Raw genomic sequence first — 57,671 nt, 5'->3', positions numbered from 1 at the left:
GAGCCGACTGCCAGGCAACAAAGACCCCTCGCGGATTTCTGTTAGCAAACGCAGATATGCAGAATCGCCCTGTGGGCCGGGTTGTTTCGTATCGTCCCGAGGTTTCATCGCTCTCAATCTTGCATATTGATCACAGATGTATACAACTGGATACATTATTTAGTCAACGAAATCGGACACCAATCTTGACCGCTTCCAGCCCTCCTTTGTCCCTTCTGATGCAAAGGTCAGTTACACTGTTACTGGCTTTCGCGGGGACCGGAGTTTTCTGGGCATTGAACCTTCCCCTGCCGTTTTTGTTCGGTCCAATGTCGGCCTGTCTGATTGCTGCACTGGCGCACGCGCCCATACGAGATTTCGGACAGATCTCGGTCGCATCCAGAACCATTCTTGGCGTCGCGGTCGGCGCTTCGATCACACCCGGCCTGTTCGCCGAATTGCCAAAGATGGCGACATCCCTTTTGCTGATCCCGGTTTTTATCCTGCTGATTGCTTTGGTTGGTGTGCCGTTCTTTCGGAAAATCTGGGGGTTTGACGACAAAACCGCGTTTTTTGCGGCCATGCCCGGCGGGTTTCAGGACATGGTTATTTTCGGAGCCGAGGCCGGTGCCAACCCGCGGACCCTTTCCCTGATCCACGGCACACGCGTATTGATAATCGTCACTCTGGCCCCCGTGTTACTGACAGTGTTTTTCGATGCCAAACTGACCAGCCCATTGGGTGAACCCGCCACGGCTCTGCCCTTGCATGAACTCATGCTTATGGCGATCGCAGCAATAGTTGGCTGGAAAGGCGGAGAGAAAATCGGGCTCTTTGGTGCCTCGATACTTGGACCATTGATACTGACGGCAGCCCTATCCCTTGGGGACTTCATCCATACCCGCCCCCCACGTGAGGCGATCTTGTTTGCCCAGTTCTTCATCGGCTGTGGGATCGGCGTCAAATTCGTCGGCGTCACGTGGTCGGAACTCAGGCGCGTCGTGGCGGCAGGCTTCACATATGTCATCCTGCTCGCCGTTCTGGCCGCAGCTTTCACGGCTGTGGTTACGACGCTTGGTCTGGGCCAGCCGGTGGAAGCCTTCCTTGCCTTTGCACCCGGCGGTCAGGCCGAAATGACAGTGCTGGCCATCGTTTCGGGTGCGGATCTGGGATTTGTGGTCACGCACCATCTGGCGCGCATTGTGGTCGTGATCATCGGCGCGCCAATCGCCGCCAATCTTCTTCTACGCTGGTCGAATTCCAGGGAATGAGGGAGTCGCCCTTCAAACGAAATCGGAGGAATACCGCTGGGGGATAGTGGCGGAGAGACAGGGATTCGAACCCTGGAGACGGTTTCCCGCCTACACACTTTCCAGGCGTGCGCCTTCGACCACTCGGCCACCTCTCCGTGCCGGCGATATTTGGACTATCGCCGGGGGATTTGCAAGGCCCGATTGAGGTGAAATTTCACCTGAAATCGAACGCCACTTAAAGGGGGTTAAACCTCATCCCCATCACCGTCGGCTAAGTCAGCCTCGGTCATCTCGACAGGTGCTGAGGACGGCTTTGCCGGCGGTGTTGCGTCAGCTTTCTTGCCGGTTTGACTTTCACCGCCCTGCAACGCCTCGGGGTTACGCAGCCAGACATCGCGCTGTGCGAATGGGATCTCGATCCCTTCTTCGACAAAGCGCCGATTAATCTCGTGGTTCATGTCGGATTTGACTGACAACACCCAGTTCACATCTCGCAGGATGGCACGGATTTCAAAATCCAGCGAATCCGCTCCAAACCCCTGGAACACTACGCTTGGTGCAGGATTCGCCAGAACCATTGGATGTGAGTTTGCGATTTCGCCCAAGATGTTTTCCACCACCCGGGTATCCGTTCCATAGGCGACCCCAACCGGAACAATCACCCGCCCAATCGTATTGCCGCGTGTATAGTTCGTGACAACGCCGCTGATCAGGTCCGAGTTCGGGACAATCACATCCGTGCGGTCAAACGTCTCAATCCGCGTGGAGCGAACCGAGATATCACGGACGTAGCCCATCATCCCATTCACGTCGATCCAGTCCCCTTTCGAGATTGGACGCTCGACCAACAGAATAATGCCAGACACAAAATTCGACACGATGGTCTGCAGGCCAAAGCCGATCCCGACCGACAAAGCACCAGCAACAATGGCCAGCGACGATAGGTTGAACCCTGCGATCGTGATCGCAATCAGCGCCGCCAGGAAAATACCAACATACCCGGTCCCAGACACAATCGCGTTTTGCCCGCCGGGATCAATGCTGGTCTTTGGCAGCAGCGAGTTGCGCAAACCGCTTTGCAGCATCCGTGTAAGGCCATAGCCGATGGCAAAAATAACGAGGAACGTGAAGAAGTTGCTGGGCGAGATTGTTACCCCGCCAATGTCAAACCCCTGCAGCAGGCGCGACCAGCCCTCTTGCAGATCGGTTTCACGCGCACCCCAATACAGTGCGAGCACCGGCATTGCCAGAATGGCCATTGCAAATCCGATGAGCACCGAAAACAGCGAGTCCTTGGCCTTGTCGCCCTGCCCACTTAGCCATCCGTAAACAGAAGTGAGGAACCGTTGGACAATGACCAGAGCTCCGATAAGAACCAGCGAACGCACGGCTGGGAAAACGATTGCTTCGGCTGCATTCGTATACCCCAAAACCGCAAGTACCGGGCTGGCGATGCCAAGGAAAAACAAAGCACGGCGAATGAATTCGACCAGTTGGCTGAATCCTGCAGCGCGTGCTGTTGCAGACGGCTCTTCTGCATCCACCGGGATATCGACCGTGCGGACACGTCGGACGCGCAACAGAACCAAAGCGGTAGCAACGATAACCGGAAACGCGACAACGGCGCGCGTCGCGTCCGAGATATTTTCGATCTGATCGAACAGGTTCACCAGTTCGTGCAGGATCATGAGACCCGCAAGGATATCAAGATAGACGCGCAGTTCAGTGACTTTTTGCCGGGATAGTTTTTTGAATCCCTGCGCCGCTTGCAGCACGTAAACCTGCCGGCCAATCCAGTCATAATACAGGATGATCGCAGCCCAATACGGCACATTCTCTATCAACAGCGTCCCGCGCAACCCCAGAACGCCGGTCATCACAACCGCCTGAACCAGAAGCCAGACACCAAACCAAGGCAGGATAATACGAAACAACGAGGTCAGGAACGTCCACACGCCACTTCCCTGCCCGCCCAAGGCTCGCATACGCTCTCCGGCGGCTTCGGACCAGCGCTTGCCATAAAGCAACAAAACACCAGCCACGAAAACCAAGGCCAGAATGCCCAGACCGCGGGACCGCAAGCGTTCATGGACCACGTCAGTTTTCAGGTTCCGGCGCGCTTCGTTAAACAACGCTTGCGCAGCTTCGTTCACATCAACCCAAGCCGGTCGCCAGTGGGTGGGGTTCAGGGGCGAAGGACCGCGCTCCAAAAGCTCTTTCGTCTGACGGTCCCGCAATAGTTTATCTATCTCGGATATCAGACCATTGGCACGGCTGAACGCCTCTTCCGAGATGATCTGCGGGACGCGCAGACTGTTCAACTGCTCGTTCAGATGCTTGCGTAGAGTGGCAATATCTTCGGGTTCGGTTGCATCGCCTTCGGGTGCGGCACCAAGAGCTTTGAGCTGATTTTCAAGTGTCTGGATACGTTCGGTATTTGCACCGCGCGCCCGATTGAAATCGTCTCGGTAATCATTGATCTCGGCGCGCAGATTTTCGAGCGAAGCGTTCGATGCGCGATTGTCCTCAATCACCGTCTCGGCCCGGTCCGCCGTTTTGACCCAGCCCTGATAATACTCGCTTTGACGATCGGTCAGCTGCGCAGCGACAGGGCCGCACAGCATCGCAATGCATACGGCGGCAAGGCTCAGGAACAGGCGAACCTGCCGCAGCATCATACGTCCTCGAAAACGCCGGGGATGCTGCGCGGTGCTTCGGTCATCCAGTCAGGAACCGGCAGTTCCTTGTCACGCAGGAACTCAGGGTTGAACAGCTTGGACTGATAGCGCGTGCCGTAATCGCACAGGATGGTCACGATGGTGTGGCCCGGTCCCAGATCTTTGGCCAGACGCACGGCCCCCGCCATGTTGATGGCAGTTGAACCGCCCATGACCAGGCCTTCCTCGCGCAGCAGATCAAAGATGTAAGGCAGTGCTTCGTTGTCCGTCATTTGATAGGCGAAATCTGGATTGAACCCTTCAAGGTTCTTGGTGATGCGCACCTGACCGATACCCTCGGCAATCGAGCCGCCTTCCATCGCGATCTCGCCAGTGGTGTAATATGAAAACAGCCCCGCGCCCATCGGATCGACCAAACCAATCTTGACACCTTTGGGCTGCAACGCTTCGGCCACACCCGCCAATGTACCGCCAGAGCCCACAGCGCAGACAAAACCGTCAACATTGCCGTCGGTCTGCTCCCAGATTTCGGGACCGGTGGTTTCCACATGCGCCTGACGGTTGGCGACATTGTCGAACTGGTTGGCCCAAATCGCACCGTTGGGTTCCGTCTGCGCCAGTTCTTCGGCCAACCGGCGCGAATAATGTACGAAATTGTTTGGGTTGCGATATGGCGCGGCCGGAACCTGAACCAACTGAGCGCCTGCAAGTCGCAGCATATCCTTTTTCTCTTCGGACTGCGTTTCCGGTATGACGATCACAGTTTTGAAACCCATCGACGCGCCAACAAGCGCCAGACCGATCCCGGTATTACCGGCGGTGCCTTCGACAATTGTTCCGCCCGGTTTCAGGTCGCCGCGCGCGATGGCATCACGGATGATGTACAGCGCCGCACGATCTTTGACTGACTGACCCGGGTTCATGAATTCGGCTTTGCCGAGAATTTCGCACCCGGTTTCTTCACTAATGCGCTTTAACCGGATCAACGGTGTTTTCCCGACTGCGTCGGCAAGGTCTCGTGCAATGCGCATGGCGCCCTCATTTCATTTCGGATCAACGCAGATTTACCCGTGGTGCGCGATGACCACAAGCGGCGAAAATCATCCGCGCAAACGCTCTCGGTGACGTGCAAGCCAATGGGCCACCGCCAAAAGCGGCAAATCTTTGAACCCGTGACAGTCAACCCTGTCCATGAAATCCTGGTATGGCAGAATCTGGGTTCGGATATCCTCGCCTTCTGATGCAAGCCCGCCGCTTTCAATAGTCTTGGTCAGATCGGCCAGCCCGACATAGAGATATAGGTATTCGGTCGAAGAACCGCTGGAAGAATAAGCGCCGCCAGCAAATTCCAGGCGGTCCAGAAAAATCTGAGCTTCTTCCTCGGCTTCGCGTCGCGCAGCTTGTTCCGGCGTTTCGCCAGGATCGATCATTCCAGCGACAGGCTCCCACATCCAGGGTTCAGGATCCTCAGCCAGAAAGATCGGTGCCCTGAATTGCTCGACCAACAGCACCGTATCCCGCACGGGATCATATGGCAGGACGATCACAGCGCTTCCCTGCATCAGGCTACTGCGGTTCAGCACATTGCCCATCGAGCCATCGTACTGGCGATGCTGCAACGCGACTTCTTCCATCCCGAAGTAGTTTACATAGGCGCGTCTGTGGTCGTGCAAGATGACATCTTTGGCGGTTTCTCTTGCATCACCTGTCATGCGTTGATGCGCAGCCAGCTTTGCCCATGCGCGCATTCGGATCGCCGGAAAGCTGCGTGCGATCTGTTCCGCATCGATCTTGCCGTAATACCCCATAACGTCTTGCGCAGCGAGCAATGTCATCGCGCCCCACTCATCCACCCAGTCTTGCAGTGACCAAAGTTGCGCGCGGGTCCAAAGACCGGGCTCGGGGTAGAACACGAGCGCTTGCACTTTCGATCCATCGCTCAGATCAACTGTCTGGGCCTTCAGATCGTAGTCAAAGCCACCTTCGTAGAAGGTCAATCGACCGTGATCCTCTTCGGTCAATCCCCGGACCAACAGCCCTTTGGCAATGCTGGCATTCTCATGCACAATCATAGGAAACGCCTGATCCTTCACGCTATAGACCGCGTGGTCGTTCAGCGTTGCCTGGGCAAATTCAAGTTTGGACGCAGGACGTCCCAAGACAAGCTCCAGCAATGGCATGTGCCGTAGCGTGCCATAAAAGAACAGATCGGACACTGTTTGGTTCTTTCGTGCTTGCTATTGTTAGATCAGCGCCAGCGACGTGCGGCTTCTTCGGTCGCAAGCCCCGCGACCAAAGCCCCAATGGCCAAAGTCCATAAGATTTCGGGTACGACGAGTTGGTGACCATATTCCACGCCGATTTTGAATATGGAAATCAGTGCCTCGAACGGACCGTCGTAGCGATGGCGCATGGCCAGACGGAGCATTTCGTTAACACCCTGAACAAACAGCCCCCAGAACACCAGCGCCACCATCCCGGTCAACCCATTGTTGATTGCGGCCGTCCAACCCCGCCCGGCACGCTTACCCATAATCCACCAACCGCAGATTACGCCCAAGGCCATGTTCACATAGGTAAAACTTCCGTAGCTTTTGCCTTCTTCACCGTTTTCGATAATCATGCTCGAAACCAGAAACGCCACGATCAAAAGGCAGAAGGCAGCAACAAGCTTTGAGGCAGTGGGCATTCCTGAAGTCCGTTCCTTAACTCGGTTTCGCTATAGTGATCTGTGTCACATCGCAATTGCCGGTGTCAAAGGCTGCTCCACAGGCGGTCAAATAATAATTCCACATGCGGCGAAAACGCTCGTCAAAGCCCATTTCCGAGATCTCATCCCACTTGTCGTTGAATGTGTCATACCAACGGCGCAGGGTTAGGTCATAGCTTTTACCGAATTCCTTCGAATTGACGACTTTCAAACCCGCCTGCGCAACTTGTTCTTTCAATACGGAAGGCGCCGGAAGCATACCACCTGGAAATATGTATTTCTGAATGAAATCAATGCCGTTACGATAAACATCCCACCTGTGGTCTGCGACTGTAATGATCTGCAGCGTCGCTTGTGCCCCGGGTTTCAACCGGTCGCGCACCGTATCGAAGTAAACCGGCCAATACTTTTGACCAACAGCCTCGAACATCTCGATCGATGCTATGCCGTCATATTGGCCGCGTTCATCCCGATAATCCTGCAACTTGAGTTCAACTAAGTCTGAAAGCCCAGCATTTTCAATACGCTGCTTCGCAAACTTCAACTGTTCCTGACTGATTGTCAGACCTGTGACCCGCAGGCCACGCTCTTTTGCGGCATATTCAGCAAATCCACCCCAGCCGCAGCCAATCTCAAGAATATGATCTCCGGGTTTTGCGCCCATTTCATCAACAAGACTGGCATATTTGGCGGTCTGTGCCTTTTCCAGACTTTCCTGCCCTGTTTCGAACAGAGCACTGGAGTAGGTCATCGTATCATCAAGCCACAGACTATAGAAATCATTACCCAGATCATAATGGTAAGAGATGTTCTTTTTGGCTTGTGACCGGTTGTTGCGATGCAGCCAGAACCGCAGCCGCTCATACATTTGAACAAGGACTTTTCCGGTAAAATCGTCATAGACCGTTTCATTGCCCACATGCACCAGATCCATGAAGGACCTCAGATCCGGCGTGCTCCAGTCGCCTTCCAGATAGGCGTCGGAAAATCCCAGCTCGCCCTCACGGACCAAACGGGCAAAAACGTCCGGATTATGAATATCCACGCGCGCAACAGGCCCCGGGTTCGCGCCCTCGGTTCGGAACACACGGCCATCCGGCAGTGCGATGTCCAACCGACCGGACTTCATCCGGCTAACCATTTTGAATACTTGTACAAAGTATCTGGGCAGGTCTTTCTGCCCATCCGTGGTCGTCAAAGTCATCCGCTCTCCTCTGTGCGGCCGCGCAAACAGGCTAGGCCGAGTTTGTGTTTGTGGCAAGTTTTCAATTCGTTACTGGTTTTTTCGGCCTTCATAGGCTGCCAATGCCCGCGCCCGACCAGCTACCAAAGCAACAATGGGCTGCGGGTATGGGTCCTGCGGGCTGAGGTTCCACGACTTCGGCACCGCATCAAAATAAGCCAGTGCCGTTGCTGGCGGGATGGACTGTCCCTCGGCAATCCATTGCCGAACATAGTCCGATTGCGGGTCGAACTTCTCCTGCTGAGTTTGCGGATTAAAGATTCGAAAAAATGGCGAAGCGTCCGGTCCCGACCCCGCGACCCATTGCCAGCCCATCGCATTCGCAGCTGGATCCCAGTCAATCAGGCAATCCGCGAACCAGTCCATTCCGATTTTCCAATGGGTCATCAGATGCTTGGTAAGATAGCTTGCCACAATCATCCGAGCCCGATTGTGCATTCGCCCGGTCACGTACATCTGCCGCAACCCGGCATCGACGCCCGGCACCCCGGTTTTAGCCTGCTTCCAGGCTATCACTTCAGGCCGTTCAGGATCGGTGTTCCAGGGAAAACTGTCCCAATCGGGCTTCCAATTGCTGCTGAGCAAGGAAGGCGTATGATACATCAGGTGATATGCGAATTCGCGCCAAACCAACTGACGCAAAAATGGTTCGCCTCCCTGAACTCCGGTCATCCCAGCCCTCTGGACGGCATGCCATACGCTGCGCGGACCGATTTCGCCCAAATTCAGGTATTCGGACAGGTTGGATGTCCCATCTACGTTCAACCGGTCCCGTTGATCCGAATAGTCGGAGATGCGGTCCAGAAAGTGATGCAATGCCTCAAACGCTGCGGTTTCGCCTGGCCGGACATGGGGCGCTACCACAGATGCCCCGCGTCGCATCTGCGCACCCAGATTCCACCGCTCGAGATCTTCGGAAACAGGCCACGTCATAGGCGATCCGAAATGAGACACAGCGTCGTTTGGCACCGGGACGTTGCGGTTGCGTACAGCCCGCCACATCGGCGTGAAAACGCGAAATGGCTGCCCAGTTTTTGTCGCCACCGTCCAAGGTTCGAACAACAGATGGCCGGAAAAGGATTTGGCCTCGACACCTTGGTCGTTCAGCGCAGCCTTGATTTTCGTATCTCTGGCGATGGCATCAGGGTCATATGCGCGGGACCAAAATACACCTTTTGCGCCGGTTTCGGCGATTAGTTCTTGCAGAACGGTCAGTGCATACCCTTGCCGCAGGATCAAGCGGCTGCCAACCTGCTCCAATGCCCGGCTAAAAGCCTCAAGGCCCAATCCAAGCCGCCATTTGGGCGCTGCGCCCAAAGTTTGGACACCTTGGTCCAAAATGAATACTGGTATGACCGGCCGCCCGGTTTCAGCAGCTGCGCTCAATGCTGGGTGGTCCGACAGGCGCAAATCCCGTCGGAACCACATGATGATCGGTGACCGCTCGTTTTTCATGTCCGCCCTGGTGTTTTCTTCGGTTACGAGGCAGGGCGGACATTGGATCACAAAACGTCGTCAAGTGCATTCAAAAGCTGATCAATTTCCTGTTGAGACGTGTAGTGCGTGAAACTGACCCGCAACACACCCTGATCCAGATCGACGCCCATCGCTGTCAACGGGCGCACGGCATAGAAATCACCTCCGCCAGCCATGACGCCATATCCGGCCAGGTCTGCGGCAACGGCTTGGGCATTGCGGTTCAGCGCCAAGGCCACGGTTGGGGCGCGGCGGCTGGCATCAGATGTTCCGATCAGGCGAACGGCATTGCGGTCTTTGACCGCATCCAGAACCGGTTGCAGCAATGCGACCTCGTGCGAGCGCATCAGATCATGGGCGAATGAACCTCGCTCGGCCGCTTCGCCGGTTGGCCCGCCATGATGGTCGCACAGCAGATCAATATAGTCCGCCATGCCCGCGCTGGCCGCAATCTGGGCATGGTCCGGCCCCGCTGGAGTAAACCGTTGGTACAGCACGTCGCCGTTGAAGTAGTGCCCCTGGTTCGGCAGCATTTCACCCACCGTACGCCGTATGACCATGCACCCCTGATGCGGACCGTAGGTTTTGTAGGCCGAAAACAGATAGATATCCGGCCCCAGATCGCCCACGTTCGGAAAGCCGTGCGGGGCATAGGATACGCCATCCACACAAACAAATGCCCCGGCGGCATGGGCGATGGCGGTGATCTCGGTCACCGGATTGATCTCTCCGATCACGTTCGAGCAATGAGGGAAACACACCAGACGCACTCTTTCGTCCAGCAGGTTTTCCAGATCCATCGGGTTTAGCGAACCTGTTTCGGGATCAATCTGCCATTCGCGAACTTCAATCCCCTCGTCCGCCAGCCGCCGCCACGGGCCTGAGTTCGCCTCGTGATCTTGATTGGTGACAACGATGGCCTCACCCGGCTGCATCCATTGGCGAAAAGCCTGCGCCAGAACATAGGTGTTCTGCGTGGTCGAAGGGCCAAAGCTCAGCTCTTCTGTTTCAACACCCAGGATGGCCGCCATGCGTGCGCGGGCTTCATCCATTTCCTCACCCGCCAGACGGCTGGCCTCGTAGGGCGCATAGGGCTGAACTTTGCGCTGCGTGTAGTACCGCGTCAGCCGATCAAGCACCGGCTTGCAAGTGTATGACCCACCAGCGTTTTCGAAAAACGCCTGCCCCTGCAGGCTGGCCTCGGAAAACGCGGGGAATTGCCCACGTACAAAATCGATATCAAGGGATGTCATCCCGCCTCACTCCTTGGTCTTTGTCCACGTCCTGATTGTCGGTCCGCTCATGATCCCGGACCGCTCCGAAAACATGGCAGGTCTTCCAGCCAAGCCGCGGTCCAGACACACGTTCATGGTTCGGCGGCAGCCCCAGGGACAGAACTCCTCCCGCTCCTGCGACGGGCTCAGATAACCCGACGATCGCGACCCGGTCAAGCGCAGCTGTTGATGCCAGTTTCTGTCATCGGGCTTTGGCACAGTAACCACATTCAAACGCCTGTGAGGTACAAACATGAGTTATAAACCCAAGGACTTTCTTGTTTGGGGCGAATTGCCCGTACGGGACATGGAAAAGGCTATCGCCTTTTACGCAGAAGTGACCGGTGCGACACCCGAGCTTGATCCGAATGCCCCGCACCCGATGGCTGTTTTCAAACCCGCCGATCCCGCCACCGGTGTCGCTCTGCACCTTTATCCCGGCAAACCCGCGCAACAAGGTCAGGGTCCTACACTGCATCTGGCCGCTGACGGTGCTTTGGAGGACGTAATGACACGGGTAGAAAAAGCAGGCGGAAAAGTCGTTTCCGACCCAATCCAAATACCGGCCGGTCGGTTCTTCTACGCGACAGATCCCGATGGCAATTCCGTCGGTTTCTTTGAAGGCACCTAAGCAAAAAGGCCGGGCAACCTGGCCCGGCCTGATCCTGAACGTTGAGGCCAGCGTTATCCCTGAACTTTGGTGTAAGTCCCCTCGCCCGCCAGAATGCCCCGGAACCCGCCGGGTTCGTCCAGCCCAAAGACGATCAGCGGCAGATTGTTGTCACGCGCAAGGGCAATGGCCGAAGCATCCATGACGCGCAGTCGCTTGGCCAGCACGTCGTCATAGCTGACGGTATCATAGCGCACGGCATCGGCATGCTCCTTGGGGTCTTTATCATACACCCCATCAACGCCGTTCTTGCCCATGAAGATCGCCTGACATGCCATTTCGTTAGCGCGCAGGGTCGCGGCAGTGTCGGTGGTGAAATAGGGGTTGCCAGTCCCGGCGGCAAAGATGCAGACCCGTTTCTTTTCAAGGTGGCGCACTGCGCGACGGCGAATGTATGGCTCACAGACTTCGTCCATGCGGATGGCCGAGATCACGCGGGTGAACACCCCGATCTCTTCCAAAGCCGACTGCATCCCCAACGCATTCATGACCGTCGCCAGCATGCCCATGTAGTCAGCCGTTGTCCGTTCCATCCCCTGTGCTGATCCGCTGAGACCACGGAAGATATTGCCGCCGCCAATCACCATGCAGATCTCGACGCCCAGATCGTGCACGGATTTGACCTCTTGTGCGATGCGCTGAACGGTGGGCGGATGCAGGCCAAATCCTTGATCGCCCATAAGTGCCTCACCCGAGATTTTCAGCATCACGCGATCGTATTTTGTCTTTGGTGTTTCGGCAGTGTCGGTTGTGGGGGAAAGGCTCATGTTGCGCTCCGGGCTGGCACGGGTTTATTTTCCGGCGCAAAATGAAGCAAAAGCTCCGCAGGTTCAATGCGGTTGGTAAGGAATGAGGCCGCCCGAAATGACCGAACCTGCAGAAACGCATATTTTGGACCGCCTGCCCCCTATTCCCGACGAAAAACCTGTGTTGATCGCAGGCCCGACTGCGTCAGGAAAGTCCGCGCTTGCCTTGCTAATCGCCGAGCAGTTCGGCGGTGTCATTGTGAATGCCGATGCCAGCCAGGTTTACGACTGCTGGCGGGTGATTTCTGCGCGCCCATCGATCGAAGAAGAGGCCCAAGCGCCGCATCTGCTGTATGGCCATATCTCCTATGATCAGGACTATTCCACCGGGCATTGGTTACGCGAAGTCAAACCGCTGCTGAAAAGCGGCGCCCGTCCTATTATTGTTGGCGGCACCGGGCTGTATTTTTCGGCGCTGACCGAAGGAATGGCCGACATCCCCGCGACACCGCCTGAAATTCGGGCCGAAGCCGACAGCCTGGGCCTGCAAGCCCTGATCGCAGGTGTAGATGCCCGTACGCTCGCTCGGATTGACACGCAGAACCGTGCGCGTGTTCAACGAGCGTGGGAAGTACAGAAAGCCACTGGCCGCAACCTCAGCGACTGGCAAGACGAAACACCGCCTGCGGTTCTGGACGTGAAGAACACGGTGCCTATTGTTTTTGACGTGGATAAACAATGGCTTTTGGATCGTATCACGCGTCGCTTTGACCTGATGTTGGACACTGGTGCCCTGACCGAGGTTGAAAGGATGCGCGATCGTTATGATCCGTCGCTTCCGGCCTTCAAGGCCATCGGAGTACCCGAGCTGATGGCCTTCATCGATGGTAGCATGACCTTAGATGAAGCCCGCGAACGCGCCACAATTTCGACTCGCCAATTCGCCAAGCGACAGCGAACATGGTTTCGCGCACGCATGAAAAGTTGGAATCGGGTCGATTTATCAAAGTGATACCTGACGCGATTGAAGCTGCTTTGGCCGAGAACGCAGGTGCAAGAAATTCGTGGCGAATCTGCTGTCGCGAAACTGAACTTGCCATGGGAATCTCTTGAGGCTGAAAAAGCTGACAGCGATAAACTCTGCCCGTCAATGTCGTTTTTGTACCATGAATGACGATTTCGAACATTGACCTGACCCAAATTCTGGTGCCGAATGTCGCCATGGGGATGTCCAGAATCCGAGATCAGAAAATCCTTGAACCTGCCGTCCGGAGCATTCCGGCCTGAGCGGTTCGACACTTCATCAAAAAAATACTGACTCACAGGGAGTAATGTTAATGAAAAATCAGACAATGACCGGAGCACCGGTGCACTGGGCGGCAGAAATGCACGCACAGGAATATCGGGACGGCAAACTCAACCGACGCGAATTTCTGACCCGCACCACCGGGCTTGGTGTCACCGCGGCAGCAGCCTATGGCATGATCGGCCTGCCTGCACCTGCGCATGCAGCCGGTGAAGACGCAAAGAAAGAAGGTGGCACGCTGCGCGTTCAGCAGGAAGTGCGCGCGCTGAAAGACCCGCGCACTTATGACTGGTCGCAAATCGCGAATGTCACGCGCGGCACGCTGGAGTATCTGGTCGAGTACAACTCGGACGGTACATTCCGCGGCATGTTGCTGGAGGGTTGGGAAGTCAACGACGACGCAACCGAATACACACTGAAGGTCCGCCCCGGTGTTAAATGGAACAATGGTGACGACTTCACTGCAGATGATGTGGCCCGCAATATCGGCCGCTGGTGCGACAAGAGTTCGGAAACCAACTCGATGGCCGGTCGCTTTGCGACACTGATCGACCCGGAATCCGGTCAGGCGATCGACGGCGCAATCGAAGTTGTCGATGCCAACACCGTCAAACTGAATCTGCCAGCTTCTGACATCTCGCTGATTGCGGGCATGGCAGATTACCCGGCGGCGATTGTTCATAGCTCATTCAGCGAAACGGACCTTCTCAACAACGTTGGGACCGGGCCGTACCTGGTCCAGGACCTGGAGGTTGGCGTTAAAGCCACCCTCGTTCGCAACGAGAACCACACATGGTGGGGTGAAGAGGTGTTTGGTCGCCCGGCGTTGGACAGCATCGTCTACATTGACTACGGCACCGACCCGTCCGCATGGCTGGCGGCACTGGAGTCCGACGAAGTCGACATGCTGTATGAATCGGTTGGTGAATTCATCGACGTGATGGACAGCCTCGGGTACATCAAATCCGAAGTTGTGACCATGAACACCATTGTCATCCGTCCGAACCAGCTGGCCGAGATCGACGGGAAGAAGCCCTACGAAGACAAGCGCGTGCGTCAGGCCCTGCAGATGGCTGTTGATAACTCGATCTGTCTGGAACTGGGTTACGGCGGCCGCGGTTCGCCTGCGGAAAACCACCACGTTGGTCCAATCCATCCGGATTACTTTGAACTGCCCCCGCAGAAGGTCGACCCGGAAGGTGCACGTGCGCTGATGGAAGAAGCCGGAATGATCGATTTTGAGCACGAGTTGATCTCGATCGACGACGACTGGCGCCGGAACACCACCGACGCGGTTGCAGCGCAGCTGCGCGACGCTGGCATCAAAGTCAAACGGACTGTTCTGCCGGGCAACACGTTCTGGAATGACTGGGCGAAGTATCCCTACAGCTCGACCAACTGGAACCATCGCCCGCTGGGCGTGCAAATCTGGGCGCTGGCCTATCGTACCGGTGAAGCCTGGAACGAGTTTGGCTGGTCCAATGCCGAGTTCGATGCCCTGCTGACCGAAGCTCTGGCCATCGCGGATGCAGACAAACGCCGTGAAGTGGTCGCTAAGGGCGAGGCCATGATCCAGGAAGAAGGCGTCACCATTCAGCCTTACTGGCGTTCGCTGTACCGCCACATGAAGGACGGTCTTGTCGGCACCGACATGCACGTGTCCTTCGAGCATCACCACTACAAGTGGGGCTGGGCAGCTTAAATCTGCCATTCGACAAACGGGGGCGCCTGATCAGGGCGCCCCTTTCCAGCCGCAGACAGGCCGACACGGGGTCGGATGTCCGAGGCCAGACAATGGTCCAATGGTCTGCGGAACACCCGAACAACAGGGGCCATCATGGGACTATTCATCCTCCGACGGTTCGGCGTCATGCTACTCACTGCATTGTGCCTGACTTTCGTGGTCTTCTTTCTGACCAACCTCTACCCGAACCTGGAAAAGCTTGCGAAAACGCAGGGCAACCAGCGGATGTCCGACGAACAGGTTGAGACCTGGCTGGATAATCGCGGCTATTTGCAACCCACTCTCGTCAAATACGGGCAGTGGCTGGGCGTTCTGCCGGGTTACACCAAGACGCTTGATGACGGCACATTCCTTGGCACCTGTACCCGCCCGGGATCGACCGAGGAAACGACGCCCAGATATTGCGGCGTATTGCAGGGCGACTGGGGTTACTCAACCGTTTTCAAGGACGAGGTCGGCAGTATCGTGGGCAAGCGTCTGGGCAACACCGGCTATCTGATGTTCTGGGTTCTGGTTCTGATGGTGCCATCAGCGCTGTTGGTCGGGGTGTTGGCCGGGATGCGCGAAGGATCCGCACTGGACCGGTCCCTGTCCACCTTCTCGATCATAACGACAGCGACGCCGGAATACGTATCGGGTGTGATTTTCATCGCGATCTTCACCTCATCCACCGTTGGCCTGAAATGGTTCAAGGGCACCGCGACACAGGCAATGGATAACCCGACCTTCGAGAACTTCTTCCTGCCGGTTCTGACCATTGCCCTTTACGGCATGGGTTATATTGCCCGCATGACCCGCGCATCGATGACCGAGGTCATGACCGCGCAGTACATCCGAACCGCCCGCCTTAAGGGTGTTTCCTTTGGCAACATCGTCATGAAACATGCGCTGCGCAACGCGCTGATCGCGCCCTTTACAGTTATCATGCTGCAGTTCCCATGGCTGCTGAATGGCGTGGTGATTGTCGAGACCTTGTTTAACTACAAGGGCTTTGGCTGGGCGCTGGTGCAGGCGGCGGGCAACAACGACATTCAGCTGTTGCTGGCGATTTCGGTCGTGTCGGTCTTTGTGGTGCTGGTGACGCAGCTGATCTCCGATATCGGCTATGTCTACCTCAACCCGCGCATCCGTATTTCGTAAGGGAGATAGATCATGGAACCTTTAAGCTGGACCGGCTCTATCGCCATTCTGAACCCTATCCTGATGATCGCGCTTGCTGCGTTGATCGTATCAATCGTCGTTTGGATTATCGGCAGTATTGTGCTGCCCGAATCCCCGATGAGCGTGAATATCGACGGCACCATAAGCGGCGGCAACGGGCTACGTGGGCTAACACAAAAGGCCCTGAGATACAGCTTTTCCGCCTGTGTTGCGCTTGCCTTGGCCTATATCGTTCTTGGCATCCTCATGGGGACCAGTGCCGGGATAATCGGAGCGATCTCGCAGCAGTTTCTGCCTGTGTGGTTGTCACTGATCATCCTGTTTGCAATGTCGATTGCCTTCAAACGCCGCCTCGGCCTTTACGGCAAGTTGTTTGACAGCCCCATCGGTATGATCGGCTTTGGTCTTGTGATGTTTTGGGTCTTCACCGGCATCTTCGGTGCGCTGGATCTGATCATCACTCATGACCCGTTAGTTCAGGTATCGGGCATGAAGAACAAAGTGCCGGGAACACCGCTGCCAAGTCCCGACGAAGGTGAGTATGCCTGGTACCTTCTGGGCGGCGACAACCTCGCCCGCGACGTCTTTAGCCGAATGGTCAAAGGTGCGTGGATCGTGGTTCAGATCGCTCCGCTTGCGACCATGTTTGCTTTCATGGTCGGGATCACTCTGGGCCTGCCAGCCGGGTACTATGGCGGACGTCTGGATACGTTCCTGTCGTTTCTGGCCAACCTTATCCTCGCCTTCCCGGTCATCCTGTTGTTCTACCTTTTGGTCACACCGGAAATCGTGGCAACAGGCGTGCCGAACTATATGGCAGCGGTTCTGTTCATATTCCCGATCCTGTTCATCGGCGTTCTTTTGAACTCGCGTTATTACACCCGCCCGAACTTCCGCACACCGCTGTTGATCGGGGTTCTGGGTATCGCGCTATGGCTTTACTTGTCGCTGATTTCGTCGGGCGGCTATGTCATCAACACGGATGATTACAGCATTTGGGGCCTGCCGACCTATCTGGATCTGTTCGATATCCCCGGGGGTATCCTCGTGGTGTTCGTCTCGGTGGTCTTCGTGAACTCGCCCACGGTGTTCCGTATCGTGCGCGGCCTCGCGCTGGATATCAAAACGCGAGACTACGTGGCCGCAGCCCAGACACGTGGCGAAGGTCCGTGGTACATCATGCTGTGGGAGATCCTGCCCAATGCACGTGGGCCGCTGATCGTCGATTTTTGTCTGCGTATCGGGTACACCACCATCCTGTTGGGAACCTTGGGTTTCTTCGGGCTGGGTCTGCCGCCTGAAAGCCCAGATTGGGGATCTACGATCAATGAGGGGCGCAAGCTGTTGTCGATCTATCTCCACCCCGCCCTTCCACCTGCCTTTGCCCTGTTGTCGCTGGTTCTTGGTCTGAACCTGCTTGCGGACGGCTTGCGCGAAGAAAGCCTGAAGGATTGATGTGAGAGCGGCCGGGGGCTTTGCCCCCGGACCCCCAAGATATTTTTAGCCAGATGAAGGGGGATCCCCGGATTCTCGCGAGGAGATACAAGATGAACAAACTGGCGGAATATGACGGCCCAATCCTAGAAATCGACAAACTGTCGATTTCTTTCTTCACCCGCCTTCGGGAAATACCTGCCGTGATGGATTTTTCGGTCAGCGTGCAGCCCGGCGAGGCCGTGGGGCTGGTTGGCGAATCCGGGTGCGGCAAATCCACCGTTGCGCTTGGGGTCATGCAGGACCTTGGCAAGAACGGACGGGTTGTCGGAGGTACGATCAAGTTCAAAGGGCGCGATCTGGCTGAGATGAGCTCGGATGAACTGCGGGATATTCGCGGCAATGAGATCGCGATGATCTACCAGGAACCGATGGCCTCGTTGAACCCGGCGATGAAGATCGGAAAGCAATTGATGGAAGTGCCGATGATTCACGAAGGCGTCGGTGCCGACGAGGCCTATGCCCGCGCGTTGGAGGTGGTCACGGATGTGCGCCTGCCCGACCCAGAGCGGATGCTGAATTCATTCCCGCATCAGCTGTCAGGCGGTCAACAACAGCGGATCGTGATCGCTATGGCGTTGATGTCGAAACCGGCTTTGCTGATCCTGGACGAACCGACCACCGCGTTGGACGTGACGGTCGAGGCCGCCGTGGTCGAACTGGTCAAGGATCTTGGTAAGAAATACGGCACCTCGATGCTGTTCATTTCTCACAATCTGGGGCTGGTACTGGAAACCTGCGATAGGCTGTGTGTGATGTATTCGGGTGAGGCGGTCGAACGCGGTTCGATCCACGACGTGTTTGATGAAATGCAGCACCCCTATACGCAGGCGCTGTTCCGCTCGATCCCGTTGCCGGGCGCAGATAAGAACGCGCGGCCCTTGGTGGCCATTCCGGGGAACTTTCCCCTGCCCCATGAGCGCCCGCCAGGATGCAACTTTGGCCCACGCTGCGACTATTTCGAGGAAGGCCGCTGCGACGCCCAAAACATTCTGATGGAGCCCGTGCCCGGCAATGACCGCCATCACACGCGCTGTTTGAAGTTCAAGGAAATTGACTGGAACGCGCCCATTACCGTGGGCGAACAGAAAGAAAAAGGTGAGATTGGCCGAACTGTTCTAAAAATGGATAACCTCAAGAAGTACTATGAGGTTGCCGCAAACGCGCTGTTCGGCGGTGGCGAGAAGAAGGTTGTCAAAGCCAACGAGACACTGAGTTTCGAAGCACATGAGTCCGAGACGCTGGCCATCGTGGGCGAATCCGGGTGTGGAAAATCGACCTTTGCCAAAGTGTTGATGGGGCTGGAAACAGCTACGGATGGGCAGATCTTGCTGGACAACCGAAACATCGAAGACGTGCCCATCGAAGAGCGTGATGCCAAGACCGTTGGCGAAGTCCAGATGGTGTTCCAGAACCCCTTTGACACTCTGAACCCCTCGATGACCGTTGGGCGGCAAATTATCCGCGCGCTGGAAATCTTTGGCGTCGGAAACTCCGAAGCTGAACGAAAGCAGCGCATGCTGGAACTCTTGGATTTGGTGAAGCTGCCACGCGCCTTTGCCGAGCGGATGCCGCGCCAGCTGTCCGGTGGCCAGAAACAGCGTGTGGGCATCGCGCGCGCCTTTGCTGGCGATGCGCGGATCGTCGTTGCGGACGAACCTGTTTCAGCGTTGGATGTATCTGTTCAGGCGGCTGTGACCGACCTGCTTATGGAGATCCAGCGCGAGCATAAGACCACCCTGCTGTTCATCAGCCACGACCTGTCGATCGTGCGCTATCTCAGCGACCGGGTGATGGTGATGTATCTGGGGCATGTGGTCGAACTGGGGACTACAGATCAGGTGTTCTCGCCGCCCTATCACCCCTATACCGAAGCGTTGCTGAGCGCCGTTCCCATCGCGGATACGTCGGTCGAGAAGGAACATATCGTTCTGGAAGGCGATATCCCCTCGGCAATGAACCCGCCGCCGGGGTGTCCATTCCAGACGCGCTGCCGCTGGAAGTCCGAAGTGCCGGGCGGTTTGTGTGAAAAAGATGTTCCACCGGTGAAAACTTTGGCAGACGGACACCAGGTCAAATGCCATCTGTCCGAGGAAGTGTTGGCCCAAATGCAGCCTGTCATCAAAATTGCGGCGGAGTAAATGCCAAACACAAAGAACCGGCCCGGTGCCGGTTCTACTGTTTGGGGCGTAGTATCAGCCGCCCCAAATAACCTTCACATAATTCTGAGTTTCTTTGTATGGCGGCACACCGCCATGTTTTTCCACGGCCTTCGGCCCCGCGTTATATGCCGCCAGCGCCAGACGCCAGGATTTGAATTTGCGGTACTGCCAGGACAGGTACCTTGCCCCGCCTTCAAGGTTTTGCTTGGGGTCATGCGGATTCACCCCCAGTAGACGCGCAGTGCCAGGCATCAACTGTGCCAGCCCCAAAGCCCCTTTGTGGGACACCGCGTGAGGATTCCATCCGCTTTCCTGCTGAACCAGCCGCAGGAACAACTCTTCGGGGACACTATGCTTCCGGGCCGCCTGCCGCGCCAGCGCCAGATATTGGCCGCGATACTTACCATTGTACCGCTTACTGAACTGCCTTGGCTGCGCAGTCTTCGGTTTTAGTCGCTCAGAATCGCGATATTGGGTCGCCGCACGTGTGTCCAAAATCTTGGATTGTTTGAGGAAAATATCCTTACGGCTTTTGGAGGACAGGGTGTCAGCCACGGCCGGAACCGAAGCCAGCGCAAGGCAAAGAACTGAAAAACAACCAACTAGAAAACGCATTAATGCCAATCCCGCTCGTTCTCGAACCCGAATGAGTATAGATATTTCAGGCAAAAATGAAAGCTTGGTAAATGGAACCCGCGGGATTTCTTGCCAACCGTTGCACACATCAACTGTGTTTTAACCATGACGCAGGCCGTATAGGGTCGCATAGAAACATAGCGCCAGATTCGGGCGCATTCGAGTCAGACAAGAACGGGGAAATATATGGCAGGTTCAGTTAACAAGGTCATTCTGGTCGGAAATCTAGGCCGCGATCCCGAGGTTCGGACATTCCAGAACGGTGGAAAAGTATGCAATCTGCGCATCGCCACATCCGAAACCTGGAAAGACCGCAACACCGGTGAGCGTCGCGAGCGCACCGAATGGCATTCGGTCGCGATCTTCAACGAGGGGCTTGTCCGCGTTGCCGAACAATACCTGCGCAAAGGGTCCAAAGTGTACCTTGAAGGCCAGCTGCAAACCCGCAAATGGCAGGATCAATCTGGTCAGGATCGGTATTCGACCGAAGTGGTTCTGCAGGGCTTTGGCTCTACCCTTGTGATGCTGGATGCCCGCGGCGAAGGCGGCGGTGGCGGTGGTTATGGCGGCGGTCAGGCAGGCGGCGGCTATGGCGATCCCTATGGTGGGCAATCCAGCGCCCCTGCCCCAGCCCCTGCATCCGGCGGAATCGACGACGACGAGATTCCGTTCTAAGGCAAACGGAGACAAAACATGACATGGTCCTTCTCACTCGGCCGACTATTGGGGTCGGAACTGAGGGTCCATGTCACCTTTTTCCTGCTGTTGGGCTGGGTCGCCTTTGCGGCCTATTCCAAAGGCGGATTGCCCGCCGCGATCGACAACCTGATATTCGTTCTGGCCCTGTTTGCCTGCGTTGTTGCGCATGAGTTCGGTCACGCGCTAATGGCGCGGCGCTACGGCATCAAAACCCCTGACATCACCTTACTACCAATCGGAGGGCTCGCCCGGCTCGAACGGATGCCCGAGAAGCCCATGGAAGAGGTTTGGGTCGCTCTGGCCGGTCCGGCGGTGAACATCGTGATCTGGATCGTTCTGGTAGCTTTGGGGGCCGGAATGTCGCTGGATTCCTTGGCACAGATCGATTCAACTAGTGCAGGGCTGCTGAACCGTTTGGCCTATGTGAACCTGCTGCTGGCGGTATTCAATATGATCCCGGCCTTCCCCATGGATGGTGGCCGGGTCTTCCGCGCGCTTTTGTGCCTGAAGATGAACCGGGTAAATGCCACACGTGTCGCTGCCCTCGCGGGTCAGGTTGTGGCGGTTGTATTTGGTTTTCTTGGGTTGAGTACAGGTAACCCTCTGCTGGTTCTGATTGCTGTCTTCGTATTCGTTGCGGCTAATGCGGAAAGCCAGGATGTAGCTATGCGCTCGGTCGCACGACGGGTACTGGCTCGGGACGCGATGATCACCGAGTTCCATGCCTTGTCACCAGCGGACACGCTTGCAACCGCCGCGCAGGCCGTTATCCACACCACCCAACACGAGTTCCCTGTGTTGGGCCCGAATGGGGATCTGCTGGGCTTTTTGGCGCGTGGTACGCTGTTTGCCGCCCTCGCACAGGAAGCTCCGCGTTCGGATCTTGCAACCACGATCATGGAAACAGAAATACCGCGCGTTGAACTGACCACCGGCTTGGAAACCGTGCTGGAAAAGCTGCACAAGGGCGCCCCCGCCGTGGCCGTCTGCACGCAGGCCGGGGCTATGGTCGGTTACATAACCCGCGAAAACATCGGGGAACTGATGGTGATCCGAGGGCGCTGATCAGACTGTCGTCAAGGCGTCTTCCAGCACTGACAGCACAGCTTCGCGAGGGACATCCGAAGTGACGAAAGCCTGTCCGATCCCGCGGGCAAGAATAAACCGCAACTGGCCGTCGATGACCTTTTTGTCCTGCGCCATCAGGTCCACCAGCGCCTCGGCGCCCGGCAGATCTCCGGGAATGTCCGCCAGATCGGTCTTCATTCCCATCGCACGCAGGTGCGCCCGAACCCGGCTTGGATCTTCCTGTGAGCACAGCCCAAGGCGCGAGGACAACTCAAACGCCAGCGCACAGCCAATGGCGACGCCTTCCCCGTGCAACAGACGATCCGAATATCCCGTGGCGGCTTCCAGCGCGTGACAGAAGGTATGCCCAAGGTTCAAAAGCGCCCGATCGCCCTGCTCAGTCTCGTCACGGGCCACGATATCGGCCTTCATCTGAACCGAACGTGTCACGGCGCGCACCCGCGCGGCCATTTCGCCGTCTGAAACGTCGGGGCCGTTGGCCTCGAGCCATTCAAAGAATTCGGCATCCCCCAGCAAGCCGTACTTGACCACTTCGCCATAACCGGACAGGAAATCCCGCTGGGTCATTGTGCCCAGAACCGACGTGTCCGCCAAAACCAGTGACGGCTGATGGAATGCCCCAATAAGGTTCTTTCCCTGCGGCGCGTTGATTCCGGTCTTACCGCCAACGGAACTGTCCACCTGCGCCAGCAAAGACGTCGGTATCTGGACAAAACGGACACCCCGTCGCAAAACGGCAGCAGCAAATCCCGCCAGGTCGCCAATGACACCGCCACCCAGGGCAACAACCACATCGCGGCGTTCCACCTTTTCCGACAACAACCACTCGACCGCGCGCTCAAAATGCGGCCAGCTTTTAGTGGCTTCACCCGCAGGCAAGGCTAGCGAGGTCATCTCGATACCGGCAGAGGCCAGACCATCGCGTAACGCATCAAGATGCAGCTCGGCCACGTTCTCGTCCGTCAGAACGGCAATCTTGGGCCGGTGCAGCAAGGGCGCGATCATCGCTCCGGACTGTGCCAGCAGGTTGGGTCCGATTTCCACGTCATACGAGCGTTCGCCCAACTCTACATGTACGGTTTGGTGCATTTACTTCCGTTCCAATACGTCCGGGCGCGTCAACAATGAAGCAACCACCCGGTCCACCATATTCTCAATCGAGGTTTCGCCATCGGATTCAACCGTCAGACCCGCCTGCGCATAGACCGGTACGCGGTCTTCGTACAAGGCGCGCAAGGTCGCATAAGGATCAGATGTGCGTAACAGCGGGCGTGTGTCCTTGTGTTTGACCCTGTTCCACAACACGTTCAAATCCGCCCGCAACCAGACCGAGACGCCGCGCTCTGAAATCATTTGACGATTCTGTTCACCCAGAAAGGCTCCGCCGCCGGTGGACAAGATTCCTTTTTCCTCGTCCAGCAGACGCCCGATGACCTGACTTTCCTTGTCACGAAAGAACGGCTCACCATCGCGCTCGAATATCTCGGGGATGGTCATATTGGCGGCCGATTCGATCTCGGCGTCGCTGTCGAGGAACGGAACGCCAAGCTTTGCGGCCAGTGCACGGCCTACGGCTGTCTTTCCTGCCCCCATCATGCCAACGAGAACGACAGTTTTGTGCAGTTCAAAGACCGCATCAGTACCTTCTGTGTCGGTGTTATGCTTAATTTCGCTCATTTCAACGTGAATGACGTGATCTTAAGAAAAATGCCAGCTATAACTATGGCAAAAGACAAAATTGGGGCAGCGTTGAGCAATGGGCCGTCTGATCAAGTTCCTGATATATATTGTTTGCCTGTGTTTTGTCGGGCTGGCGGGATACGCCTATTTAGGTCCGATTTTCGGGGTGGATTTCTCGGCCCCACAAGACGAGATCCGAGAGCCGGTAATCCTGAATGTTGAATAAAGCCGCACTGGCTGCATTGTTGTTGGCTGGCTCAGCACAGGCGCAGCAGGCTCCTCTTTCTGTCATCGATTGGCTGACGGACCCTCCGGAAAATCTGCCGGGGACTGTTCTGTTGGAACCCCCAGTCACAGAGACAGGCATTCAGCCGGATATCGAGGTCTCTCCGCTTGAGGCTCTATCGCAGCCGCTGGGCCTTGTGTCGTCGTCCGTTACTGGCCTGCCGGTGCACCTTTGGCAGAACAGTGATGCCCACCGGTTGGCCGAACTGATCACCAATGTGCCGGTTCGCTATAACCCCGCCATGCAGCGTTTGCTGTTTACCCTGATCTTGTCCGAGGCCCGTGCGCCGGCGGGTACAGGTGCCGAAGAGACGCTGCTGCTCGCACGGATCGACCGCTTGATGCAGCTTGGCGCAGCCGACCCCGCACAATCGCTGGTCCAACTGGCCGGTCCGACCGACACACGCGGCCGGTTCCAGCGTTGGTTTGACGCAACTTTGCTGACCGGAGATGAGGATCGCAGCTGTACGTCGCTAATCGCAAAGCCGCACCTGTCACAGGATTACGCCGCACAGATTTTCTGCAAGGCCCGACGCGGAGACTGGCCGTCTGCCGCCTTGACGCTAGAAGCAGCGCATGCGCTGCAGATTTTGCCACCAGAAGAGCTGGATGTGCTGGATCGCTTTCTCAGCCCCGAGCTTTTTGAGGATGCCGAATACCTGCCGCAACCGGATGACCCAAGCCCGCTGACCTTTCGCTTGTTTGAGGCAATCGGGGAACGCCTGCCATCGGCCCCTCTGCCCCGTGCTTTTGCGAATGCCGACCTGCGAGACGTGGCCGGATGGAAGGCGCAGATCGAAGCGGCTGAGCGGTTGACCCGGATCGGCGCGCTGACACCCAATCAATTGCTGGGCCTTTATACCGAGCGTTCTCCGGCCGCATCCGGTGCGGTTTGGGACAGGGTCTCGGCCGTTCAGCGGTTCGAAGCTGCGCTGGATTCCCGCAATCCCGAAAAGATCGCCAAGGCATTGAAGGTCGTGTGGGCACAAATGCGTCTCGTCGGTCTTGAAGTGCCCTTTGCGGAATTGTTCGCAGAACGCCTGTCACAGTTCGAACTGACGGACCAGTCTGCGGACCAACTGCGCTGGCATATCCTTCTGTTGTCCGAGATGTATGAGACGGCAGCTCTGTCTGTTCCCGATCCGTCTGATGAAAGTCATTTTCTGGCTGCGCTGGCGCAAGGCGATCCGGGCCGTGCGCGCTCACCTTCACCCATGGCGGACGCGGTGGCGCAAGGGTTTGCATGGGCTGCCCCGATCCCGTCGAACATCGAAACGATGCTGAACAACGATCAGTTGGGCGAAGCGATTTTGGAGACCATGCAGCGGTTCGCGCATGGCTCACGCGGCAATCTTGTCGATCTAACGGCGGCCATCGCGACATTGCGCCGTGTGGGTCTTGAGGACTCCGCCCGCCGCGCCGCGCTGAACTTGCTGATCCTGCAGGACAGCTGATCATGACAGCCCCGGCGACTCAAGAGCTATGGATTTCCACATTCTTACAAGCTCAGGCCGCTGAATTAGGGGCTGCAACAAATACACTGCTGGCCTATGGGCGCGATCTGAAGGAGTTTTCGTCCTGGCTGGATCGCCGAAAGGCGGACTTTTCAAACACCCAGAGAAAACAGATCGAGCAATACCTGATAGACTGCGACGCGCAGGGTTTGTCCCGTTCCACGCGCGCGCGTCGGCTGTCTGCGATCAAGCAACTGTTCCGTTTCGCGTTCGAAGAAGGTTGGCTTGAAACCAACCCAGCCATACAGATCAAAGGCCCGGGACGGCAAAAACGCCTGCCTAAAACGCTGGACGTGGCCGAAGTGGACCGTTTGCTCGAAGCCGCGCGTCGAACAGGCCGTAAGGAAGCAGACCGGATCCGCAACACCTGCCTCATGGAGGTTCTGTACGCCACCGGGATGCGGGTAACTGAATTGGTTTCACTACCGGTTTCCTCGGCCCGCGGTGATCCACGGATGTTGCTTGTGATGGGCAAAGGCGGCAAGGAACGGATGGTGCCACTGTCCCCTCCGGCGCGGGATGCATTGGCAGCGTGGCTGCTTGTCAGGGATGAAACCGAAGACAAGCAGGTCGCAGATGGGCGTCAGCGCTCGAAATTCCTGTTTCCGTCCCGTGGCAAATCCGGCCACCTGACCCGACACAGGTTTTTCCTGCTGGTCAAGGAACTGGCTGTGGAGGGTGGCGTTTCACCAGAAAAAGTGACGCCGCATACCCTGCGCCACGCCTTTGCCACGCATCTTTTGGCCAACGGCGCTGATCTGCGGTCGATCCAGACCCTGCTGGGCCATGCCGATGTCGCAACCACGGAAATCTACACGCATGTCCTGGACGAACGCCTGTCAGAGCTTGTGTTGCAGCATCACCCGCTGGCCAAAGACAGCGATGACGCGGGCTAACCCCTTGATCCGCCGCGCCAGCGACCCCATAACGATTGCAGAAACACGAACAACCAAGGACCGATGGAACCCTCTTCTTCTCTGATCGACGGCGCATTCTGGTTTACCACAGGCGCCATTCTGCTTTTGCTTGTCCTGTCGGGCTTTTTCTCGGGTTCTGAAACAGCATTGACCGCATCTTCGCGCGGAAAACTGCGTGCACAGGCCGACAAGGGGTCGCGCGGTGCGCAAAAGGCGCTGGACATCACCGACGACAACGAACGGCTGATCGGCTCGGTCTTGTTGGGCAACAACCTGGTCAACATCCTTGCCGCATCGCTTGCGACTGCCCTTTTCACACGGTTGTTCGGTGAAAGCGGTGTTGCGCTGGCGACGCTTGTGATGACCCTGCTGGTTTTGATCTTCGCCGAAGTTCTTCCCAAGACTTACGCAATCACCAACTCGGAAAAGGCCGCCGCCGCCGTGGCGCCAATCATCAGCATCGTCGTGACGGTGTTCTCGCCTATCGTTGCGGCTGTACGGCTGCTGGTGCGCGGTGTTCTGCGCCTGTTCGGCGTGCAGATCGACCCGGACAGCAACATTCTGGCCGTGCGCGAGGAAATCGCCGGTGCACTGCAGCTTGGCCATTCGGAAGGCGTGGTCGAAAAAGAGGATCGCGATCGTATTCTTGGCGCGCTGGATCTGGGCGACCGCACGGTTGAAGAGATCATGCTGCACCGCTCGAACATCGAGATGATTGATGCCGACGCCGCGCCCGAATCTATCCTTCAGCAATGTCTGAAAAGTAGCCACACCCGCCTGCCCGTCTTTCGGGACGAACAGGAAAATATCGTGGGTGTTGTCCATGCTAAGGACTTGTTCCGCGCGATGTATGCCCATGCCGGAGGCAGCGAAAGCGCCGATAGCCGGCTGAAAGAATTCGACATCCTCAAGGTCGCCAATGACCCTTATTTCGTGCCCGAGACGACCACTCTGGACGATCAGATGCGCGAATTCCTTCGAATGCACAGCCATTTTGCGCTGGTAGTGGACGAATACGGATCGCTGCGCGGTCTGATCACGCTTGAGGATATCCTCGAAGAGATCGTGGGCGAGATCGCGGATGAGTTCGACATCGACGAAGAGGTTGGCGTGACCCGGACGGACGATGGGCAGTTTCTGGTCGATGGGGCCACTACGATTCGCGACGCCAACCGCGCGATGGACTGGTCCTTGCCAGACGAAGAGGCCAACACCGTTGCGGGCCTTGTCATTCACGAGGCGCAGATGATCCCGATCGTGGGTCAGGTGTTTTCCTTCCACGGCTTCCGCTTTGAGGTGACTCAGCGTGAAGGCAACCGGATTACGGAACTGAAAGTGCGCCCTCTTTGACGAGCGCGAAATAGCACCGAAAACACCGGCGCTCAGACCTGAGCGCCGGTTTTATTTTGCCAGAGCACAAGCCCTGCCAACCACACTGCCCGGATCGCATTCCGCGACACTTTCTGTCGCTGACGCTATTGCAATGGCGATTTTCCTATTGAGACTGACGGCATAGCCATCAGGAGACGTACATGAAACTCACAACCCAAGTTGCTGTCATCGGCGGCGGAGTCGTTGGATGTTCGGTTCTCTATCACCTGACCAAGCTGGGTTGGTCAGATGTGATGTTGCTGGAACGCTCTGAGCTGACCAGCGGATCGACTTGGCATGCGGCAGGCGGGTTTCACACTTTGAATGGCGACACCAACATGGCGGCGCTGCAGGGATACACGATCCGGCTTTACAAAGAACTGGAAGAGATCACCGGCATGTCCTGCGGCCTGCACCATGTGGGCGGTGTGACATTGGCGGACAATCAGGATCGGTTCGATATGCTGCTGGCCGAACGCGCCAAGCACCGCTTCATGGGGCTTGAGACCGAGATCGTCGGCCCCGACGAGATCAAGAAAATCGCGCCGATCACCAATACCGACGGCATCATCGGCGCTTTGTACGATCCGCTCGACGGGCACCTGGACCCCTCGGGTACCACTCACGCCTATGCCAAGGCTGCACGCATGGGCGGCGCCACCATCGAAACCCATTGCATGGTGCGCGAGACCAATCAGCGCCCGGACGGCACCTGGGATGTGGTCACCGACAAGGGCACGATCCATGCCGAGCATGTGGTCAACGCGGGCGGCCTCTGGGCGCGCGAGGTGGGCGCGATGGCGGGCATCTACTTCCCGCTGCACCCAATGGAGCACCAGTATCTGGTCACCGACAACATCCCCCAGATCGAGGCGATCATCGACGCGGGCGGCGAACATCCGCACGTGATGGACCCGGCGGGCGAAAGCTATCTGCGGCAGGAAGGCCGCGGGTTGTGCATCGGGTTCTACGAGCAACCCTGCAAGCCTTGGGCTGTGGACGGCACGCCGTGGGAATTTGGGCACGAGCTGCTGCCCGACGACTATGACAAGATCACCGACAGCATCGAGTTCGCGTACAAACGTTTTCCTGTCTTGGCCGAAGCGGGCGTCAAATCGGTGATCCACGGCCCGTTCACCTTTGCGCCGGACGGGAACCCTCTGGTCGGGCCAGTGCCGGGCATGCGCAACTACTGGTCCGCCTGCGGTGTGATGGCCGGATTTAGTCAGGGTGGCGGCGTTGGACTGACGCTGGCGCAGTGGATGATTGAAGGAGAGCCGGAACGCGATGTGTTCGCCATGGATGTCGCCCGCTTCGGCGACTGGATCAGCCCCGGCTATACCCGCCCGAAAGTGATCGAGAATTACCAAAAACGCTTTAGCGTCGCCTATCCAAACGAAGAACTACCTGCAGCGCGTCCCAACCGGACCACACCAATGTACGATATCTTCAGCGACCTCGGTGCAGTTTGGGGGCAGCAATACGGGCTGGAAGTCCCCAACTATTTTGCGCAGGGAGATGAGCCCGGCTATGAAACGCCCTCGTTCCGCCGCTCGGATGCCTTTAAAGCGACCGGTCGTGAGGTTCGCGCTGTCCGAAACGGTGTCGGGATCAACGAAATCCACAATTTCGGAAAATACCGTATCACCGGTCCGGGTGCGCGAGGTTGGCTGGACCGGATCATGGCGGGACGCATCCCAATGCCGGGGCGGATGTCGCTGACGCCCATGTTGTCGCCCAAGGGCAAGCTAATCGGGGATTTCACCGTGTCCTGCCTAGCTGATACCGAATTCCAGCTGACCGCATCATACGGCAGCCAGGCTTTCCACATGCGGTGGTTCCTGCAGCACCAGGACGATGGAGTCACAATCGACAACATCAGTGACCGTCTGAACGGGTTTCAGATCGCAGGGCCAAAGGCCGCCGAGGTTCTGGCAGCATGCACCCGGATGGACATCTCGGATATCAGGTTTCTGGACGTTCGACGCATGATTGTCGGCATGACCGACTGCATTGTTCAAATGGTCAGCTACACCGGAGATCTGGGGTATGAGATCTACTGCGATCCGATGGCGCAACGGCAACTGTGGTGGACTCTTTGGCAAGCCGGGCAGCCCCATGGTATGGTGCCCTTCGGTATGCGCGCGATGATGAGCCTGCGTCTGGACAAGTTTTTTGGGTCCTGGATGCGCGAATTCTCACCCGATTACACAGCTGCCGAAACCGGACTGGATCGCTTTATCGCCTTCACCAAGAACACGGACTTTATCGGTCGAACTGCGGCCGAACAGGAACGGTCCGAAGGCACAGCGCGCAAGTTGGTTTCGTTTGTAGTAGACGCTGACGACGCCGACGTGAATGCCTATGAGCCGATCTGGCTGGAGGGTGAAGTCGTCGGGTTCTGCACCTCGGGCGGGTATTCGCATTGTGCCGAGGAGTCAATCGCCATGGGCTTCCTACCCTCGGACCGCGCGCGTGACGGTTTGGAAATCGAGATTGAGATACTGGGCCAAATGCACAAGGCGCGCGTGATCTCTACCCCACTATTCGACGCGGACGGTGCGCGTATGCGGGGATGACAATAGACGGCCACGACGGCTATGTGGTTGCATGAGCGATATTCCCATCATCCTTCTGGCCGCAGGTCAATCCCGCCGCATGGCGGGCGCAGACAAGCTGATGCAAAGCGTCGATGGCCTGCCCCTGCTTCGGCGCTCTGCGCAAACAGCATTGCAGGTTGGTCCAGTGATCGTTGCGCTGCCCCCTGCTCCGCATCCCCGCCATGACGCCCTAAAAGGACTGAGCGTTGTTGCTGTTGGTATTCCCGACGCCGATGAGGGCATGAACGCCAGTTTGCGCGGTGCCCTGGCGCATGTGCCGGCCGGTTCCAAAGCAGTAATGGTGTTGCTGGCAGACTTACCCGAGATCACTGCTGACGATCTGAGAAAGGTCACGGAGTCTGTTCATGACTATCCCGATTGCTTGATCTGGCGGGGAGCGAGTTCGGCGGGAAAGCCCGGCCATCCGGTTGTGTTCGCCCGGCCGCTGTTCGGTGAGCTCAGTCAGCTGGCCGGTGATGAGGGTGCGCAGTCTGTTGTTAAGGCTCACAAAGATGCGGTGCACCTTCAGCTGTTGCCTAACCAAAACGCCTTGTTGGATCTGGACACACCTGAAGATTGGGCGCGTTGGCGATCCCAGAAGTCCTCCTAAAACGTCTGCCAAAATGAAAGGCGGCCCGGTCGATATCGACCGGGCCGCTTACCCAAAACAGGACTACCACTTTTCACCAATCCTGAAAACGCTGCCAAAAATGCCTATGGCACCCTGGCTATTCCGCCGCTGAACCTAAACAAGACCCCCTCGTTAACATGCCGCTCAGCGCTTCCAGTGACTGTGACAAGCCGTTGGCACCCCCTAGTGCCGTCGGCTCCCCCTTTCGCTTGGGCAAGATCATCGTCACCCAAACGGCTCATCCAAACAATGTAAAATTGGAAAGAACGGTTAATTTTTTGGGTGTCGGAATGGTTTTTGCGCAACAACCCGCCGAGATAGATTCTACCTATAGTAGATCGCAATTTTACCAACCCTGGGCCAAATTTGGCATTATGCATATTCTTTATTGAGCATATATAAACCTAATCGGGCGCATATACACTTGATATGGTCAGCTCGCCAAAACATCCAACAACCAAGAGATGAGCGGTTTTTCGCCGAGGCCTTCATTGGACCCTTTGTTAACAAAACTGAATCAATTCTGATTTATTCAGGGTTTGACTTTCGAATCGGCAACAATCGACCGATTCGTAGCAAACGATTCGCTGCGTATTGAATTGATCGCCGGTATGGAACGACCTGTTTGTGGCGAAATTAAGATTTCTTAATCCTCGGTACAGGAAACTCACAGACTGATGCCTCATCTCCTCGGATAACGCGCGGCTGCAATCGCGCGAAATAAACAGGAGACCAAAATGAGCATCCGTAAATCCTCACTGCTTTTGCCACGCGCAACCGGCCTCGTTGGCGCGTCCGCGCTGAGTGCCGCGCTACTGGCCACGACCGCTCTGCCCTCGCTGGCAGACGAAGCCCTGGCCGATCTGGTCGAAAGCGTGTCCCCTTCGGTGGTGACCATCATCGCCGAGCAGGACATCATGCCCGCACAAGCACAGGGACAAGGACAGAACTTTGATTTTGAAGACCACCCGTTCGGTGAGTTCTTCAAACGCTTCGGCGCACCCGAAGGCTTTCAAGCACCTCAGCGCGGACCGGCCCAGGGGTTGGGATCGGGTTTCGTACTCGACGAGGCGGGATACATCATCACCAACCACCATGTTGTTGACAATGCGTCGACCGTGACCGTCCGCCTGAGCGATGATCGCAGTTTTGAGGCCGAGATCGTGGGCACCGACCCGCTGACCGATATCGCCGTTCTAAAGATCGACGCCGGAGAAACCTTGCAAGCCGTAGAGATGGGTGACAGCGAAGTTATCCGTGTGGGCGAGGATGTGGTGGCCATCGGCAACCCGTTCGGCCTGCATTCAACCGTGACCACCGGTATCGTTTCGGCCAAAGGCCGCAACATCTCGGCCGGACCCTACGCTGAGTTCATTCAGACCGATGCTGCCATCAACAAAGGCAATTCGGGCGGTCCGCTGTTCAACATGGAAGGCGAAGTGATCGGCGTGAACTCGGCCATCTACTCTCCTACCGGCGGGTCGGTTGGTCTGGGCTTTGCCGTGACCTCGAACATCGTTGAACACATCGCTGCAGATCTGCGAGATGACGGTCAGGTCAGCCGCGGCTGGCTGGGCGTGTCGATCCAGAATGTCAGCCCAGAAATCGCAGCAGCCATGGGTATCGATACCTCAACCGGCGCGTTGGTATCGGATGTCGTTGAAGGCAGCCCGGCAGAAGGTGTGCTGGAACAGGGTGATGTCATCCTGACCTTCAATGATGAAGCCGTCGACTCCAGCAGCGACCTGCCGATCCTTGTCGGCACAACCAAAGTCGGCACCGACAGCGTCATGACCGTTCTGCGCGATGGCAAGGAACAGCAGGTTGAGCTGACAATCGGCCAGCATCAAAGCGCCTCGACCGAGATCGACAAATCGGTGGACGAAGGTATCTCGGGCACTGCTCTGGGTGTGACCGTCGCGCCGCTGACCGACAGCAACCGCGCCCAGATGGGCGTTGGTGAAAACGTCGATGGTGTCGTTGTGACAGATCTGAAGCCAGACAGCCCTGCGGCCAAAGCCGGTCTGCAACGCGGCGACGTGATCGTGAAACTGGGCAACCAGGAAACCGCCTCACCGGACGCGCTGAAGGCCGCGCTGGACAGCGAAAAGACTGACCCTGCACTGGTGCTGATCAACCGGGGCGGAAATCAGATCTTCGTGGCGGTGGAAATCGCCTGATCCCAAGTCCGCGCACGCCATTTGATGGGGATTTCTGGTGTGCGCCTTCTCGGCGGATTGAATTGTCCGCATTCCGCTGAGACTGCCGGGTGCGCTGCAACGCACCCGGCACGTAGTTTAAGCAAATCATGTGCTTTGCCGGATTTTTGTGTTTAAATCCCGCTAGAAAGGAACGCAAAATATGAGCCGCCGCCTGCTGATCGTCGAAGATGACGAGGACACTCGTGAGTTCATCGCCAAGGGCTTTGGCGAGGAAGGTTATGTGGTCGAGCAGGCCGCAGACGGGCGCGAGGGTCTGTACCACGCCACGGATGGTGGGTTCGACGCCATTGTTCTGGACCGAATGCTTCCCGGCCTTGATGGCTTGTCTATGATCCGGTCCTTGCGGGCTGCCGGGGTCAAAACCCCTACCCTAATGCTGACCGCGATGAGCGCGGTTGACGAACGGGTCAAGGGCCTGCGGTCGGGTGCGGATGACTATCTGGTAAAGCCGTTTTCTTTTCAGGAATTGCACGCGCGGATCGAAGCCCTGTTGCGGCGCCCGCAGGAATCCGAGGAAACCGCGACGCTGACCTGCCGCGATCTTGAGATGGACCTGCTGACACGCAAAGTCACACGCGATGGACAAGAGATTTCCCTAACCCCGCGTGAGTTCCAGATCCTTGAGTTCTTTTTGCGTCGCAAGAACCGCGTGGTTTCGCGCACCATGCTGTTGGAGGGTGTTTGGGATTACCATTTCGACCCGAATACTAACGTGGTCGACGTCCATATCTCAAAACTGCGTCGCCAGCTGGATGAGGGTGGCAAGACGCCCTTGATTGAAACGGTTCGAGGCGCAGGTTACATGATATCTGATGGATAACCTACGACTTTCGTTCAATAATTCTCGCACCCGCCTCGTTCTTGCCAGCATGGTTCTCAGCACTTTGTTGACCGCAATCGTGCTGGGGCTGGTCTACTTCACCGCCAATCGCAGCATCGAAGGCGAGACCCGTTCGGTGGTGTCCGCCGAATTGACCGGCCTGGCCGATGAATATGAACGGCGCGGCCTGTTTGGCCTGTTACAAGCCATTGAGCGCAGGATTCCAACTGCGTCCGAGCGGGATGCGCTTTATCTTTTAGCCGACCGTTTCGGCGTGAAGCTGGCCGGCAACCTTAAACACTGGCCCGCGGATGTCACGGCAGGCAGCGGCTGGGTCGATCTGGACCTTCGCAGGGCGGATAACGACCAGTTGGTGCCGATCTCGGCCGCCTCGGTGCGCTTGCCCGGCGGCGAACGCCTGCTGGTTGGGCGCGATGCCCTTGCGCGGCAACAATTCGACCGGGCGCTGTTGCGCGCGGTTGGGTTGGCGCTTGCGATTGCACTGGCGCTAAGCCTTCTGACGGGCTGGCTTTTCACCCGGCTGGTATTCACCCGCCTGTCTGAATTTGCGGGTACGGCGGAAAACATCGTGTCGGGCGACCTGTCCCGCCGCATGCCTTTGCGCGGAACCGGGGACGAGTTGGATCAGGTGGCCGGAACCCTGAACAGTATGTTGGACCGGATTGAAGAACTGATCAGCAATCTGCGTACAACCTCAAATTCAATCGCCCATGACCTGCGATCCCCCCTGTCCCGCCTGCGCCAAAGGGTCGAGTCGCTGTCCGATCCGTCCAAAACCGATCTGGACCGCGAGGTCGACGTGGCCCGCGCAACAGCTGAAATCGACCATGTGCTGCGCGTTCTTGGGCAGTTGACTGAAATCTCTCGCGCCGAGGCCGGTGTGGGGCGGGAACAGTTCGAACCCGTAGATCTGCAGCAACTGATCGGTGACGTTGTCGAGCTTTATGAACCGGTTGCGGCTGATCAAGGTATCTCACTGGAAGTTGTCGGTACCGCCGACACTGTTCGGGGTCACCGCCCGCTTCTATCACAGGCGCTGTCGAACCTGCTGGAAAACGCCATGCGCTATGCACCGGAAAAGACGGCAATCACGATCACCCTTTCAGAAAACGGACCCTTTACGTGCCTGAGCGTGCGTGACCGCGGCCCGGGAGTACCTGAAGAGGATTTACCGCGTTTGCAGGTGCCTTTTGTGACGCTTGATCCAGCAAGGACCGAGCGCAACTCGGGTCTGGGTCTGGCATTGGTCGCGGCGATTTCCCACATGCATCAAGGCGCATTCGAGGCGCGCAATTGCCACCCCGGACTTGAGGCCACAATCAAGCTGGCGCGCAAGCCTTAGTCGGGCAGGCCATTGATTGCCATCATCTTATTCTTATAGCGTTTGTCTGCTGTTACATCAGTTCCGAACCACGAGGGCGGCGTGTATGACCGCGCCTCGGCTTCGGAATTGAATTCCACCTCGACCAGCCGAAGCGGCGCGAGGTTCCCCAGAAAGATATCCAGCTCAAACACCCGTCCATCCGGTAACTTTCCGGTGTATCGCTCTTTCTCCACCCGGCGTCTTTCAGTCTCCGGCCAGAAGGTTTCGAATTGCTCGGCGGTGATCTCTGCCTCGCGTTCAACCCGCACCAAAGAACCCGCCCCTTTGAGGGTCAGAAAGTACTTGTCGTTCTTCTGTCGCAGACGCAGTTCCGTGGAATCGTCCGGTGCGGTCAGATAGCCTTGGCGAACAACTGCCTTGTGTGTTCCACACAGGTCCGGCAAGCTCTCCACCAGAAACTTGCGTTCAATTTCAGTGCTCATCGCTTTGAAACAACTCCGTTTTCTAACTCGTCATACAGCCTTCGATAGGCGGAACCAGAAACGCTGCGCGGCGCGTATTCTCCAACCGGCGCACGGTTCTGCCCCATCCGTTCAATATCGGCCGCAAACGGGATCGTGCTGTAAAGGAACCGCTTGGGGTAGAGATTTCGCATCGCAGCCATCGTTTCAAGGTGCAGGTTCTTGCGCTGTTGCACCATGGAAAAGAACGCCCTCAATTTTTTCTTGGGCAGCTTATTGGCCGCGAAAAACCCGACCAACTGAGTAAAAGACCTCTCGGACAGTGTTGTCGGGATGACCGGCACAACGATCTGATCAGCAGCTTTGAAGACGTTTTCGGACAGGGTCGAAAAGTTAGGCGGGCAATCCAGAATGATCACTTCATAGTCGCTGCCCGCCGAGACCAGCGCTTTTTTCAGCCTCGACCGTTTGTTCCGCATTCGCGACAGGAAGACGTCAAAATCCCGGAACGTCATGTTTGCGGGAAGCACGTCCAGGTTATCGAAATCACTGGCGCGAATGGACTTGGTAAAACGCGCGATATCCTCGAAGAACCGTGCATCTGTCAGTTTTTTGGACGGCTTTACACGCAGATAAAAGCTGGACGCACCTTGTGGATCCAGATCGCACAGCAGAACCTTGTGCCCAGCCCCGGCGTAGGCATGAGCCAGATTGACCGAGGTCGCGGTTTTACCGACACCGCCTTTGTTGCTGTAACAGGCAATGATCTTCACTCCTCAGTCCTCCTTTTGGTGAAACAAACTGCGGAACAGATGCCGGATGTCCGGGCTGTCAAAATGTTTGAAATTTGCGACCACTCGATCACGTTCCGCCTTTTGGCGTTGATCCAGAACCGCAATCAGACCGCCCACCGACAAGGCCAATTGCGCGTCAGTGCGACCATGTGTGTTGCTGTGGAGTTCGATCATTTTCAGCAACGCGTCCTGTTGGACTGAAAAGTCATTGAACAAGCCCAGATTATCCTGAAGCCTTTTCAAAGGCTTGATGATCGTTTTGAATGCTTTTCGGTCGAAAAGCAGTGCAAAGAACTCCATAAGATATCGCAGTTTTTTGCAGTCGATCCGCAGCTTATGCACAGTTTCGTCAGGCGTGTCCGGTGTGATGCTTCGCGCAAGTTTGCAGGTTTTGCGGTATCGTTTCCAGATCAGAGAACACGCATATTCATAGGCAGGTCGATCTGCATTCGGGCCAGGCTGCATGCCACTCGGGTCTGCGAATAGTTCAGTCACCTCTTTCATCTGCTTGTCATAAGCCTGCGTTCGAAACCGCCGGGACAAGCGCTCAAACGCCTGAGCGCGATCTTTTTCAAATTGCGCAAACATGGCCCTGGCGCCGTGGTGAAGGTTAGGTGGTATCAAGTTGAAATAATTGTCTTTTTCCAACAAGTAGACATCCAGGTCACGCATAGAACCCGTGGGGGCCATCAAATCCGAAAACTCGCCTTTAAAAGCAGCAGTTTGTTCGGGCGAGAAAACGCCTTTGAACAGACTTATCACAGATCGAACACGGCGCATTGATACGCGGTAGTCATGCAGAAATTCGGTGTCGATATCGGCGATCACTCCGGCCTCATTCTGGCGTGCGACTGTCAGGTAGGTGCGAATGATGTCTCTGGCGACTTCGATTGACGGCTCTTGTTTGCCAATGCAGATTTCGGGCTTGGCCTTGTAAATGATCGCATCTGGAAACAACCCGTCAAACACAGGCTCAGCCTTGCCATTACGCGCCTCGATTTGTGTTAGCTTTTCACAGACTGCCTTGTACGCTCGGTCATACCCCCGCATGTGTTGAACCGTTAAGACCGTTACCTGTCCCTGCTCCGAGGACATCAACTTCATCGTACCGCGTACCTGTGTCTTCTGCAGGTTGTCCAAAATGGCAAACGCACGGCGTTCAACCCGACCTGCCCCGACAGTCATCAACGCGCGCAACTTGGGAAAGCCCATAAGGCCAGCCTTGACGGGGCCATCAGGCAAGTCCTTCACGAACTTGCCGTTACCCTGGCAATACTGGGTTTCGGCTCGGGGACCGTGCAGCAAGATCAAAGTCCCATCAATCTGAATCAACGCCTTGCCAGAAGCCCTGAGGGACTGATCGTGACTATCCAGAATATCAAATCGCGCTTGGGGTTCAGCGGCGTCTAACCGTGGAATCCTTTTCTTTAGGACTTTCGCAAAACCCGCTTCATCGAAAACACCCGGGATAACAAAATTGCTTTTGACCCGAACCATTAAGAACGTCCCTTTCGCGGAGTATTCAATACCTCATCATGAATTCATATTCTTCCAAACCGATCAACGACTAACTCTGCTGATCAGAAGCAATGACCCGAGCATCAGATATCGCTCGAACACCGAATGACTCTGGTTGGGCATTTGGATAAGACGGGGGTATGACTGAACCTGTTTCATCAATCCGAAATCTCGGCCCGGCCTTTGAGCAATCCTGCGCCCGTGCGGGCATTCATTCCGCGCAGGAATTGCGCGATTTGGGGGCGGATGAGGCCTATGCACGGCTATTGCAAGCGGGCACCCGGCCGCATTTCATCGGATACTATGTATTGGTGATGGGTTTGCAGGGGCGCCCCTGGAACGACTGCAAGGGCGAAGAAAAGAAGGCCCTGCGCGAAAAGTTCGACGCAATAAAATCCAGCGTTAGCGCTGCGCCGGAAACCCAGATGATTTCTGACCTGGACGCAATCGGTGTTCGGATTGCGCCGAAAGATCTCAAACAGATTTGAAACGAAAAAGGCCGCACCCGGTTGGGATGCGGCCCTGAACTTTGTTTGACGGCGGTTTAGCCGACCAGTTCGATGCCCGAGAAGAAGTATGCGATTTCGACCGCAGCAGTTTCCGGAGCGTCAGAACCGTGGACCGAGTTTTCGCCAACCGACTCAGCAAACTCGGCGCGGATGGTGCCGGGTGCTGCGTCTGCAGGGTTGGTTGCGCCCATGACTTCGCGGTTCTTTGCAATGGCGCCTTCGCCTTCCAGAACCTGAACAACGACCGGTGCCGACGACATGAATTCGCACAGTTCGTCATAGAACGGACGCTCGGCGTGCACGTCATAGAATTTGCCAGCCTGAGCTTTAGTCATGTGGATGCGCTTTTGCGCAACGATGCGCAGGCCCGCTTCTTCGAACTTGGCGTTGATTTTGCCAGTCAGGTTGCGGCGGGTTGCATCGGGTTTGATGATCGAGAATGTGCGTTCCAGTGCCATGTCGGCCTCTCCTTACTATATGGCGCGGGGTCCGCGCCGAAATCCATCGCGCGCCGCCTAACATGGTATGTGCCTCATGAAAAGTGGAATGATTGCGCCTGTGGGTTTTGGCGGTCAGATTGTGTCAGGCAGCGGTTCCGACGCATCGACCCTGCGGACGTAAAGTACGGCGAGCAGACCGATAAAGCTGCTGGCAAACATCATTCCAAGCACCAGATACGGCCCGTTTTCGGGGCTGACAAATGCGCCCGTCATCGAAGTGATGATCGCTCCCAAGGCCACGATCATAGCCCCGGACAAACCTGCCGCGCTGCCCGCCAGCTTGGGGCACACCGACATTACCCCTGCCGACGCGTTGGCGTTGGTCAGGCCGTTCCCGAAACCCACGAAAATAGCCGAACCAAAGAACACCCAGACTGACCCCATTTCCGTCAGGAAAAGCAGCAAACCGAAGAATGGCCCGGCTGACGCAATGATCCGGCCGATCAGGATCATGGTCGTCAATTGTGTTCTGGCCGCGATGCGCCCGGTGATGAAGTTGCCCACCATGAAACCGCCGGTGATAATTCCGATCCCCAGCCCCAGCATGGCTGGGCTCAGGTCGAACCAGACCGCGGCAACCAGAGGCGCACCTGTTATGAAGCTGAAAAAACCACCGATCGAGAACGCGGCACACAGCGCGTAGCCCCAGAACCGACGCGCGCGAAACAGGTGTGGATACTCTTTCAACTGGGCCGAGAATGTAGCGGACCGGTTCGTATTCGTTTCACCCAAATCTGCCCATAACAGTGCCAGCATTCCCGCCCCCAGCACCGAGTACAGAACGAACCCGGCGCGCCAGCCAAACAGCATATCCAGAGCACCACCCAGCATCGGGCCAAGCATTGGCGCCAATGCCATTGCCATTGCGACGTAACCCAATTTGCTGGCGGCCTCGTTCGGGGCATAGATATCTCGGATCGAGGCACTGGACAGCACGGGTCCAGCCACCACCGCTGCTTGCAGCAAACGGAAGCCAAGGAACGTCCCGATCGACTCGGCCAGTACGCAACCGACCGAGGCAACAGCGAAAATGCTCATACAAATCAATAAGATCGGCCTGCGACCAAACCTGTCCGACAATGGCCCTACGATCAGCTGCAAAACGGCGGACACCGCCAGATACCCGGCGACGGACAGATTAATCAGGCCGTAATCGACCTGAAATCCCTCGGCCATCCGCGCAAGCGACGGCAGGAACATGTTCAACGACAGCACCGACAACGCCGTGGCGAAGATCAAAGTGACCAAAGATGGAGGCGTCTGAGCCGCGCGCATGATGAAAACCGACGAGAAAGTCTAACCGGATCAGCGCTAACAGATTGCCCGGATGTTGAAAATATCAACCTGCTGGCGGCGGCAATAAGGCTCTGCTAAGAGCGCGTCATGCTACGGATCGAAGAAATAACCTATGCGGTTGAAGGCCGCCCCCTGTTCGACGGGGCCAGTGCAACTATTCCCGATGGGCATAAGGTCGGTCTTGTGGGGCGGAACGGCACGGGGAAAACCACCCTGTTCCGGCTGATCCGGGGCGAACTGGCTTTGGAATCGGGTAATATCGTGCTGCCGAAACGAGCCCGTATTGGTGGAGTGGCGCAGGAGGTTCCGTCCTCTGATATCTCGTTGATCAATACCGTACTGGCTGCGGATGCCGAACGCAGCGCGTTGATGGCCGAGGCCGACAGCGCCACTGACCCTGCCCGGATTGCAGAAATCCAAACTCGTCTGGCTGATATCGACGCATGGTCGGCCGAGGCGCGCGCGGCCTCGATCCTCAAGGGCCTGGGGTTCGATGACGAAGACCAGTTGCGTCCCTGTTCGGATTTCTCGGGCGGTTGGCGGATGCGCGTGGCGCTGGCGGCGGTGCTCTTTTCGCAGCCCGATCTGCTGCTGCTGGACGAACCGACCAACTATCTGGACCTGGAAGGCGCGCTGTGGCTGGAAAGTTATCTGGCCAAGTACCCGCACACTGTCATTATCATCAGCCACGACCGTGGGCTGTTGAACCGCGCGGTGGGCTCGATCCTGCATCTGGAAGACCGCAAGCTGACCTATTACGCGGTGCCCTACGACAAATTCGCCGAACGTCGCGCCGAGCGGCTGGCACAGGCGGAATCGGAGAATGCTAAGGCCAAGGCCCGCATCGCGCATCTGCAGAGCTTTGTGGATCGTTTTCGCGCCAAAGCCTCGAAAGCCGTACAGGCCCAATCCCGCTTGAAGATGATCGAGCGCATCCAACTGGTCTCAACTCCGCAAGAAGCCGCCTTACGAGCCTTCACCTTTCCTGAACCCGAGGAACTGTCTCCTCCGATCATTAATCTGGAAGGCGGCGTGACGGGCTATGGCGACACCGAAGTTCTGCGTCGCCTTAATCTGCGCATCGATCAGGACGACCGCATCGCGTTGCTGGGCAAAAACGGTCAGGGCAAATCGACCCTGTCCAAGCTATTGTCCGACCGCCTGCCGCTGATGGCGGGCAAGATGACCCGCAGCAACAAGCTGCGAATTGGGTATTTCGCCCAGCATCAGGTGGATGAGCTTTACGTGGACGAAACACCACTGGACCACTTGCGGCGCCTGCGCCCGGAGGAAGTGCCCGGCAAGTGGCGGTCGCGATTGGCCGGGTTCGGGCTGAACGCGGATCAAGCCGAAACACGCGTTGGGCGCCTGTCGGGCGGTCAAAAAGCGCGGTTATCCCTTCTGCTAGCGACCATCGACGCGCCACATATGTTAATCCTCGACGAACCGACCAACCACCTGGATATCGAGAGCCGCGAAGCGCTGGTCGAGGCGTTGACCGCCTATTCCGGCGCTGTGGTTCTGGTCAGCCACGACATGCACCTTTTGTCACTGGTTGCGGATCGGCTGTGGCTGGTCTCGGACGGGACGGTCAAACCCTTCGACGGAGACCTCGAGGCCTATCGCACCATGCTGCTGGCGCGCGACAAACCGGTCAAAGCGAAACAGCAAGTGGCCAAGCCCAAGCGTCCCTCGCGCGAGGCGGTACTGGCCTTGCGGGCGGACCTTCGCAAATGCGAGGACCGGATCGAAAAGCTGACGGATATGCATGACAAGCTGTCAGCTAAACTGGCGGATCCGGCGCTCTATGAGGACGACAAGATCAACGATCTTGAAACGTGGAACCGAAAATTTACCGAGGTCGTCGAAGCCATGCAAAAAGCCGAGGCCCTGTGGGTCGCCGCCGCTGAACGACTTGAAAACGCCGAGAATATCGCATGATGGATTTTGCCTTTTTCATCACCGCCTTTACCACCCTGTTCGTGGTGATCGACCCGTTTGGCACAACGCCGATCTTCGTGGCATTGACGCAGGACATGGATGCCCGCGCGCGCCGCAAGGTCGCTTTGCGCACCTGTGCCACGGCCTCTGGTATCCTGATCGCATTTGCCGCCTTTGGCGAAGCGGTGCTGGGCTTTGTTGGAATCTCGATGGAGGCCTTTAAGGTCGCCGGCGGTGCACTGCTGTTTTTGACCGCGCTCGACATGCTGTTCGAGCGCCGCACCAAACGCCGCGAAGACCGGGTCGAGGAAGAAGATCACCACGACCCATCAGTGTTTCCGCTGGCCATTCCGTTGGTGGCCGGGCCGGGCTCGATCGCGACAATCATCCTGCTGGCCGGGCAACATCCCGGTATTCTGGGCATTGTTGAGGCCTGTATCGTCATGTTGGCAGTCATGGCCGTGGTTTTGACTTTCTTCCTGTCCGGGGGCCTGATTGCACGCCTTTTGGGCAAAACCGGACTGAACGTGCTGACACGGCTGTTGGGGATGCTGCTGGCGGCGTTGTCCGTTCAGTTTATCCTGGATGGCTTAAAGGCCTTTGGTTTTGCGTCGTAAATCCCCATATACCCTTTAGTGAATATAGTGGGGAGCGCTATGGACGGCGACAGCGTTGGACGTTTGGTATATCTGGCAGTGCTTGGTACGGCCGTTGTTGCGTGGTTTGTCGCGCAAAACCGCCAGTCACTGAACAAAACGCTGCAACAGGCAATGGCCTGGGTTTTCATCTTCATCGGCGTCATCGCCGTTGTTGGGCTGTGGGAAGACATCCGCACTACCGTAGGCCCGGCCCCGCAGATGACTGTCACCGGCCAGACCGTAGAAGTTCCGCGCGCCGCCGACGGGCACTATTATTTACCCCTTGAGGTGAACGGTGAACCGATCACCTTTCTGGTCGACACCGGCGCAAGCCAGATTGTTTTAAGCTCGCGGGATGCCGAACGTATTGGCATCGACGCCGATCAGTTGAACTATTTCGGCCGGGCAAACACTGCCAATGGCGTTGTGCGGACCGCGCCGGTGCGTCTGGACACGCTGGCATTGGGGCCAATCACGGACAAGAACATTTCGGCCTGGGTGAACGAAGGGGAATTGGACAAATCCTTGCTGGGTATGGACTATCTGCATCGGTTTTCGAATATCCAGTTCGCCAACGGTCGTCTGCTTTTGTCGCGTTAAGACGTCAACTGCCACAATTCCACAATTGAGAACAAAATGAGAACATGCTAATCTGACAGCATGTCTACACACCTTCTTGGCCGCAAACCCGCACGTGAAGTGCCGGGGATAGATCTTCATCCGCAAATCAGACTGCAACTGGCCCGCGTGCACGAGGCCTGCGGCCCCGCCCGGCGCAGTTTTGCCGTGTGGCTGGCGGGGCGGACGCAGGGGCCGGTGCTGTGGATCACACCTGCATGGGAGCCCGGCCAGCTCAACCCCGATGGCATGATGGCCTTTGCCGATCCCGCCCGGTTCATCTTTGTTCGCCCGACCCGATCCGAAGACCTATTGTGGTGCATGGAAGAGGCGCTGCGCAGTGGGGCCATCCCGCTGGTCATCGGTGATCTACCGGGTGCGCCGGGGCTGACGCCGGTGCGGCGGATGCATCTGGCTGCGGAACAGGGCGGCGCAATGGGGCGTGCTCCGCTGGGGGTGCTGCTGACCCCCGGTGACGGTGGTGCACAAGGGATCGAGACGCGCTGGCACATGGCCGCAGATCATCACGCAGGGGCCCGGCGCTGGACCCTGACCCGCCGCCGCGCCCGCGCCCTGCCCCCGGTCAGTTGGCACGCCACACAGACCAAACCGCGCGCCGGTCTGCATCTGCAGCAGATCGCCACAGAAGACACACCCGTGTGATCATGCCCCTCTCACGGGGTTTGTGACTGGTCAAAGCAAGGGCCGAGCCCTAGCGTTTCGGGATGAGCCACGCGATCCACGATAGTCGATACTCCTGGCTGCGGCTTGCGATCACCCTGATTATCGCAACCGTGGCAAATGTGGGAATGTGGGCCGTCATCGTCGTGATGCCCGCCATTGAGGACCAGTTCGGGGCCGGACGCGCCGAGGCCGCAATGCCTTACACATTGGCCATGATCGGGTTCGCCCTTGGCAATTTTTGGATGGGGCAATTGGTGGACCGGCTGGGCGTTACCAAGGCTCTGATCGGCGCCGCAACCCTCAGCGCGGTCAGCTATCTGCTGGCGACATGGGCTCCCAGTATTGCAATGCTGTCCATCGCGCATCTTTTTTTGGGCCTCGGGGCATCCATCGGTTTTGGGCCGCTGATCGCCGACATCTCACACTGGTTCATGAAACGGCGCGGGATTGCCGTGGGACTGGTGGCAAGCGGAAACTACCTGTCAGGGGCCATCTGGCCGACACTGCTGTCGGGCATACTTGAGCGCGACGGCTGGCAGCAGGTCTACCTTACGCTGGCAATCATGACGCTGCTTGTCGTCATTCCCTTGTCCCTGCTCTTACGCCGGCAGGTCCCGGCAGAAGCACACACAACCGCCGCCTCTGCCGCGCAAATCAAGGCGCGCAGTGTCGGCATTTCCCCCCGGGCGCTGCAATACATCCTCGGGCTGGCAGGGATTTCGTGCTGTGTCGCGATGTCGATGCCTCAGGTGCATATCGTGTCCTATTGCGTCGGGCTGGGCTATGGACCCACCGTTGGTGCCGAGATGCTGTCCCTAATGCTGTTCGGAGGTGTGATCAGTCGAATAATCTCGGGTCTTGTCGCCGATCAACTGGGCGGCGTTCTGACGGTCCTGATCGGCTCGGTCCTGCAATGTCTCGCACTGTTTCTGTTCCTTCCGTATGACGGAATGGTCTCGCTCTACCTAATCAGCCTGCTTTTTGGCCTGTCGCAAGGCGGCATTGTACCCGGTTATGCACTTGTGGTGCGCGAATACATGCCCCCGAAGGAGGCCGGCGCGCGCGTGGGGTTTGTCATGATGATGACGATCATGGGCATGGCGCTGGGGGGATGGATGTCCGGCTGGATTTACGACGTCACCGGAAATTACCAACTGGCTTTCGTGAATGGCATCTTATGGAACGGCCTGAACATCGGCATTCTTCTGTTCCTGCTCAGCCGCTCGCGCCCCCGCTCCCGCAGGCAAGAGGTTCCAGCATGAGATTACTGACGCGGCGCTTTCTTATCGGGGGTCTGGTGGCAATGCCCCTGGCGCGGGCAACACAAGCCGCTTTGGTCCAGTATGCATTGTCACCGACCGGGACGTCCGTCGGTTTTTCTTTCATACTGTCAGGGGTCGCACAGTCGGGAACAATGCCAATCCAGTCGGCAGATATCCGGATCGATACAGATCGGTTGCAAGACAGCCGAGTCACCGTTGTACTGAACGTCGCCGCAGCACGCACCCGACTGCCCTTTGCCCGCGGCCCGATGCTGAGCGAAAGCGTGCTGAACGCGCAGGACTTTCCGACCATCACGTTCACATCTACCCGGATACAGCTTGGCCCCACCGGTCGCATCTCCGAAGGCGCGACCATCACCGGTGATCTGACAGTTCGCGGTGTCACCCGCCCGGTGACCCTCCAGGCCAACCTGTTCCGCAAACCCGGAACCAAGGCTGACGATTTGAACGTATTGTCGATTCGGCTGTCCGGGGCATTGAACCGTCACGAGTTCGGTGCCTCCGGCTATCCCGAACTGGTCGCCAACATGGTGTCACTGAACATCCGGGCCGAGCTGATCCGCAGGACCTGACCATCAAAGGGTAAAAAACGACGCGCAGAGGTCGAATTATCACGCGCAGCGCTGGCTGATGCGGTAATGCTGGGCTCACTATGCGCACGATCATTTCTTTTGCCGCCCTGTTTCTTTCTGTCATTCTTCTGCAGCTCTCGACGGGCGGCGTTGGCCCATTGGATGCGATCTCGGGCATCACGCTTGAGTTTTCGACCGAACAGATCGGTATGCTGGGATCTGCGCATTTCATAGGTTTCTTTGTTGGCTGCTGGTGGGCCCCGCGACTGATGGGCACCATAGGCCATTCCCGCGCTTTCGCGGTTTGCACCGCTTTGGGGGCTATGGGGCTGATCGGACACACCTTGACGGACAATCCCTATATCTGGGCAGCCCTACGGATCGCATCCGGGACATGTGTGGCCGGAAGTTACACCGTGATCGAGGCCTGGCTAAACGCCAAAGTCACAAATGAAACACGCGGACGGGCGATGGGCACCTATCGCATTGTCGACATGGGGGCATCGCTTTGCGCGCAGCTGATCATCGCAGTTTTGCCGCCCGCGTCTTACGTTTCGTACAACTTGTTGGCCATTCTGTGCTGCGCTTCACTTTTGCCCCTGACGTTAACGCGGGCCAGCCAGCCCAAGACACCGGACGCCCCACGGCTACGTCCGAAACTGGCTTGGCGCAGCTCGCCGCTGGCCGTTGCCGGGGTGATCGTCGCCGCACTAAGTTCGGCGTCCTTCCGAATGGTCGGTCCTGTCTATGGGCAGGAGGTTGGTCTGGCCGTGGACCAGATTGCTTTCTTTCTGGCCTCTTTCGTTCTGGGCGGCGCGCTTGCTCAGTACCCAATGGGCTGGCTTGCGGACAAGTACGACCGGCGCTGGGTGTTGATCTGGTTGTCCGTCGCGGCTGTTCTGAGTTGCGGTGTTACGATGGCCGCCAGTGGGATAGGAACGGTCGGCGTGATGCTTGCCGCCGGGATTTTTGGGTTCACAACCTTCCCGATCTTTTCGGTGTCTTCTGCCCACGCGAATGACTTTGCCACGACCGAACAACGGGTCGAGTTATCAGCCGCCCTGATGTTCTGGTATGCCTTGGGCGCGATTGCCTCGCCCTACATCTCTTCGACGTTGATACAGCAATACGGCCCCGGAGCCCTGTTCGCCTTTGTCGCGCTGGGACATGTGTTCCTGATCGTCTTTGGCCTCGCCCGGATGCGGTCCCGTCCAACGCCGGAAGAACGGACAAATTATGTCTATGCGCCGCGCACGTCTTTCACCATTGGTCGTTTGCTGAAACGGTCGCGCGAACGGCAATAAAAAGGGCCGGGAAAATCCCGGCCCTTTTATTAGTGCTCTGTCTGCTGTTCTTCCTCGATTACACCGCCCTTTTCGATGGGTTCGACCGTAGAATCCAGCGCGCCGTTGACGACACCGCCGACGCCGTTTTCCATCGACAGGCCAAGCTCTTCGCCCAGCTTCTTGAGCGCCGGCATCTGCACCGCCATTCCCATGATCGAGTCAAGCGCCTGATTGACCACCGGCTTGTCACCATTCGACGCAGTACCGCCATTGGTGCCACCGATACCACCAACCTGATGGATCTTGATCGAGTCGATCTTCTCAGCAGGTTTCACCATTTCCGAGATGATCGACGGCATGGTCTCGATCCGTGCCAGATCAACCTTCATGCGGATCTGGTCGACTGACAGCGCATTGTCCGCCTCGACGATCGCACGCTTACCTTCGGCTTCAGCCAGCATGTCGTTCTTCTTGGCCTCGGCGCGAATGTTCAGGGCGTCTGCTTCAGCCTGAGCCTCTTCACGGCGGGCTTCGGCACGGTCCGCAGCGGCCTCTTTGTCAGCCTGCGCAGCCAGGCGGATCGCGGTTGCCTGACGCTCAGCTTCACGCGTGGCTTCGATCAAAGCGATCTGCTTAATACGCTCGGCTTCAGCCACCTTCTGAGCGGTCGCAACAGCTTCGGTCGCCTTGGTTGCCTCGGCACGGGCCAGATCGGCAGATGCACGTGCGCGGCTTTCCTCTTCGGATTTCTGCGCGATGATAATCTGGCGTTCCTGTTCGGCCACTTCCAGTTCACGCTCTTTCGAAATCTCCGCCTCACGGATTTTGCGCTCACGCTCAATGTCCGCCGAACGGATCGCTTCTTCCCGTGCAATCCGGGCGCGTTCTGTTTCACGCACCGAGTCTTCGGTTCGCGCGGCAATCTCGGCCTCTTGCGCCACACGCAGGGTTTCAACTTGCTGAGCTTGTTCGATGCGTGCCTGCTCTTCATCCTTTTCGATCAACAGCTTCTGACGCTGGGCTTCCATCGCCGCACGACGTACCTCGACTTCAGCATCCGCATCAATCTGCGCACGCTCTTTCTTGGAGGTCGCGATGACCTCAGCCAGTTTGCGCATACCGACGGCGTTAAAGGCGTTGTTCTCGTCCAGCGCTTCAAACGGAGTCTGGTCCAGCGCCGTCAGCGAGACGGATTCCAGCGACAGACCGTTTTTCAGCAGGTCCTCGGACACCGCATTCTGCACTTCTTGCACAAAGTCAGCGCGGTTTTCGTGCAGACCGTCCATGGTCATCTGAGCGGCCACAGCACGCAGACCGTCGATCAGCTTACCTTCGATCATCTCGCGCAATTGCTCGACATCGAATGTCCGGTCGCCCAGAGTTTGCGCGGCGCGTGCGATGCCCTCTTCGGTCGCCATGACCGAGACGTAGAACTCGACGCCCACGTCCACACGCATTCGGTCCTTGGTGATCAGAGCAGCCTCGCCGCTGCGCTGCACTTCAAGGCGCAGGGTCTTCATGTTGACCGGGCTCACCTCGTGCAGCAGCGGCACGATGATTACGCCTCCATCCATGATGACTTTCTTGCCGCCAGCACCGGTTTTCACCAGGCTGATCTCTCGGGTTGCACGCCGATAGAGACGACCCAGAACAAGGCCGATAAACAAAAGCACCGCTAAAATAGTCACAACTGTGACGGCTAGGAATGGAAGTTCCATGCAAAATCCTCCGTGATGGGGTTAGAAAATTTGGTTATTCAGACAAGCCGACCAGAACGAACCGGTCGCGCCGTCGGTCGCGCAGCACAAGCACATCGGTGCCTTGTTTCAGCGCGTCCTTATCCTGCAACGGCTCAGCGCGCAGGTAGTGGGTGTTGCCGAAGCGATCCAAGACGCGCACCTCAGCCGGGCGTCCACGCGAAGCAGTGCCCTGAGTGATCACGCCACGGCGGCGGGCGAGCATCCGTTCTGACGTCGCTTCGGTTTCGGTCTTGGGCAGCAGGCGGGCGAAGACACCGCCAAAGCCACGTGCAAACCAAAGGCCAAAGGCTCCGGCAGGGATCGCGGCCACCCAGGCCGGCAGGTCAAAGCCCACCAGATCACGCAGCGCCAACTGCAGGCCCATACCGGACAGACCAAAGCCCGCCAGCAGAACGACCAGCCAAATCATGAACGGCACTTTGCCGATCCCAAGCCACGCCAAGGGTCCCGCAGGGGCCGCGCCCGGCGCGTCCACCTCAACCTCGGCCAACTCAAAGTCACCTAGATCGACATCGGCATCGATATCCAGATCAAAATCGCCGACATCAAGATCCGGGGCGTCAACAACGTCCAGATCGACCTCGCCCTCGCCCGTCATCAGGCTTGCCCCAAGGACCAACGCGATCAGTTCCAGCCCAAGCAGGCCGAACAGAAGCGCAAGCGCCAAGGTAAAGGGTACAAAAGCACCCTCGAGCAGAAAGTCGAACATCAGTTGTTTGCCCTCGTTATTGTATACTTTGGTATACACACTAGATGGGAAGTCATTGCGGAAATTCAAGAGGTTGTGATTCTAATTTACAACCCATGGGTATTGCAGACATTGAAAGGCGCGCAATCTACAGCTGCAACTCAAGTCGATTTTCCCAGCCAGCCGTGCCTAAAATGACATCCCGACAAAAGCCGGGGTTTTGCTGACCCGTAACATAATGTAGACGGGCGCGCAGACAGTTACGCGGAAACGGAACATGGCTCGGATTCTCATCACTTCGGCGATCCCTTACATCAACGGGATCAAGCACCTCGGCAACCTGATCGGCTCGCAATTGCCGGCTGATCTGTACGCGCGCTATCTGCGTGGCCGGGGGAACGAAGTCATGTTCCTGTGCGCCACAGACGAACACGGCACTCCGGCTGAACTGGCGGCCGCCAAAGCCGGCAAACCTGTAGCCGAGTATTGCGCCGAAATGTATGGCGTTCAGGCAGACATCGCCAAGCGGTTTGGCCTTAGTTTCGATCACTTTGGCCGTTCCTCCAGCGAGCAGAACAAAAAACTGACCCAGCATTTCGCCGGAAAGCTGGACGAGGCCGAGTTGATCCGCGAAGTCACGGAAAAACAGGTCTATTCCAACGCAGACGGCCGCTTTCTTCCCGATCGATATATCGAAGGGACCTGTCCCAACTGCGGCTATGAACGCGCGCGAGGGGATCAGTGTGAGAACTGCACCAAGCAGCTGGATCCGACCGACCTGATCGAGCCGCGCTCGGCCATTTCCGGATCGACCGATCTGGAAGTGCGCGAGACCAAGCACCTGTATCTGCGTCAGTCGGCGATGAAGGATCAGCTGGACGCGTGGATCGACAGTAAGAAAGACTGGCCGATCCTGACCACCTCTATTGCCAAGAAATGGCTGCATGACGGCGACGGGTTGCAGGATCGCGGCATCACCCGCGATCTGGACTGGGGTGTTCCGGTCAAGAAGGGCGATCAGGACTGGCCGGGCATGGAGGGCAAGGTTTTCTACGTCTGGTTCGATGCGCCCATAGAATATATCGCCTGCGCCAAGGAATGGGCCGACGCAAACGGCAAGACCGATGCTGATTGGGAGCGCTGGTGGCGCACTGACAAGGGCGCGGATGATGTGCGCTATGTTCAGTTCATGGGCAAGGACAACGTGCCTTTTCACACGCTGAGCTTCCCCGCGACCATTCTTGGGTCGGGCGAGCCGTGGAAGATGGTCGATCACCTGAAATCGTTCAACTACCTGAACTATGACGGCGGTCAGTTCTCGACTTCGCAAGGCCGTGGCGTATTCATGGATCAGGCGCTGGACATCCTGCCTGCCGACTTCTGGCGCTGGTGGCTGCTGAGCCATGCGCCGGAAAGCAGCGACAGCGAATTCACCTGGGAAAACTTCCAGCAGTCGGTGAACAAAGACCTTGCAGATGTTCTGGGGAACTTTGTCAGCCGGATCACTAAGTTCTGCCGCTCGAAATTCGGCGAAGCCGTGCCCGAGGGCGGTTCCTATGGCGACCGCGAGCAGGCGCTGATCGATGAACTCACCAAACGCGTCCGGGCCTATGAGGGGCATATGGAGGCGATGGAGGTTCGCAAGTCTGCGCAAGAACTGCGCGCAATCTGGGTTGCGGGCAATGAATACCTGCAGGCCGCCGCTCCCTGGTCGACGTTCAAGGAAGATCCGGAACAAGCTGCTGCGCAGGTGCGTCTGGGCCTGAATCTGATCCGCCTTTATGCTGTACTCAGCGCGCCGTTTATTCCTGAAACCACGGCCAAAATGTTGAGCGCAATGAACACGTCGGACACGAACTGGCCCGACGATGTCGCGGCCGCGCTGAACGCCCTGCCCGCCGGTCACGCGTTTACCGTGCCGGACGTTCTGTTTGCCAAAATCACGGACGAACAGCGCGAGGACTGGCAATCCAGGTTCTCTGGACTGCGCGACTAAACTCCAGATCGCGACTCAAAATTTACGGAGGCCAAATGGCCTCCGTTTTCGTTTCAAGCGGGGCATAATCACAGGCTTTGCCGCCCCAATCCTATGGGATCACGGCGTAAACCTGCCTGAAACCGGGATATTTTCCGGGTCGGTCAACTGACCAACGCATTCAAGAAGCTTGAGATAAAGTTCCAAAACGGCCATCCTGCCACGAAATCAGTACGACTCGTCGGGGCATCAGTGCTGCCCCGTCGCAATATTCTTAGGTATAACGAGGCGCCCGCCATGTCCCCTGCATTAAAGAACTCCCTTTTTCGACACAGAGGTGCGGTCCTGGCCATCGCGGCGCTGACCAGCATGGGCGTCTCGTACGCGGCACTGGCACAGGATCAAGGCGACGCGCCGCCGCCAAAAGTGTCGATTGCAGCGGCCTATACCGAGGAAATCACAGATCAGGCCGTGTTCATCGGGCGCGCCGAGGCCATCAACAAGGTCGACATTGTTGCCCGCGTGAACGGATTTCTTGAAACTCAGGATGTAGAAGACGGCGCACTGGTCAAAAAAGACGACCTGCTGTTCACAATCGAGCCCGACCTTTACGAAGCCAACGTCGAGGCCCGCAAAGCCGATCTCGAACGGGCTGAGGCCAATCTGGAACTGGCCAAGATCGATCTGGCCCGAAAGGAAGAGCTTTATCAACGCGATGCGACGCCGGAAGCCGAGCGTGACACCGCCCGCGCCAACGAACTGGTAGCCGAAGCCGAGGTGAAAGCCGCAAATGCTGCCATTCAGCAGGCCGAACTGGATCTGAGCTATACCGAAATCCACGCACCGTTTGACGGGCGGATTGGGCGCGTGGCAACCAGTGTCGGCGACGTTGTGGGGCCGACCAATCCCCCGCTCGTCAATCTGGTCAGTGAATCCCCGATTTACGTGAACTTCTCGCTGAACGAAAAACAATTCACCTCGGTCCTCGAGCAATACGGAGAGAGCGCGGCCTCGCTGGCTGAAAGCAACAAAAGCCCGAATGTGCACCTGACCTTGCCCAACGGAACCAAGCTGGATGAAACAGGCGAGATTGTTTTTGTCGACAACCGCATCGACCCGCTGACAGGTGCGATCACCATGCGCGCCGAGTTCCCCAACGCGGACCGGTTTATCATCGACGGCCAATTCCTGAGCGTTCAGATCGAAGCGCTTGAGCCCACCCTTCAAGTGCTGGTCCCTCAGGCCGCATTACAACGTGACCAGCGTGGCGAGTTTGTTCTGGTGGTGAATGATAAGCAAATGGTCGAACAGCGCTATATCACAACCGGCGACGTGGTCGGCACGGCAATAATCGTTCTGGACGGGCTTCGCGAAGGCGAAAGTGTGATCGTCGAGGGTTTGCAAAGGGTTCGCCCGGGCGTTGCGGTGGATGCCGTTGTCGCCTCTGAACAGCCGGGAGAATAACGGATGTTCTCAGCCCTGTTCATTAGTCGGCCCAAGCTGGCCCTTGTTATTTCGCTTGTCCTGACGATCATGGGCGGTATCGGCTATTTGGTTCTGCCGGTCGCCCAGTTCCCGGACATTACACCGCCGGTGGTCAGTGTGACGACCACCTACACCGGCGCCAATGCCGAAACCGTGGAAAATACCGTCGCTGCCCCGATCGAGGCGCAGGTCAATGGTGTGGACGACATGATCTACATGACGTCGACCTCGGCAGATAACGGGTCCTATTCGCTCAACGTCACGTTCGAAGTTGGGACCGACCCGGATATCGCGTCGGTCAACGTGCAGAACCGCGTGGCGCAGGCCATGTCATCCCTGCCCGCCGAAGTGACCTCGTCTGGTGTGGTCACTCAAAAAGCATCCACCAACATGCTGTTGCTCGTGACGCTGACCTCGCCGAACGAGACGTATGACAGTGTCTTTCTGTCCAACTACGCCTCGATCAACCTGAAAGACGCGCTGGCACGTGTTCAGGGTGTAGGCAAAGCGGACGTTCTGACCAATCTGGAATACGCCATGCGTATCTGGATGGACCCGGACCAGATGGCCGCCCTGTCGATCACGCCGGGTGACGTGATCAATGCCATTCGGGAACAAAACGCAGAAGTTTCGGCCGGTTCCATCGGCGCGCCTCCGGTCCCCGAAGGTCAGACATTTCAATACACGATCAAAACCAAAGGGCGTCTGACTTCTGCCGCCGAGTTCGGCGATATTGTCATCCGGACCGGGGATGCCGGTTCAATCGTGCGGGTCAAGGACATCGCGCGGGTCGAGCTGGGTGCACAATACTATGCGGCCTCGGGCTATTTTGACAGTGTCCCGGCCACCGTCATCGGTATCTATCAGGCACCCGGTGCAAACGCGCTGGCCGTATCGGAGCGCGTCGAAGCCGAACTTGAGAGATTGTCCCGCACCTTCCCGACAGATGTGGAATACGCCATTCCCTTCAACACCACGGATTTCGTAGAACAGTCTCTGAACGATGTGGTCTCGACCTTGATCCTGACCTTTATTCTGGTGATTTCGGTCGTGTTCGTCTTCCTTGGAAGCTGGCGCGCGACAATCATTCCGGCGGTTGCGATCCCAGTGTCGCTGATCGGGACTTTCGCGTTCCTGCTGCTTTTTGGCATGTCGCTAAACACGATCTCATTGTTCGCGCTGGTGTTGGCCATCGGGATCGTGGTGGATGACGCGATTGTTGTGGTTGAAAACGTCGAACGCATCATCGCAGACGAAGGTCTTCCACCTGCCGAGGCAACGCGCAAGGCCATGGGGCAGATCACCGGTCCGGTGATTGCAACCACTCTGGTTCTGTTGGCAGTCTTCGTTCCGGTTACGTTTATGCCCGGAATCTCTGGACGGCTATATTCACAGTTCGCTGTGACAATTTCGACCGCTGTGGTAATCTCGTCGATCAACGCGTTGACGCTGTCGCCTGCGTTGTGTGGCCTGGTGTTGAAGGCACGGTCCGGCCCGCCCAAAGGGTTGTTGGCCGTATTCGAAAACTTCATCGGTTCCGTTCGCACCGGCTATGTCGCCATCGTCCGCAAGCTGCTAATTCTGCCTGTCGTTGGTCTGGGCATCATCGTTGCGCTGGCCATGGGCACGGGCACGATCATGTCCAATACATCCAGCGGCTTCCTTCCGCTTGAGGACAACGGATACCTTTTTGTGGACGTGCAACTGCCAGATGCTGCGACGTTGGAACGGACCGAAGCGGTCACGGAACGTGTTGATGCGCAAATTCAGCAAATTCCGGGCGTCGCCAGCACAGTTCTGATCAACGGATTCTCGATCCTCAACGGAACCTCGACAAATGGTGCCGCGATCTTTGTGAACCTCGACAATTGGGACGAACGGAAGGAAGATGACCTGAGCGCTGATGCAATCTTGCAGAAAGTTCTGGCGATTGCCTACGGTGAAACCGCTGCGTCGATAATCGCGTTCAACCCACCACCCATTCAGGGCCTGGGCAACTCGGCCGGCGTCGAGATGGAGGTGCAGCAGACCGGAGGCGGCACGCCTCAGGATCTGGCGTCAGCAGTTGGTTCGTTCGTCTACGCGGCCAACCAACGGCCTGAAATCGGTCAGGCCTATACCACCTTCCGCGCCAACGTTCCTCAGCTGTTCGTGGATTTGGACCGTGAAAAGGCCAAAACTCTGCAAGTCTCGGTGGCCGAGGTTTTCCAGACAATGCAGGCTCAGTTGGGGTCGTACTATGTGAACGACTTCAACCTCTTTGGTCGGGTCTATCGCGTGATGATCCAGGCCGACGGTTCTTACCGTGACAATGTCGAGGATATCGCGAACCTGTATGTGCGATCGACCAAGGGTGAGATGGTGCCTCTGGGTACTCTCATCGACGTCGAAAACGTACTGGGTCCGGTCTTGCTGAAACGCCATAACCTGTTCCGTTCGGCAACCGTAACGGCGGTTCCGGCCCCGGGGCTTTCCACTGGTGACGCGATCACCGTCATGACGGAGGAATCCACAACCGCCCTGCCCCCTGGGTATGCATTTGAGTGGACCGGGACTGCGCAGCAGCAATTGGCAACCGGCGGTCTTGTGGTCGTCATCCTCGGGCTTGCGATCCTGTTCGGCTACCTGTTCCTTGTTGGGCAATACGAAAGCTGGACCTTGCCGGTGTCGATCCTGCTATCGGTGATCGTCGCCTTGTTCGGGGCGGTGGCGGCTGTGGCCATCGTGGGTAGTGACATCAACCTTTATACGCAGATCGGGATGATCATGCTTGTGGGGTTGGCCTCGAAGAACGGCATTCTGATCGTTGAGTTCGCGATGGAGCAACGTGCCAAGGGTCTGTCGGTCAAAGATGCCGCCGCCGAAGCCGCCTATCAGCGTTTCCGTGCGGTGATGATGACGGCTTTGTCCTTCCTGCTGGGTGTTGTTCCGCTTTTGGCGGCCAGCGGCGCGGGTGCCGCCAGCCAAAAAGCGATCGGTGTCGCCGTGTTTGGTGGGATGCTGGCAGCCACATTGGTCGGTGTAATCGTCGTGCCGGTTCTCTATGCCCTGCTGCAGGGGTTCCGGGAATGGATCAAGGGCACCAAAGATGATCCAGGCCCATCGGAAGAGGCTGCGTGATCCAAATCAAAAGCCCCGCCAATCCGGCGGGGCTTTTTTCATCAGCTCAGGCAGTCGCTGCGGCGGGCGTTTGGTATTGATCCATCCAGCCCTGTATTCGCGCGATTTGATCGACACTTAGCCGCAAGCCCATCTTGTTTCTGCGCCAGACGACATCCTCGGCCGTGCGCGCGTATTCTTTGTCCATCAGCCACGCCAGTTCCCGCGCGGTCAGCGTCGCGCCAAAGTCCTCGCCCAGGTCCGATGCAGACTTGGCGTTACCCAAAATTGTTTTGGCCTCAGTGCCATAAGCCCGAACCAGACGCTCGGCCCAGACGCGATCCAGAAACACGTAGTCGACCAGAAGCGCGCCCACCAAATCCTGCACACCGTCTACAGGAAAATCCCCGCCTGGAAGAGAAACGCCCGCCGTCCAGGGACCGGGAAGATCGGGGAAATGCTCGGCCACTTTGCCCATCGCACTTTCGGCAAGACGCCGATAGGTGGTGATTTTGCCGCCAAAGACATTCAGCACAGGCGCCCCACCTTGCGCGTCAACTTTCAGCGTATAATCGCGCGTCGCTGCAGTGGCGCTGCTGGCCCCGTCGTCATACAGCGGGCGTACCCCGGAATAGGTCCACACGATGTCATCGCGCGTGACCGGTTTTTGGAAGTACTTCGAGGCAAATGCGCACAGATAATCCTGCTCTGCCTCGGTACAGGTCGGGGGTTCTGCGGGGTCCGGGTGATCCTGGTCTGTTGTGCCGATCAGCGTAAAGTCGCGCTCATACGGAATGGCGAAAATGATGCGGCCATCTTCACCCTGAAAGAAATAGCATTTGTCATGATCGTAAAGCTT

The 57,671-nt window shown here is 57.4% G+C and carries 50 protein-coding genes and 1 tRNA gene (2 of these 51 cut by a window edge); 29 read left to right on the top strand and 22 right to left on the bottom strand.

Annotation, left to right across the window (positions count from 1 at the left end):
• On the bottom strand, positions 1–108 hold the 5' end (the start) of the coding sequence (locus GOW16_RS07415; protein ID WP_170412594.1) for a GntR family transcriptional regulator. It extends 570 nt beyond the left edge of the window; the window shows 108 of its 678 coding nt (coding positions 1–108); the start codon lies at positions 106–108; its stop codon lies off the left edge, out of view.
• Between the two features lie 110 nt (positions 109–218).
• Here GOW16_RS07415 and GOW16_RS07410 point away from each other — a divergent pair, with 110 nt between their 5' ends.
• Positions 219–1,250 (top strand): AbrB family transcriptional regulator, encoded by a 1,032-nt coding sequence (locus tag GOW16_RS07410; protein WP_170413364.1) that lies wholly within the window; start codon positions 219–221, stop codon positions 1,248–1,250.
• A 47-nt stretch (positions 1,251–1,297) separates the two neighbouring features.
• Here GOW16_RS07410 and GOW16_RS07405 read toward each other — a convergent pair.
• The 8 genes from GOW16_RS07405 to GOW16_RS07370 all read right to left on the bottom strand — a co-directional run bounded on the left by GOW16_RS07405 (position 1,298) and on the right by GOW16_RS07370 (position 10,592).
• Positions 1,298–1,387 (bottom strand) — tRNA-Ser (locus tag GOW16_RS07405).
• 90 nt (positions 1,388–1,477) lie between these two features.
• Positions 1,478–3,907, bottom strand: a complete 2,430-nt coding sequence (locus tag GOW16_RS07400) for a DUF3772 domain-containing protein (RefSeq protein ID WP_170412591.1) — start codon at positions 3,905–3,907, stop codon at positions 1,478–1,480.
• A complete protein-coding gene (locus GOW16_RS07395; RefSeq protein ID WP_170412588.1) occupies positions 3,907–4,941 on the bottom strand; it encodes a cysteine synthase A in 1,035 nt (344 codons plus the stop codon). Before GOW16_RS07395 ends, GOW16_RS07400 begins: the two co-directional genes overlap by 1 nt.
• 69 nt (positions 4,942–5,010) lie before the next feature.
• Entirely contained in the window at positions 5,011–6,126 is a 1,116-nt protein-coding gene (locus tag GOW16_RS07390) for an NUDIX domain-containing protein (RefSeq protein ID WP_170412586.1), read from the bottom strand.
• Between the two features lie 32 nt (positions 6,127–6,158).
• Positions 6,159–6,599 carry a TrgA family protein gene (locus GOW16_RS07385; RefSeq protein ID WP_170412583.1) on the bottom strand — a complete coding sequence of 147 codons (441 nt, stop codon included), beginning with the start codon at positions 6,597–6,599 and terminating at the stop codon, positions 6,159–6,161.
• A 16-nt stretch (positions 6,600–6,615) separates the two neighbouring features.
• A complete protein-coding gene (locus GOW16_RS07380; RefSeq protein WP_170412580.1) occupies positions 6,616–7,824 on the bottom strand; it encodes an SAM-dependent methyltransferase in 1,209 nt (402 codons plus the stop codon).
• Between the two features lie 69 nt (positions 7,825–7,893).
• Positions 7,894–9,318 (bottom strand): cryptochrome/photolyase family protein, encoded by a 1,425-nt coding sequence (locus GOW16_RS07375; RefSeq protein WP_170412578.1) that lies wholly within the window; start codon positions 9,316–9,318, stop codon positions 7,894–7,896.
• 47 nt (positions 9,319–9,365) lie between these two features.
• Positions 9,366–10,592: an aminotransferase class V-fold PLP-dependent enzyme gene (locus GOW16_RS07370; RefSeq protein WP_170412575.1), complete on the bottom strand. Its 1,227-nt coding sequence runs from the start codon at positions 10,590–10,592 to the stop codon at positions 9,366–9,368.
• 274 nt (positions 10,593–10,866) lie between these two features.
• Between GOW16_RS07370 and GOW16_RS07365 the strand changes: the two genes are divergently transcribed.
• Complete coding sequence (locus GOW16_RS07365; RefSeq protein WP_170412572.1) at positions 10,867–11,244, top strand: VOC family protein; 378 nt, start codon at positions 10,867–10,869, stop codon at positions 11,242–11,244.
• 53 nt (positions 11,245–11,297) lie between these two features.
• Here the strand turns inward: GOW16_RS07365 and pyrH are convergent, their stop codons facing one another.
• Positions 11,298–12,050 (bottom strand): UMP kinase, encoded by a 753-nt coding sequence (pyrH, locus tag GOW16_RS07360; protein ID WP_170412569.1) that lies wholly within the window; start codon positions 12,048–12,050, stop codon positions 11,298–11,300.
• Positions 12,051–12,147: 97 nt separating this feature from the next.
• Here pyrH and miaA point away from each other — a divergent pair, with 97 nt between their 5' ends.
• Both miaA and GOW16_RS07350 read left to right on the top strand, forming a co-directional pair.
• Positions 12,148–13,041, top strand: coding sequence for a tRNA (adenosine(37)-N6)-dimethylallyltransferase MiaA (gene miaA / locus GOW16_RS07355; RefSeq protein ID WP_170412565.1), 894 nt, complete (start codon positions 12,148–12,150; stop codon positions 13,039–13,041).
• A 325-nt stretch (positions 13,042–13,366) separates the two neighbouring features.
• Positions 13,367–15,037, top strand: a complete 1,671-nt coding sequence (locus GOW16_RS07350) for an ABC transporter substrate-binding protein (RefSeq protein ID WP_170412562.1) — start codon at positions 13,367–13,369, stop codon at positions 15,035–15,037.
• On the opposite strand, the gene GOW16_RS07345 is transcribed toward GOW16_RS07350, so the two are convergent.
• Positions 15,034–15,174: a hypothetical protein gene (locus tag GOW16_RS07345; protein WP_170412559.1), complete on the bottom strand. Its 141-nt coding sequence runs from the start codon at positions 15,172–15,174 to the stop codon at positions 15,034–15,036. The two genes, GOW16_RS07350 and GOW16_RS07345, sit on opposite strands and share 4 nt — an antisense overlap.
• Here GOW16_RS07345 and GOW16_RS07340 point away from each other — a divergent pair.
• The 3 genes from GOW16_RS07340 (at position 15,173) to GOW16_RS07330 (ending at position 19,875) form a co-directional block, all read left to right on the top strand.
• Positions 15,173–16,219: an ABC transporter permease gene (locus GOW16_RS07340; protein ID WP_170412556.1), complete on the top strand. Its 1,047-nt coding sequence runs from the start codon at positions 15,173–15,175 to the stop codon at positions 16,217–16,219. The two genes, GOW16_RS07345 and GOW16_RS07340, sit on opposite strands and share 2 nt — an antisense overlap.
• Before the next feature lie 12 nt (positions 16,220–16,231).
• A complete protein-coding gene (locus GOW16_RS07335) occupies positions 16,232–17,695 on the top strand; it encodes an ABC transporter permease (protein WP_170412552.1) in 1,464 nt (487 codons plus the stop codon).
• A 92-nt stretch (positions 17,696–17,787) separates the two neighbouring features.
• Entirely contained in the window at positions 17,788–19,875 is a 2,088-nt protein-coding gene (locus tag GOW16_RS07330; RefSeq protein WP_170412549.1) for a dipeptide ABC transporter ATP-binding protein, read from the top strand.
• A gap of 54 nt (positions 19,876–19,929) precedes the next feature.
• Here GOW16_RS07330 and GOW16_RS07325 read toward each other — a convergent pair whose 3' ends face one another.
• Entirely contained in the window at positions 19,930–20,511 is a 582-nt protein-coding gene (locus tag GOW16_RS07325) for a lytic transglycosylase domain-containing protein (RefSeq protein WP_170413361.1), read from the bottom strand.
• 207 nt (positions 20,512–20,718) lie between these two features.
• On the opposite strand from GOW16_RS07325, the gene ssb reads away from it, so the two are divergent.
• Both ssb and GOW16_RS07315 read left to right on the top strand, forming a co-directional pair.
• Positions 20,719–21,207 carry a single-stranded DNA-binding protein gene (gene ssb / locus GOW16_RS07320; protein ID WP_170412546.1) on the top strand — a complete coding sequence of 163 codons (489 nt, stop codon included), beginning with the start codon at positions 20,719–20,721 and terminating at the stop codon, positions 21,205–21,207.
• An 18-nt stretch (positions 21,208–21,225) separates the two neighbouring features.
• Entirely contained in the window at positions 21,226–22,296 is a 1,071-nt protein-coding gene (locus tag GOW16_RS07315) for a site-2 protease family protein (RefSeq protein WP_170412543.1), read from the top strand.
• Here the strand turns inward: GOW16_RS07315 and aroB are convergent, their stop codons facing one another.
• Positions 22,297–23,409 carry a 3-dehydroquinate synthase gene (gene aroB / locus GOW16_RS07310; protein WP_170412540.1) on the bottom strand — a complete coding sequence of 371 codons (1,113 nt, stop codon included), beginning with the start codon at positions 23,407–23,409 and terminating at the stop codon, positions 22,297–22,299. It lies immediately after the preceding gene.
• The gene (locus GOW16_RS07305; protein WP_170412536.1) at positions 23,410–23,997 is read right to left on the bottom strand and encodes a shikimate kinase; all 588 of its coding nucleotides are present in this window, start codon (positions 23,995–23,997) and stop codon (positions 23,410–23,412) included.
• Positions 23,998–24,076: 79 nt separating this feature from the next.
• Here GOW16_RS07305 and GOW16_RS07300 point away from each other — a divergent pair, with 79 nt between their 5' ends.
• The 9 genes from GOW16_RS07300 to GOW16_RS07260 all read left to right on the top strand — a co-directional run bounded on the left by GOW16_RS07300 (position 24,077) and on the right by GOW16_RS07260 (position 35,723).
• On the top strand, positions 24,077–24,226 hold the full coding sequence (locus tag GOW16_RS07300) for a hypothetical protein (protein WP_170412533.1): 150 nt from the start codon (positions 24,077–24,079) through the stop codon (positions 24,224–24,226).
• Positions 24,216–25,739: a hypothetical protein gene (locus GOW16_RS07295; protein WP_170412530.1), complete on the top strand. Its 1,524-nt coding sequence runs from the start codon at positions 24,216–24,218 to the stop codon at positions 25,737–25,739. The genes GOW16_RS07300 and GOW16_RS07295 overlap by 11 nt, the downstream gene beginning before the upstream one ends.
• Positions 25,740–25,741: 2 nt before the next feature.
• On the top strand, positions 25,742–26,695 hold the full coding sequence (locus GOW16_RS07290; protein WP_170412525.1) for a tyrosine recombinase: 954 nt from the start codon (positions 25,742–25,744) through the stop codon (positions 26,693–26,695).
• 63 nt (positions 26,696–26,758) lie between these two features.
• Entirely contained in the window at positions 26,759–28,066 is a 1,308-nt protein-coding gene (locus GOW16_RS07285) for an HlyC/CorC family transporter (protein ID WP_170412523.1), read from the top strand.
• A gap of 182 nt (positions 28,067–28,248) precedes the next feature.
• The gene (locus GOW16_RS07280; RefSeq protein ID WP_170412520.1) at positions 28,249–30,666 is read left to right on the top strand and encodes a GcvT family protein; all 2,418 of its coding nucleotides are present in this window, start codon (positions 28,249–28,251) and stop codon (positions 30,664–30,666) included.
• A 31-nt stretch (positions 30,667–30,697) separates the two neighbouring features.
• Complete coding sequence (locus GOW16_RS07275; RefSeq protein ID WP_170412517.1) at positions 30,698–31,297, top strand: nucleotidyltransferase family protein; 600 nt, start codon at positions 30,698–30,700, stop codon at positions 31,295–31,297.
• A 758-nt stretch (positions 31,298–32,055) separates the two neighbouring features.
• Positions 32,056–33,498 carry a Do family serine endopeptidase gene (locus tag GOW16_RS07270; protein ID WP_170412514.1) on the top strand — a complete coding sequence of 481 codons (1,443 nt, stop codon included), beginning with the start codon at positions 32,056–32,058 and terminating at the stop codon, positions 33,496–33,498.
• Positions 33,499–33,679: 181 nt separating this feature from the next.
• A complete protein-coding gene (locus GOW16_RS07265) occupies positions 33,680–34,360 on the top strand; it encodes a response regulator transcription factor (RefSeq protein WP_170412511.1) in 681 nt (226 codons plus the stop codon).
• Positions 34,353–35,723 carry a sensor histidine kinase gene (locus GOW16_RS07260; protein WP_170412508.1) on the top strand — a complete coding sequence of 457 codons (1,371 nt, stop codon included), beginning with the start codon at positions 34,353–34,355 and terminating at the stop codon, positions 35,721–35,723. Before GOW16_RS07265 ends, GOW16_RS07260 begins: the two co-directional genes overlap by 8 nt.
• Here GOW16_RS07260 and GOW16_RS07255 read toward each other — a convergent pair.
• Genes GOW16_RS07255 through GOW16_RS07245 form a run of 3 tightly spaced genes read right to left on the bottom strand, consistent with a single transcriptional unit; the run spans position 35,720 to position 38,457 of the window.
• Positions 35,720–36,187, bottom strand: a complete 468-nt coding sequence (locus GOW16_RS07255; RefSeq protein WP_170412505.1) for a CYTH domain-containing protein — start codon at positions 36,185–36,187, stop codon at positions 35,720–35,722. The genes GOW16_RS07260 and GOW16_RS07255 overlap by 4 nt on opposite strands.
• A complete protein-coding gene (locus GOW16_RS07250; protein WP_170412502.1) occupies positions 36,184–36,939 on the bottom strand; it encodes a ParA family protein in 756 nt (251 codons plus the stop codon). The genes GOW16_RS07255 and GOW16_RS07250 overlap by 4 nt, the downstream gene beginning before the upstream one ends.
• Before the next feature lie 3 nt (positions 36,940–36,942).
• Positions 36,943–38,457, bottom strand: coding sequence for a CHAD domain-containing protein (locus tag GOW16_RS07245; RefSeq protein WP_170412499.1), 1,515 nt, complete (start codon positions 38,455–38,457; stop codon positions 36,943–36,945).
• 161 nt (positions 38,458–38,618) lie between these two features.
• Here GOW16_RS07245 and GOW16_RS07240 point away from each other — a divergent pair, with 161 nt between their 5' ends.
• A complete protein-coding gene (locus GOW16_RS07240; protein WP_170412495.1) occupies positions 38,619–38,966 on the top strand; it encodes a TfoX/Sxy family protein in 348 nt (115 codons plus the stop codon).
• A 56-nt stretch (positions 38,967–39,022) separates the two neighbouring features.
• On the opposite strand, the gene ndk is transcribed toward GOW16_RS07240, so the two are convergent.
• Both ndk and GOW16_RS07230 read right to left on the bottom strand, forming a co-directional pair.
• A complete protein-coding gene (ndk, locus tag GOW16_RS07235) occupies positions 39,023–39,445 on the bottom strand; it encodes a nucleoside-diphosphate kinase (RefSeq protein ID WP_008757405.1) in 423 nt (140 codons plus the stop codon).
• 114 nt (positions 39,446–39,559) lie between these two features.
• Entirely contained in the window at positions 39,560–40,762 is a 1,203-nt protein-coding gene (locus GOW16_RS07230) for a multidrug effflux MFS transporter (protein WP_170412493.1), read from the bottom strand.
• A gap of 108 nt (positions 40,763–40,870) precedes the next feature.
• Here GOW16_RS07230 and GOW16_RS07225 point away from each other — a divergent pair, with 108 nt between their 5' ends.
• The 7 genes from GOW16_RS07225 to GOW16_RS07195 all read left to right on the top strand — a co-directional run bounded on the left by GOW16_RS07225 (position 40,871) and on the right by GOW16_RS07195 (position 47,823).
• Positions 40,871–42,724 (top strand): ABC-F family ATP-binding cassette domain-containing protein, encoded by a 1,854-nt coding sequence (locus GOW16_RS07225; protein ID WP_170412490.1) that lies wholly within the window; start codon positions 40,871–40,873, stop codon positions 42,722–42,724.
• A complete protein-coding gene (locus GOW16_RS07220; protein WP_170412487.1) occupies positions 42,721–43,341 on the top strand; it encodes a MarC family protein in 621 nt (206 codons plus the stop codon). The genes GOW16_RS07225 and GOW16_RS07220 overlap by 4 nt, the downstream gene beginning before the upstream one ends.
• A gap of 39 nt (positions 43,342–43,380) precedes the next feature.
• On the top strand, positions 43,381–43,962 hold the full coding sequence (locus tag GOW16_RS07215) for a retropepsin-like aspartic protease family protein (protein WP_170412483.1): 582 nt from the start codon (positions 43,381–43,383) through the stop codon (positions 43,960–43,962).
• A 60-nt stretch (positions 43,963–44,022) separates the two neighbouring features.
• Entirely contained in the window at positions 44,023–44,643 is a 621-nt protein-coding gene (locus tag GOW16_RS07210) for an ImuA family protein (protein WP_170412480.1), read from the top strand.
• 62 nt (positions 44,644–44,705) lie between these two features.
• Positions 44,706–45,926, top strand: a complete 1,221-nt coding sequence (locus GOW16_RS07205; RefSeq protein WP_170412477.1) for an MFS transporter — start codon at positions 44,706–44,708, stop codon at positions 45,924–45,926.
• Entirely contained in the window at positions 45,923–46,519 is a 597-nt protein-coding gene (locus GOW16_RS07200; RefSeq protein ID WP_170412475.1) for a YceI family protein, read from the top strand. The genes GOW16_RS07205 and GOW16_RS07200 overlap by 4 nt, the downstream gene beginning before the upstream one ends.
• Positions 46,520–46,599: 80 nt before the next feature.
• Positions 46,600–47,823: an MFS transporter gene (locus tag GOW16_RS07195; protein WP_170412472.1), complete on the top strand. Its 1,224-nt coding sequence runs from the start codon at positions 46,600–46,602 to the stop codon at positions 47,821–47,823.
• A gap of 29 nt (positions 47,824–47,852) precedes the next feature.
• On the opposite strand, the gene GOW16_RS07190 is transcribed toward GOW16_RS07195, so the two are convergent.
• Together GOW16_RS07190 and GOW16_RS07185 are read right to left on the bottom strand one after the other, a co-directional pair.
• Complete coding sequence (locus tag GOW16_RS07190; protein ID WP_170412469.1) at positions 47,853–49,523, bottom strand: flotillin family protein; 1,671 nt, start codon at positions 49,521–49,523, stop codon at positions 47,853–47,855.
• Between the two features lie 34 nt (positions 49,524–49,557).
• Positions 49,558–50,274, bottom strand: coding sequence for an OB-fold-containig protein (locus tag GOW16_RS07185; protein WP_170412466.1), 717 nt, complete (start codon positions 50,272–50,274; stop codon positions 49,558–49,560).
• A 256-nt stretch (positions 50,275–50,530) separates the two neighbouring features.
• Between GOW16_RS07185 and metG the strand changes: the two genes are divergently transcribed.
• The 3 genes from metG to GOW16_RS07170 all read left to right on the top strand — a co-directional run bounded on the left by metG (position 50,531) and on the right by GOW16_RS07170 (position 56,833).
• On the top strand, positions 50,531–52,249 hold the full coding sequence (metG, locus tag GOW16_RS07180; RefSeq protein WP_170412463.1) for a methionine--tRNA ligase: 1,719 nt from the start codon (positions 50,531–50,533) through the stop codon (positions 52,247–52,249).
• Between the two features lie 348 nt (positions 52,250–52,597).
• Positions 52,598–53,692, top strand: a complete 1,095-nt coding sequence (locus tag GOW16_RS07175) for an efflux RND transporter periplasmic adaptor subunit (protein WP_438826266.1) — start codon at positions 52,598–52,600, stop codon at positions 53,690–53,692.
• A 3-nt stretch (positions 53,693–53,695) separates the two neighbouring features.
• Positions 53,696–56,833 (top strand): efflux RND transporter permease subunit, encoded by a 3,138-nt coding sequence (locus GOW16_RS07170; protein ID WP_170412457.1) that lies wholly within the window; start codon positions 53,696–53,698, stop codon positions 56,831–56,833.
• Positions 56,834–56,879: 46 nt separating this feature from the next.
• Here the strand turns inward: GOW16_RS07170 and glpD are convergent, their stop codons facing one another.
• On the bottom strand, positions 56,880–57,671 hold the 3' end of the coding sequence (glpD, locus tag GOW16_RS07165) for a glycerol-3-phosphate dehydrogenase (RefSeq protein WP_170412454.1). It continues 801 nt past the right edge of the window; 792 of the gene's 1,593 nt are visible here — the last part of the coding sequence; the start codon falls outside the window, past its right edge; it ends in the stop codon at positions 56,880–56,882.

The organism is Ruegeria atlantica, from assembly GCF_013033965.1.
Taxonomy (GTDB): Bacteria; Pseudomonadota; Alphaproteobacteria; order Rhodobacterales; family Rhodobacteraceae; genus Ruegeria; species Ruegeria atlantica_D.
The sequence above is the reverse complement of the archived record's forward strand: the minus strand, read 5'-3'. Positions and strand labels throughout refer to the sequence as shown.

Bases quoted from the DNA above. Each gene is read 5' to 3' on its own strand.
- GOW16_RS07410 (WP_170413364.1), top strand. From the start codon at position 219: ATGCAAAGGTCAGTTACACTGTTACTGGCTTTCGCGGGGACCGGAGTT.
- GOW16_RS07400 (WP_170412591.1), bottom strand. From the start codon at position 3,907: ATGCTGCGGCAGGTTCGCCTGTTCCTGAGCCTTGCCGCCGTATGCATT.
- GOW16_RS07395 (WP_170412588.1), bottom strand. From the start codon at position 4,941: ATGCGCATTGCACGAGACCTTGCCGACGCAGTCGGGAAAACACCGTTG.
- GOW16_RS07385 (WP_170412583.1), bottom strand. From the start codon at position 6,599: ATGCCCACTGCCTCAAAGCTTGTTGCTGCCTTCTGCCTTTTGATCGTG.
- GOW16_RS07380 (WP_170412580.1), bottom strand. From the start codon at position 7,824: ATGACTTTGACGACCACGGATGGGCAGAAAGACCTGCCCAGATACTTT.
- GOW16_RS07375 (WP_170412578.1), bottom strand. From the start codon at position 9,318: ATGAAAAACGAGCGGTCACCGATCATCATGTGGTTCCGACGGGATTTG.
- GOW16_RS07370 (WP_170412575.1), bottom strand. From the start codon at position 10,592: ATGACATCCCTTGATATCGATTTTGTACGTGGGCAATTCCCCGCGTTT.
- GOW16_RS07365 (WP_170412572.1), top strand. From the start codon at position 10,867: ATGAGTTATAAACCCAAGGACTTTCTTGTTTGGGGCGAATTGCCCGTA.
- pyrH (WP_170412569.1), bottom strand. From the start codon at position 12,050: ATGAGCCTTTCCCCCACAACCGACACTGCCGAAACACCAAAGACAAAA.
- miaA (WP_170412565.1), top strand. From the start codon at position 12,148: ATGACCGAACCTGCAGAAACGCATATTTTGGACCGCCTGCCCCCTATT.
- GOW16_RS07350 (WP_170412562.1), top strand. From the start codon at position 13,367: ATGAAAAATCAGACAATGACCGGAGCACCGGTGCACTGGGCGGCAGAA.
- GOW16_RS07340 (WP_170412556.1), top strand. From the start codon at position 15,173: ATGGGACTATTCATCCTCCGACGGTTCGGCGTCATGCTACTCACTGCA.
- GOW16_RS07345 (WP_170412559.1), bottom strand. From the start codon at position 15,174: ATGATGGCCCCTGTTGTTCGGGTGTTCCGCAGACCATTGGACCATTGT.
- GOW16_RS07335 (WP_170412552.1), top strand. From the start codon at position 16,232: ATGGAACCTTTAAGCTGGACCGGCTCTATCGCCATTCTGAACCCTATC.
- GOW16_RS07330 (WP_170412549.1), top strand. From the start codon at position 17,788: ATGAACAAACTGGCGGAATATGACGGCCCAATCCTAGAAATCGACAAA.
- GOW16_RS07325 (WP_170413361.1), bottom strand. From the start codon at position 20,511: ATGCGTTTTCTAGTTGGTTGTTTTTCAGTTCTTTGCCTTGCGCTGGCT.
- ssb (WP_170412546.1), top strand. From the start codon at position 20,719: ATGGCAGGTTCAGTTAACAAGGTCATTCTGGTCGGAAATCTAGGCCGC.
- GOW16_RS07315 (WP_170412543.1), top strand. From the start codon at position 21,226: ATGACATGGTCCTTCTCACTCGGCCGACTATTGGGGTCGGAACTGAGG.
- aroB (WP_170412540.1), bottom strand. From the start codon at position 23,409: ATGCACCAAACCGTACATGTAGAGTTGGGCGAACGCTCGTATGACGTG.
- GOW16_RS07305 (WP_170412536.1), bottom strand. From the start codon at position 23,997: ATGAGCGAAATTAAGCATAACACCGACACAGAAGGTACTGATGCGGTC.
- GOW16_RS07300 (WP_170412533.1), top strand. From the start codon at position 24,077: ATGGGCCGTCTGATCAAGTTCCTGATATATATTGTTTGCCTGTGTTTT.
- GOW16_RS07295 (WP_170412530.1), top strand. From the start codon at position 24,216: ATGTTGAATAAAGCCGCACTGGCTGCATTGTTGTTGGCTGGCTCAGCA.
- GOW16_RS07290 (WP_170412525.1), top strand. From the start codon at position 25,742: ATGACAGCCCCGGCGACTCAAGAGCTATGGATTTCCACATTCTTACAA.
- GOW16_RS07285 (WP_170412523.1), top strand. From the start codon at position 26,759: ATGGAACCCTCTTCTTCTCTGATCGACGGCGCATTCTGGTTTACCACA.
- GOW16_RS07280 (WP_170412520.1), top strand. From the start codon at position 28,249: ATGAAACTCACAACCCAAGTTGCTGTCATCGGCGGCGGAGTCGTTGGA.
- GOW16_RS07275 (WP_170412517.1), top strand. From the start codon at position 30,698: ATGAGCGATATTCCCATCATCCTTCTGGCCGCAGGTCAATCCCGCCGC.
- GOW16_RS07270 (WP_170412514.1), top strand. From the start codon at position 32,056: ATGAGCATCCGTAAATCCTCACTGCTTTTGCCACGCGCAACCGGCCTC.
- GOW16_RS07265 (WP_170412511.1), top strand. From the start codon at position 33,680: ATGAGCCGCCGCCTGCTGATCGTCGAAGATGACGAGGACACTCGTGAG.
- GOW16_RS07260 (WP_170412508.1), top strand. From the start codon at position 34,353: ATGGATAACCTACGACTTTCGTTCAATAATTCTCGCACCCGCCTCGTT.
- GOW16_RS07255 (WP_170412505.1), bottom strand. From the start codon at position 36,187: ATGAGCACTGAAATTGAACGCAAGTTTCTGGTGGAGAGCTTGCCGGAC.
- GOW16_RS07245 (WP_170412499.1), bottom strand. From the start codon at position 38,457: ATGGTTCGGGTCAAAAGCAATTTTGTTATCCCGGGTGTTTTCGATGAA.
- GOW16_RS07240 (WP_170412495.1), top strand. From the start codon at position 38,619: ATGACTGAACCTGTTTCATCAATCCGAAATCTCGGCCCGGCCTTTGAG.
- ndk (WP_008757405.1), bottom strand. From the start codon at position 39,445: ATGGCACTGGAACGCACATTCTCGATCATCAAACCCGATGCAACCCGC.
- GOW16_RS07230 (WP_170412493.1), bottom strand. From the start codon at position 40,762: ATGCGCGCGGCTCAGACGCCTCCATCTTTGGTCACTTTGATCTTCGCC.
- GOW16_RS07225 (WP_170412490.1), top strand. From the start codon at position 40,871: ATGCTACGGATCGAAGAAATAACCTATGCGGTTGAAGGCCGCCCCCTG.
- GOW16_RS07220 (WP_170412487.1), top strand. From the start codon at position 42,721: ATGATGGATTTTGCCTTTTTCATCACCGCCTTTACCACCCTGTTCGTG.
- GOW16_RS07215 (WP_170412483.1), top strand. From the start codon at position 43,381: ATGGACGGCGACAGCGTTGGACGTTTGGTATATCTGGCAGTGCTTGGT.
- GOW16_RS07210 (WP_170412480.1), top strand. From the start codon at position 44,023: ATGTCTACACACCTTCTTGGCCGCAAACCCGCACGTGAAGTGCCGGGG.
- GOW16_RS07205 (WP_170412477.1), top strand. From the start codon at position 44,706: ATGAGCCACGCGATCCACGATAGTCGATACTCCTGGCTGCGGCTTGCG.
- GOW16_RS07200 (WP_170412475.1), top strand. From the start codon at position 45,923: ATGAGATTACTGACGCGGCGCTTTCTTATCGGGGGTCTGGTGGCAATG.
- GOW16_RS07195 (WP_170412472.1), top strand. From the start codon at position 46,600: ATGCGCACGATCATTTCTTTTGCCGCCCTGTTTCTTTCTGTCATTCTT.
- GOW16_RS07190 (WP_170412469.1), bottom strand. From the start codon at position 49,523: ATGGAACTTCCATTCCTAGCCGTCACAGTTGTGACTATTTTAGCGGTG.
- GOW16_RS07185 (WP_170412466.1), bottom strand. From the start codon at position 50,274: ATGTTCGACTTTCTGCTCGAGGGTGCTTTTGTACCCTTTACCTTGGCG.
- metG (WP_170412463.1), top strand. From the start codon at position 50,531: ATGGCTCGGATTCTCATCACTTCGGCGATCCCTTACATCAACGGGATC.
- GOW16_RS07175 (WP_438826266.1), top strand. From the start codon at position 52,598: ATGGGCGTCTCGTACGCGGCACTGGCACAGGATCAAGGCGACGCGCCG.
- GOW16_RS07170 (WP_170412457.1), top strand. From the start codon at position 53,696: ATGTTCTCAGCCCTGTTCATTAGTCGGCCCAAGCTGGCCCTTGTTATT.